The organism is Erythrobacter insulae (assembly GCF_007004095.1).
GTDB classification, from domain to species: Bacteria; Pseudomonadota; Alphaproteobacteria; order Sphingomonadales; family Sphingomonadaceae; genus Erythrobacter; species Erythrobacter insulae.
The window spans coordinates 510,762-560,000 of the sequence record NZ_VHJK01000001.1 but is presented as its reverse complement, the minus strand read 5'-3'; the positions used below and the strand labels follow the sequence as shown (position 1 = coordinate 560,000).

At 57.1% G+C, this 49,239-nt stretch carries 44 protein-coding genes, 1 tRNA gene and 2 rRNA genes (1 of these 47 cut by a window edge); 26 read left to right on the top strand and 21 right to left on the bottom strand.

All coding sequences use genetic code 11. The annotated features are described in order from the left end of the window. The first annotated feature begins 251 nt into the window (after nt 1–251). The 3 genes from FGU71_RS02720 (at nt 252) to FGU71_RS02710 (ending at nt 3,478) form a co-directional block, all read left to right on the top strand. Nucleotides 252–3,043, top strand: a 23S ribosomal RNA gene (locus tag FGU71_RS02720). A gap of 139 nt (nt 3,044–3,182) precedes the next feature. Continuing rightward, a 5S ribosomal RNA gene (gene rrf / locus FGU71_RS02715) occupies nt 3,183–3,297 on the top strand. Between the two features lie 104 nt (nt 3,298–3,401). Beyond that, nucleotides 3,402–3,478, top strand: a tRNA-Met gene (locus FGU71_RS02710). Nucleotides 3,479–4,091: 613 nt separating this feature from the next. On the opposite strand, the gene FGU71_RS02705 is transcribed toward FGU71_RS02710, so the two are convergent. From FGU71_RS02705 to FGU71_RS02695, 3 genes are all read right to left on the bottom strand, one after another. After that, nucleotides 4,092–4,433, bottom strand: coding sequence for an ArsR/SmtB family transcription factor (locus tag FGU71_RS02705; RefSeq protein ID WP_142787144.1), 342 nt, complete (start codon nt 4,431–4,433; stop codon nt 4,092–4,094). Beyond that, nucleotides 4,430–5,095 carry a peroxiredoxin gene (locus tag FGU71_RS02700; protein ID WP_142787143.1) on the bottom strand — a complete coding sequence of 222 codons (666 nt, stop codon included), beginning with the start codon at nt 5,093–5,095 and terminating at the stop codon, nt 4,430–4,432. The genes FGU71_RS02705 and FGU71_RS02700 overlap by 4 nt, the downstream gene beginning before the upstream one ends. A 259-nt stretch (nt 5,096–5,354) precedes the next feature. Then, nucleotides 5,355–6,155: a DUF2189 domain-containing protein gene (locus FGU71_RS02695; protein ID WP_234035608.1), complete on the bottom strand. Its 801-nt coding sequence runs from the start codon at nt 6,153–6,155 to the stop codon at nt 5,355–5,357. Between the two features lie 250 nt (nt 6,156–6,405). On the opposite strand from FGU71_RS02695, the gene FGU71_RS02690 reads away from it, so the two are divergent. From FGU71_RS02690 to ccoS, 9 genes are all read left to right on the top strand, one after another. Further along, a complete protein-coding gene (locus FGU71_RS02690) occupies nt 6,406–7,122 on the top strand; it encodes a Crp/Fnr family transcriptional regulator (protein ID WP_142787142.1) in 717 nt (238 codons plus the stop codon). A gap of 95 nt (nt 7,123–7,217) precedes the next feature. Continuing rightward, nucleotides 7,218–8,885, top strand: a complete 1,668-nt coding sequence (ccoN, locus tag FGU71_RS02685) for a cytochrome-c oxidase, cbb3-type subunit I (protein ID WP_142787141.1) — start codon at nt 7,218–7,220, stop codon at nt 8,883–8,885. An 11-nt stretch (nt 8,886–8,896) separates the two neighbouring features. After that, nucleotides 8,897–9,676 carry a cytochrome-c oxidase, cbb3-type subunit II gene (gene ccoO / locus FGU71_RS02680; RefSeq protein ID WP_142787140.1) on the top strand — a complete coding sequence of 260 codons (780 nt, stop codon included), beginning with the start codon at nt 8,897–8,899 and terminating at the stop codon, nt 9,674–9,676. Then, a complete protein-coding gene (locus tag FGU71_RS02675) occupies nt 9,673–9,834 on the top strand; it encodes a cbb3-type cytochrome oxidase subunit 3 (protein ID WP_142787139.1) in 162 nt (53 codons plus the stop codon). The genes ccoO and FGU71_RS02675 overlap by 4 nt, the downstream gene beginning before the upstream one ends. Then, nucleotides 9,827–10,810 carry a cytochrome-c oxidase, cbb3-type subunit III gene (gene ccoP, locus FGU71_RS02670; protein ID WP_142787138.1) on the top strand — a complete coding sequence of 328 codons (984 nt, stop codon included), beginning with the start codon at nt 9,827–9,829 and terminating at the stop codon, nt 10,808–10,810. Before FGU71_RS02675 ends, ccoP begins: the two co-directional genes overlap by 8 nt. Further along, nucleotides 10,797–12,347, top strand: coding sequence for a cytochrome c oxidase accessory protein CcoG (gene ccoG / locus FGU71_RS02665; protein ID WP_142787137.1), 1,551 nt, complete (start codon nt 10,797–10,799; stop codon nt 12,345–12,347). The genes ccoP and ccoG overlap by 14 nt, the downstream gene beginning before the upstream one ends. Continuing rightward, nucleotides 12,347–12,808 carry a FixH family protein gene (locus tag FGU71_RS02660; RefSeq protein WP_142787136.1) on the top strand — a complete coding sequence of 154 codons (462 nt, stop codon included), beginning with the start codon at nt 12,347–12,349 and terminating at the stop codon, nt 12,806–12,808. The genes ccoG and FGU71_RS02660 overlap by 1 nt, the downstream gene beginning before the upstream one ends. An 8-nt stretch (nt 12,809–12,816) precedes the next feature. Beyond that, on the top strand, nt 12,817–14,931 hold the full coding sequence (locus FGU71_RS02655; RefSeq protein WP_185960295.1) for a heavy metal translocating P-type ATPase: 2,115 nt from the start codon (nt 12,817–12,819) through the stop codon (nt 14,929–14,931). Next, entirely contained in the window at nt 14,928–15,143 is a 216-nt protein-coding gene (ccoS, locus tag FGU71_RS02650; RefSeq protein ID WP_142787134.1) for a cbb3-type cytochrome oxidase assembly protein CcoS, read from the top strand. The genes FGU71_RS02655 and ccoS overlap by 4 nt, the downstream gene beginning before the upstream one ends. A gap of 43 nt (nt 15,144–15,186) precedes the next feature. Here ccoS and FGU71_RS02645 read toward each other — a convergent pair whose 3' ends face one another. The 9 genes from FGU71_RS02645 to FGU71_RS02605 all read right to left on the bottom strand — a co-directional run bounded on the left by FGU71_RS02645 (nt 15,187) and on the right by FGU71_RS02605 (nt 27,163). Further along, entirely contained in the window at nt 15,187–17,046 is a 1,860-nt protein-coding gene (locus tag FGU71_RS02645; protein WP_142787133.1) for a methyl-accepting chemotaxis protein, read from the bottom strand. Nucleotides 17,047–17,151: 105 nt separating this feature from the next. Next, nucleotides 17,152–18,594 carry a methyl-accepting chemotaxis protein gene (locus FGU71_RS02640; RefSeq protein WP_234035607.1) on the bottom strand — a complete coding sequence of 481 codons (1,443 nt, stop codon included), beginning with the start codon at nt 18,592–18,594 and terminating at the stop codon, nt 17,152–17,154. Nucleotides 18,595–18,614: 20 nt separating this feature from the next. Further along, a complete protein-coding gene (locus FGU71_RS02635) occupies nt 18,615–20,126 on the bottom strand; it encodes a putative bifunctional diguanylate cyclase/phosphodiesterase (protein ID WP_234035606.1) in 1,512 nt (503 codons plus the stop codon). Nucleotides 20,127–20,378: 252 nt separating this feature from the next. After that, nucleotides 20,379–21,242 (bottom strand): CheR family methyltransferase, encoded by an 864-nt coding sequence (locus FGU71_RS02630; protein WP_142787132.1) that lies wholly within the window; start codon nt 21,240–21,242, stop codon nt 20,379–20,381. Nucleotides 21,243–21,260: 18 nt separating this feature from the next. Continuing rightward, nucleotides 21,261–22,298, bottom strand: a complete 1,038-nt coding sequence (gene cheB / locus FGU71_RS02625) for a chemotaxis-specific protein-glutamate methyltransferase CheB (RefSeq protein ID WP_185960180.1) — start codon at nt 22,296–22,298, stop codon at nt 21,261–21,263. Between the two features lie 101 nt (nt 22,299–22,399). Further along, nucleotides 22,400–22,765, bottom strand: a complete 366-nt coding sequence (locus FGU71_RS02620) for a response regulator (RefSeq protein WP_142787131.1) — start codon at nt 22,763–22,765, stop codon at nt 22,400–22,402. A gap of 55 nt (nt 22,766–22,820) precedes the next feature. Next, nucleotides 22,821–23,273 carry a chemotaxis protein CheW gene (locus FGU71_RS02615; protein WP_142787130.1) on the bottom strand — a complete coding sequence of 151 codons (453 nt, stop codon included), beginning with the start codon at nt 23,271–23,273 and terminating at the stop codon, nt 22,821–22,823. Beyond that, nucleotides 23,273–25,720 (bottom strand): chemotaxis protein CheA, encoded by a 2,448-nt coding sequence (locus tag FGU71_RS02610; protein ID WP_142787129.1) that lies wholly within the window; start codon nt 25,718–25,720, stop codon nt 23,273–23,275. Before FGU71_RS02610 ends, FGU71_RS02615 begins: the two co-directional genes overlap by 1 nt. 75 nt (nt 25,721–25,795) lie before the next feature. Then, nucleotides 25,796–27,163 (bottom strand): MATE family efflux transporter, encoded by a 1,368-nt coding sequence (locus tag FGU71_RS02605; protein ID WP_142787128.1) that lies wholly within the window; start codon nt 27,161–27,163, stop codon nt 25,796–25,798. Nucleotides 27,164–27,322: 159 nt separating this feature from the next. Between FGU71_RS02605 and FGU71_RS02600 the strand changes: the two genes are divergently transcribed. Both FGU71_RS02600 and FGU71_RS02595 read left to right on the top strand, forming a co-directional pair. Then, the gene (locus tag FGU71_RS02600) at nt 27,323–28,087 is read left to right on the top strand and encodes a class II aldolase/adducin family protein (protein ID WP_142787127.1); all 765 of its coding nucleotides are present in this window, start codon (nt 27,323–27,325) and stop codon (nt 28,085–28,087) included. A gap of 228 nt (nt 28,088–28,315) precedes the next feature. Then, nucleotides 28,316–28,879: a (2Fe-2S)-binding protein gene (locus tag FGU71_RS02595; protein WP_142787126.1), complete on the top strand. Its 564-nt coding sequence runs from the start codon at nt 28,316–28,318 to the stop codon at nt 28,877–28,879. Here FGU71_RS02595 and FGU71_RS02590 read toward each other — a convergent pair. Then, a complete protein-coding gene (locus FGU71_RS02590; protein WP_199799157.1) occupies nt 28,876–31,035 on the bottom strand; it encodes a TonB-dependent receptor in 2,160 nt (719 codons plus the stop codon). The two genes, FGU71_RS02595 and FGU71_RS02590, sit on opposite strands and share 4 nt — an antisense overlap. Before the next feature lie 142 nt (nt 31,036–31,177). Between FGU71_RS02590 and FGU71_RS02585 the strand changes: the two genes are divergently transcribed. After that, on the top strand, nt 31,178–31,522 hold the full coding sequence (locus FGU71_RS02585; RefSeq protein WP_142787125.1) for an arsenate reductase family protein: 345 nt from the start codon (nt 31,178–31,180) through the stop codon (nt 31,520–31,522). On the opposite strand, the gene FGU71_RS02580 is transcribed toward FGU71_RS02585, so the two are convergent. After that, the gene (locus tag FGU71_RS02580; protein ID WP_142787124.1) at nt 31,519–32,862 is read right to left on the bottom strand and encodes an MFS transporter; all 1,344 of its coding nucleotides are present in this window, start codon (nt 32,860–32,862) and stop codon (nt 31,519–31,521) included. The two genes, FGU71_RS02585 and FGU71_RS02580, sit on opposite strands and share 4 nt — an antisense overlap. 220 nt (nt 32,863–33,082) lie before the next feature. Here FGU71_RS02580 and FGU71_RS02575 point away from each other — a divergent pair, with 220 nt between their 5' ends. Further along, nucleotides 33,083–33,610, top strand: coding sequence for a class I SAM-dependent methyltransferase (locus FGU71_RS02575; RefSeq protein WP_325053154.1), 528 nt, complete (start codon nt 33,083–33,085; stop codon nt 33,608–33,610). 3 nt (nt 33,611–33,613) lie between these two features. Here FGU71_RS02575 and FGU71_RS02570 read toward each other — a convergent pair whose 3' ends face one another. Then, complete coding sequence (locus tag FGU71_RS02570; protein WP_142787122.1) at nt 33,614–34,444, bottom strand: glycerophosphoryl diester phosphodiesterase membrane domain-containing protein; 831 nt, start codon at nt 34,442–34,444, stop codon at nt 33,614–33,616. 66 nt (nt 34,445–34,510) lie between these two features. On the opposite strand from FGU71_RS02570, the gene lipB reads away from it, so the two are divergent. Together lipB and FGU71_RS02560 are read left to right on the top strand one after the other, a co-directional pair. Next, nucleotides 34,511–35,203, top strand: a complete 693-nt coding sequence (gene lipB / locus FGU71_RS02565) for a lipoyl(octanoyl) transferase LipB (protein WP_142787121.1) — start codon at nt 34,511–34,513, stop codon at nt 35,201–35,203. Next, entirely contained in the window at nt 35,200–35,544 is a 345-nt protein-coding gene (locus FGU71_RS02560; protein WP_142787120.1) for a hypothetical protein, read from the top strand. The genes lipB and FGU71_RS02560 overlap by 4 nt, the downstream gene beginning before the upstream one ends. Here FGU71_RS02560 and FGU71_RS02555 read toward each other — a convergent pair whose 3' ends face one another. Then, nucleotides 35,545–36,660: an alkene reductase gene (locus tag FGU71_RS02555; RefSeq protein WP_142787119.1), complete on the bottom strand. Its 1,116-nt coding sequence runs from the start codon at nt 36,658–36,660 to the stop codon at nt 35,545–35,547. A 68-nt stretch (nt 36,661–36,728) separates the two neighbouring features. On the opposite strand from FGU71_RS02555, the gene FGU71_RS02550 reads away from it, so the two are divergent. Beyond that, the gene (locus FGU71_RS02550) at nt 36,729–37,652 is read left to right on the top strand and encodes a DMT family transporter (RefSeq protein WP_142787118.1); all 924 of its coding nucleotides are present in this window, start codon (nt 36,729–36,731) and stop codon (nt 37,650–37,652) included. On the opposite strand, the gene FGU71_RS02545 is transcribed toward FGU71_RS02550, so the two are convergent. Both FGU71_RS02545 and nadA read right to left on the bottom strand, forming a co-directional pair. Further along, nucleotides 37,649–37,939: a hypothetical protein gene (locus tag FGU71_RS02545; RefSeq protein WP_142787117.1), complete on the bottom strand. Its 291-nt coding sequence runs from the start codon at nt 37,937–37,939 to the stop codon at nt 37,649–37,651. The genes FGU71_RS02550 and FGU71_RS02545 overlap by 4 nt on opposite strands. 4 nt (nt 37,940–37,943) lie before the next feature. Next, a complete protein-coding gene (gene nadA / locus FGU71_RS02540; protein WP_142787116.1) occupies nt 37,944–38,945 on the bottom strand; it encodes a quinolinate synthase NadA in 1,002 nt (333 codons plus the stop codon). A gap of 97 nt (nt 38,946–39,042) precedes the next feature. Here nadA and FGU71_RS02535 point away from each other — a divergent pair, with 97 nt between their 5' ends. Both FGU71_RS02535 and FGU71_RS02530 read left to right on the top strand, forming a co-directional pair. Next, a complete protein-coding gene (locus FGU71_RS02535; RefSeq protein ID WP_142787115.1) occupies nt 39,043–40,656 on the top strand; it encodes a class I adenylate-forming enzyme family protein in 1,614 nt (537 codons plus the stop codon). A gap of 53 nt (nt 40,657–40,709) precedes the next feature. Next, nucleotides 40,710–41,153: a DUF1499 domain-containing protein gene (locus FGU71_RS02530; RefSeq protein WP_142787114.1), complete on the top strand. Its 444-nt coding sequence runs from the start codon at nt 40,710–40,712 to the stop codon at nt 41,151–41,153. Here the strand turns inward: FGU71_RS02530 and FGU71_RS02525 are convergent. Then, the gene (locus FGU71_RS02525; RefSeq protein WP_142787113.1) at nt 41,143–42,024 is read right to left on the bottom strand and encodes an MBL fold metallo-hydrolase; all 882 of its coding nucleotides are present in this window, start codon (nt 42,022–42,024) and stop codon (nt 41,143–41,145) included. The genes FGU71_RS02530 and FGU71_RS02525 overlap by 11 nt on opposite strands. 104 nt (nt 42,025–42,128) lie before the next feature. Between FGU71_RS02525 and glpK the strand changes: the two genes are divergently transcribed. Further along, a complete protein-coding gene (gene glpK / locus FGU71_RS02520) occupies nt 42,129–43,598 on the top strand; it encodes a glycerol kinase GlpK (protein ID WP_142787112.1) in 1,470 nt (489 codons plus the stop codon). Nucleotides 43,599–43,611: 13 nt separating this feature from the next. Here glpK and FGU71_RS02515 read toward each other — a convergent pair whose 3' ends face one another. After that, nucleotides 43,612–44,115, bottom strand: a complete 504-nt coding sequence (locus FGU71_RS02515) for a DUF1465 family protein (protein ID WP_142787111.1) — start codon at nt 44,113–44,115, stop codon at nt 43,612–43,614. A gap of 161 nt (nt 44,116–44,276) precedes the next feature. Next, complete coding sequence (locus tag FGU71_RS02510; RefSeq protein WP_142787110.1) at nt 44,277–44,474, bottom strand: YdcH family protein; 198 nt, start codon at nt 44,472–44,474, stop codon at nt 44,277–44,279. 212 nt (nt 44,475–44,686) lie between these two features. Here FGU71_RS02510 and FGU71_RS02505 point away from each other — a divergent pair, with 212 nt between their 5' ends. The 4 genes from FGU71_RS02505 to FGU71_RS02490 all read left to right on the top strand — a co-directional run. Then, nucleotides 44,687–44,842, top strand: a complete 156-nt coding sequence (locus FGU71_RS02505; protein WP_142787109.1) for a YdcH family protein — start codon at nt 44,687–44,689, stop codon at nt 44,840–44,842. 202 nt (nt 44,843–45,044) lie between these two features. Beyond that, complete coding sequence (gene ptsP / locus FGU71_RS02500; RefSeq protein WP_142787108.1) at nt 45,045–47,315, top strand: phosphoenolpyruvate--protein phosphotransferase; 2,271 nt, start codon at nt 45,045–45,047, stop codon at nt 47,313–47,315. Nucleotides 47,316–47,444: 129 nt separating this feature from the next. Continuing rightward, nucleotides 47,445–48,296 (top strand): helix-turn-helix domain-containing protein, encoded by an 852-nt coding sequence (locus tag FGU71_RS02495; RefSeq protein WP_142787107.1) that lies wholly within the window; start codon nt 47,445–47,447, stop codon nt 48,294–48,296. Nucleotides 48,297–48,470: 174 nt separating this feature from the next. Then, on the top strand, nt 48,471–49,239 hold the 5' portion of the coding sequence (locus tag FGU71_RS02490) for a tetratricopeptide repeat protein (protein ID WP_142787106.1). Its footprint extends 197 nt past the window's final position; 769 of the gene's 966 nt are visible here — the first part of the coding sequence; the start codon lies at nt 48,471–48,473; the stop codon falls past the right edge of the window.

Below are 49,239 nucleotides of genomic sequence, written 5' to 3'. Positions count from 1 at the left end.
GATCTCGCCCGAGTTTACTTGGGCCGAGTAGGCGACATTGGTCGCCGAACGTTTGACATTGTGAATGGGTTTTTAAATCGATGCCGTGGCGGTATCGTCGCAGGGTTCTGACCTTTTAGGTTAGAGATCCGTACGCGACTGATATCACTACAAAATCAATCAAATAAATTATCTAGCTGAGATAATTTCTCCTCATCATCGTTAAGACGCGCAGGACTTTATGCAGACCTGTCGTTGATGGTGTGGATTCTCAAGCGTGAGGTAAGAGCATTTGGTGGATGCCTTGGCATGTACAGGCGAAGAAGGACGTGGCACGCTGCGATAAGCGTCGGGGAGATGTGAGCAATCTTTGATCCGGCGATTTCCGAATGGGGAAACCCACCTTCACCATTTCTTTCATAACCCGTTCGCGGGTTCTGAGAGAGGTGGATAAGGTATCACCTTAGTGAATATATAGCTTTGGTGAAGCAAACCCGGGGAACTGAAACATCTCAGTACCTGGAGGAAAAGACATCAACCGAGATTCCGTTAGTAGTGGCGAGCGAACGCGGACCAGGCCAGTGCCTTTTCATAAATTAGCAAAACTCTCTGGAAAGTGAGACCATAGTGGGTGATAGTCCCGTATGCGAAAGTGATTGAAAAGGACTTGAGTAGGGCGGAACACGTGAAATTCTGTCTGAACATGGGGGGACCACCCTCCAAGCCTAAATACTCGTACATGACCGATAGCGAACACAGTACCGTGAGGGAAAGGTGAAAAGCACCCCGATTAGGGGAGTGAAACAGTACCTGAAACCGGATGCTTACAAGCAGTTGGAGCCCCATAGGGGGTGACAGCGTACCTCTTGCATAATGGGTCAGTGACTTAATCTAGCATGCAAGCTTAAGCCGTTAGGTGTAGGCGAAGCGAAAGCGAGTCTGAATAGGGCGACTGAGTATGTTGGATTAGACCCGAACCCCGGCGATCTAGGCATGAGCAGGTTGAAGGTGCGGTAACACGCACTGGAGGACCGAACCGTTGCATGTTGAAAAATGCTCGGATGACTTGTGTTTAGGGGTGAAAGGCCAATCAAGCCGGGAAATAGCTGGTTCTCCGCGAAATCTATTGAGGTAGAGCGTCAGATGTATGCCGATGGGGGTAGAGCACTGGATGGGCTAGGGCTGCGCGAGCGGTACCAAACCTAACCAAACTCCGAATACCATCGAGTCTTGTCTGGCAGACAGACGGCGGGTGCTAAGGTCCGTCGTCAAAAGGGAAACAGCCCTAACCTACAGCTAAGGTCCCCAAGTCATATCTAAGTGGGAAAGCATGTGGGAATCCCAAAACAACCAGGAGGTTGGCTTAGAAGCAGCCATCCTTTAAAGAAAGCGTAACAGCTCACTGGTCTAAATAAGGGTTCCTGCGGCGAAGATGTAACGGGGCTAAAGATATGCACCGAAGCTTAGGGTTCATAGTTTACTATGAGCGGTAGCGGAGCGTTCCGTAAGTGGTTGAAGCCGAAGGGTAACCGACGGTGGACATATCGGAAGTGCGAATGCTGACATGAGTAGCGATAAAGAGGGTGAGATGCCCTCTCGCCGAAAGACCAAGGGTTCCTGCTCAACGCTAATCGGAGCAGGGTAAGCCGGCCCCTAAGACGAGCCCGAAGGGGGTAGTCGATGGGAACCACGTTAATATTCGTGGGCCTGAAGATGTGTGACGGATGATGGAAGTAGTGTGTCCTTATTGGATTGGGCATGCTGCCAAGTTGTTCCTGGAAATAGCCTCTTCATATAGACCGTACCCGAAACCGACACAGGTGGTCAGGTAGAGTATACCAAGGCGCTTGAGAGAAGTATCCTGAAGGAACTCGGCAAATTGCCTCCGTACCTTCGGAAGAAGGAGGCCCTCTCACTGGGCAACCAGTGTGGAGGGGGCACAGGCCAGGGGGTAGCGACTGTTTATCAAAAACACAGGACTCTGCTAAGTCGGCTTCAAGACGACGTATAGGGTCTGACGCCTGCCCGGTGCTTGAAGGTTAAGAGGAGGAGTGCAAGCTCCGAATTGAAGCCCAAGTAAACGGCGGCCGTAACTATAACGGTCCTAAGGTAGCGAAATTCCTTGTCGGGTAAGTTCCGACCTGCACGAATGGCGTAACGACTTCCCCACTGTCTCCAGGATATGCTCAGCGAAATTGAATTCTCCGTGAAGATGCGGAGTACCCGCGGTTAGACGGAAAGACCCCGTGCACCTTTACTGCAGCTTTAGAGTGGCATTAGGAAAGAACTGTGTAGAATAGGTGGGAGGCTTTGAAACTTGGGCGCCAGTCCGAGTGGAGCCAACCTGTGAAATACCACCCTGTTGTTTTCTGATGTCTAACCTAGGTCCGTTATCCGGACCAGGGACCCTCTATGGCGGGTAGTTTGACTGGGGCGGTCGCCTCCTAAAGAGTAACGGAGGCGCGCGATGGTAGGCTCAGGCCGGTTGGAAACCGGCTGCGAGAGTGCAATGGCATAAGCCTGCCTGACTGCGAGACTGACGAGTCGAGCAGAGACGAAAGTCGGTCATAGTGATCCGGTGGTCCCTCGTGGAAGGGCCATCGCTCAACGGATAAAAGGTACGCCGGGGATAACAGGCTGATGATTCCCAAGAGCTCATATCGACGGAATCGTTTGGCACCTCGATGTCGGCTCATCACATCCTGGGGCTGGAGCAGGTCCCAAGGGTTTGGCTGTTCGCCAATTAAAGTGGTACGTGAGCTGGGTTCAGAACGTCGCGAGACAGTTTGGTCCCTATCTGCCGTGGGCGTCGATACTTGAAAGGAGTTGCCCCTAGTACGAGAGGACCGGGGTGAACATACCTCTGGTGTACCAGTCATGCCGCCAGGCGTGCCGCTGGGTAGCTATGTATGGACGGGATAACCGCTGAAAGCATCTAAGCGGGAAGCCTCCCTTGAGATTAGGTATCTTCGAACCGTCATAGACCATGACGTTGATAGGCTGGGTGTGGAAGCGCAGTAATGTGTGTAGCTAACCAGTCCTAATAGTTCATATCGCGCTTGAGAGTTCGCACTGTCAACGACAGGCCTGAATTGGTCTCTCGTTGGAGAAGTTCTCCAGCTAGATAACGCCCTTTGTAACACTTGCATTCACATGTTGAATGCACATCGATTTAAAACCCGCATTTCCGACAAGCTTCATTGCTTGGTGGCTATAGCGTTTGTGACCCACCCGATCCCATCTCGAACTCGGCCGTGAAACCAAACTGCGCCGATGGTACTATGTCTTAAGGCATGGAAGAGTAGGTCGTCGCCAGGCATTGTAGCTTGTTGGAAGCGCGGGAAATAACCCATTCATAAGTCAAAGGGCTGGCCTTCTAGGTTAGCCCTTTTGGCGTCTCTAGCGAAGACGCATAACGGTGCCGCGGGATGGAGCAGTCCGGTAGCTCGTCAGGCTCATAACCTGAAGGTCGTTGGTTCAAATCCAACTCCCGCAACCACCGTCCCTCGGATTTTATGCATAAATCAGCCTCACTTTAACCAGTGGGGCTTTTTTTGTGTCTGCTTCAATCATTTTGGGTCTATGGGCTTGCATCGATCCCGGATTTCACTCCGGCTGATCCAACCCTTGTCTGCAATTTCATTCGAACCTTGATGCCAACCAGCGCGTCTGCCCGGCGGAGCATTAGTTGTAGCAGACAATCGCTGTGATTCAGGGGGCTAGGATGCACGCGTGCTCGCGTATCCCTGATAATCGAACTGAGCGCGACGTTAGCGTTATCAAAAATTGTCTGATGATCGCTGGCGTCAGCTAATCAGAGACTCGATATTTGGTGTGAAGACTATGTGAAGTGCCAAAGCGCGCCGAGCCGCCACCATATTTATGGCAATCTCAGCCGGCCACTGGCCTATCTCCGGCCAACTGGATATTTTGTGCCAGCGGTATGGGCGGGTCGTAAACCTAAGCCGCTGCATTGCGCGGGCAAAGAGCGAAGGGCAGGGGCAAAGGACGAGCCGGATTGGGATTTTGGGTTAGGGATCACTGCGCGGATTCGACCATCTTGACCCTCAAGTGATCCGATAAACTTGGCGCTTATGGCAGCAGAACATCCATCACGAAAGGCGCGCAAAATTTGCTGCACCCGGAGAGGGACGTTTTGCATAGCCGGTTGACGCTTTGTCTTGATCGACAAGCACTTGAATCGCGTCACCTATTTCAGTGAGGCGATCAGAGGATAGCTTGTAATAAACCAGCTTTGCATCTTTCCGCGTTTCTACCAGACCCGCTTTGCGAAGCACGCCGAGCTGCTGGGACAAAGCAGGTTGGCCAATCGCTGCAACGTCATCGATCTCGCCCACATTCAGTTCAGAACCGCGAAGGGCGCGCAGGATGCGAAAGCGCAAAGGGTGAGCGATCGCCTTTAACTCTTCGACAAGGCGTTCATCCGCTGTCATTTCTGGCTCCCATCTTTGTGGCGGAGAAACCACGCCGTCGCACTTTTGGCGCCATACACCTCGTCGAGATCCTGCGTTGGAGCTGCCAATAAATCGTCGCCCGAATTCCAGTTTGCCGGTGCCAGCCCACCAGACGCATCGATTGCCTGCAAGGCCTCAAGCGTGCGGAGCATTTCAGGCGTGGAACGCCCGACACTCGCTGGATAGCAAGTCATCGCGCGGATCACTCCCTCGGGATCGATAAAGTAGGTCGAGCGCACGGCAGAACTGTCATTGTCACCCGGTGCAACCATCCCAAATGCACGGCCAATGACCAATGTCGGATCTTCAACGATTGGGAAACGGACTTCTACATCGAACCGGTCGCGGATCATCCGTAACCAGGCAAAATGCGCAAACAGGCTGTCGACCGAAAGCGCCATGAGCGCACAGTCGAGTTTCTTGAAATCCTTTGCACGTTTGGCGAGTTCGATGAATTCTGTCGTGCATACCGGAGTGAAATCAGCAGGGTGGGAAAACAGGATCAACCATCGGCCACGATAGGCGGAAAGTTTGACTGGACCGATTGTGCTCCGCGCCTCGAAATCTGGCGCCGTATCCCCAATACGCAAACCCGCAGACACTGACTCTGTGGGCTGAACTGGTTTAGTGAGTGCGTTCATATTCCAATGACATAGCACTCGATCTAATCGATGCAATACACATACACATTTTATGTAAGCATCGGACGTAAGCAAAGGATTGAGCTTCGCGGCTGTCAAAAGAGGACAGCAGGCTCTGATCCGGTTTGCCTTCAGAACGTTACTTCTAATAATTTGAAAGTATGGCGGCTAATCGAGGCGCGGGTTCTGCCACGTCCGAGACCCACAATCATCCCTTTACCGTAATGCTCGCGGTCAGAGGATGTGCTGCACAGCTTTTTCAACCACCGACTGTTATCGCTCTCCGGTATAAATGCCAGGTCGCATGGCCCAGAACCGGCAAAGCGATAAGCAATCCTGCAAAAACGGTGGCGATGGCTACAAACAGAGCGAACGCAATGATTGCTGCCCAGATGAACATCACGAACAGGTTTGTACGGACCACTCGGATACTGGCGAGGATTGCGGTGATAAGATCGACATTGCGATCAACCAGCATGGGTAGGCTAACGACAGTCATAGCATAAAACGCGAGCGCCATTGCGCCGCCGAATACACTGCCGACCGCCAGCATAGCGATGCCGCTGGATGTAAACAGGAAGGCGAGCGATTCCGAGCCTGCACCCGCATTGCTCAGGAAAATCGCAGATATCGCGTGGGCAACGATGACCCAGAACCCGAATGCGACGAAGATAATGACCCCCATAGCCAAGATTTGTTCGTCACCGCGCCCTTTCACGGCACCCAAGACATTACGCCAGCCTATCGGTGACCGCTCCTCTCTACGCCGGCTTACCTCGTACAGTCCGACCGCAGTGAACGGCGCCAGGATGGGAAAACCTGCCGCTGCGGGGATCAGCAGCGAAAATTCGCCATACGTCAAAATGACGTAGGACAGGACAATTCCGGAAACGGCGAAAACACCGCCGAAAAACAAACCGTAGACGGGCTCCGCGATAAAATCGCGCCATCCCAGCCGCAGCGCGGCGCGCAGATCGTTTAGCGAAAGATCCTGCGCCACCACAATCGGAGCCGAAGCAGGAGCGGGGTGAGCGGGGCGAGGAGTTTTGACAGTGCTCATTCGGCGGATACTCCTTTTTCAAACGTCCAAGCCTGCGACAGATACGGTGAGCTGTAGCCGGTAGGCGGTGCCAGCGACGGCGACCCTCGCGCCAAGATTGCGGCTCGGACGCGCCGGGCAGGATCGTGGCCGTGTCAGGATCATCTTTTGGCAAAACAAAGCGAGCGCAACATTGATGAAGATCAAACCCTGCGCAAATTGATCGGGATCAAAGACGCTCGCGCAGTTCGGGTGCATCTGGCATATAATTATGGCCAGCCACGCACATACATCTGAAGCATCATGCATTGAGTCTTTCCGCGCGTCGGTCGCTCCTGCACTTGGCGATCGAACGGTTGCTGATCAACTCTGTTCGATCGGTGAGTATTTTGCGCTGTCCCCGGATGAACAGTTTCCCGCGAGTATAGATAAAGACCATCTGGTGTACCTCGCCAGCGGAGCAGCAAAACTGGTGTCGCTGGAGCATCCGCCGCTGGACGCGCAGACACGCGGACACATACTCGGTTTTCATTTCGCGGACGACATCGTTTCCATTTTGCGAAAACCGGGCGGCGGTTCCAGCCTTACGGCGCTGACCCATATCGAACTGGTGGCTTTTTCGGCTGAAGAGTTTCTCGATATCGCTCAAGCCGATCCGGCGCTGCTGCGTTCGGTGCTGATCAAATCATTGGATTCGTTGCAGCGAACGCGCACCCGAATGATTCGTATCGGCCATCAAACCGCGCGCCAGCGGATCGCCGGATTTCTGGTTAATATGGCGGAGCGGATTTGCGGCTGCATGTCGGGACCGTGCGAGATAGCGCTGCCGATGGGACGAAGCGATATCGGCGACAGCCTTGGCCTCACGATCGAGACGGTCAGCCGGCAATTCACCGAGCTGCGCAAAAGCGGCCTGATCAGCACACCCGGTCGGGGGATTGTCGGACTATCGGACATCGATGCTCTGAAATGTGAAGCGGGCCTGTAAAGAAAAACTGCCCAATTCGCAGAAATTGATCTTGATCAATTACCCGACTTTCACACCCGGTTAGTCGGATGGTGGACGAAAAGGGATATTCTATCATGGAAGCAGTAGTTGGAAGAGCGGGGCTGTGGGCGCTGGTCCTGCTCTTGGCCATTGGCGCGATGGCGGGTGCACAGGATGCAGGCTTTGCGGTGCACATGGCGATCGTTGCTGCTGCGGCCCTGATCCTGATCATGGTTACGCTCGGGACGTATAATCCGGTGGCCAAGGCGCAAAGTATTTTCAAAATGCCGCCCGGGCCAGATATGTATGATGATGACGTGATCCGCTGGGGCGTGATTGCGACCATGTTCTGGGGGCTGGCCGGATTGCTTGCAGGTGTTTTTATCGCCGCGCAGCTGGCCTACCCGCAGCTGAATTTTGAACCCTATCTCAATTACGGGCGGGTCCGTCCGCTGCATACCTCTGCGGTGATTTTTGCATTTGGCGGCAACGCTCTTCTCGCGACGAGTTTTTACGTTGTTCAACGGACCTGCCGCACGACGCTCGCATTCCCGACAATGGCGCGGTTCGTGTTCTGGGGCTATCAATTGTTCATCGTGCTGGCTGCAACTGGCTATCTGCTCGGTGTTACCCAGTCTAAAGAATATGCCGAGCCTGAATGGTATGTTGATCTGTGGCTGACCATCGTCTGGCTGGCTTACCTTGCGGTGTTCGTCGGCACGATCCTGCGCCGCAAGGAGCCGCATATCTATGTGGCCAACTGGTTTTATCTGGCGTTCATTGTCACTGTGGCGATGCTGCATGTGGTGAACAATCTGGCAATGCCTGTCAGCGTGCTGGGATCGCGCAGCTATAGCGCGTTTGCAGGCGTGCAGGACGCGCTGACCCAGTGGTGGTACGGGCACAACGCTGTCGGCTTCTTTCTGACCGCTGGTTTCCTTGCGATGATGTATTACTTCGTCCCGAAACAGGCGAACCGTCCGGTCTATTCATATCGCCTCTCGATCATTCACTTCTGGTCGCTGATTTTCCTGTATATCTGGGCCGGTCCGCACCACCTGCATTATACCGCGCTGCCCGATTGGGCTCAGACGCTTGGCATGGTGTTTTCGATCATGCTTTGGATGCCGAGCTGGGGCGGGATGATTAACGGTCTGATGACGCTGAACGGCGCATGGGACAAAGTCCGCACCGATCCGATCATCCGGATGATGGTCATGGCGCTCGCATTTTACGGCATGAGCACGTTCGAAGGGCCGATGCTTTCGATCAAGGCGGTGAACAGCCTTTCGCACTACACCGACTGGACCATCGGCCATGTTCATTCCGGCGCTCTTGGCTGGAACGGCCTGATCACTTTTGCGTGTGTCTATTTCCTGGTGCCGCGCCTTTGGAAGCGCGAGCGGATGTATTCGCTGCGGATGATAAATTGGCACTTCTGGCTCGCGACGCTCGGCATCGTTTTCTACGCGGCCAGCATGTGGGTTGCCGGAATTACCCAAGGCCTGATGTGGCGCGAATACGGGTCCGACGGGTTTTTGGTGAACAGCTTTATCGACACGGTCGAAGCGTTGCACCCGATGTACCTGATGCGTGCCTTTGGCGGTCTGCTGTACCTCTCCGGGGCGCTGGTGATGACCTACAACATCTGGATGACGCTGGCCGGGCACCTGCGCAGCGAAGCACCGATGGGGGACACTTCGTATGATGAAGCCGCCGATCGGCCCGTTGCGCAGCATCCTCAACCAGAACCCGCAGAATAGGAGCCAGATTGATGAGCAAGACCTCACCCGACAGCTCACCGCCAAAAGGCGTCTTTGAAGGCCATAAGAAGGTTGAGAGAAACGTCACCCTGCTGGCGGCCGCCACATTTGTCGCCGTTGCAATCGGCGGCATTGTCGAAATCGCACCTCTGTTCTGGATCGATAACACGATTGAGAAAGTGGAAGGCATGCGTCCCTACACCCCGCTCGAACAGGCCGGGCGCGACATCTATATCCGTGAAGGGTGCTATACCTGCCACAGCCAGATGATCCGTCCGTTCCGCGATGAGGTTGAGCGTTACGGCCATTATTCGCTGGCGGCAGAAAGCATGTATGATCACCCGTTCCAGTGGGGATCAAAGCGGACCGGACCTGATCTTGCCAGGGTTGGTGGGCGGTACTCGGATGACTGGCATGTGCAGCACCTGAAAGATCCGCGCAGCGTGGTGCCGCAAAGCATTATGCCGTCCTATCGCTTTCTGGCGGAAACCAAGCTGGAGATCGCCGATATCTCCGCCAATCTCGTCGCTTTGCGGCGGGTGGGTGTACCCTACACCGATCTCGATATCGAGCAGGCAGGTAATGACCTGATGGCGCAGGCTGATCCCGATCTTGACGAAGGCGATCTCGAAGAACGCTATCCGAAAACACAGGTGCGCGATTTCGATGGTGACCCATCCCGCGTGACAGAGATGGATGCCCTGATCGCCTATCTCCAGATGCTTGGTACGTTGATTGATGTCGAAAGCGCTGCGGCACAAGCGGAGCTGGCCGAGGAGACCGGGCGATGAGTTTCTATGAGATCTTCCGCCATTTTGCCGACAGTTACGGTCTGCTGATCATCTTCGGGCTCTATCTCCTGCTGTGCGGGTGGCATTTTCTGCCGCGCTCCCGCGAAGGCGTGGAAGAGGCCAAACACTCGATTTTCAAGGAAGACGATCATGCCTGAGAAAACCCGCATTGATGAGCCGACCGGCACCGAATTTGTCGGGCATGAATGGGACGGCATTCAGGAATTGAATACGCCATTGCCGCGCTGGTGGCTGTGGACTTTCTATGCCACGATCGCTTGGGCGGCGGTTTATGTGGTGCTTTATCCGGCATGGCCGATGGTCGAGCGCGCCACTGATGGCGTGCTGGGGTGGTCGAGCCGCGGCGATTTGGCAGAAGAATTGTCTGCAGCGGACATGGCGCGGCGCGGCACGTTCGAAAAAATTGCCGCTACCGACATCACAAAACTGCCCGCTGATCCCGAATTGATGGGTCAGGCGATATCGGGCGGTGCGGCTGCATTCAAACAGCATTGCGTGCAATGCCACGGCGCAGGTGCAGCCGGATACGAGCAGTATGGCTATCCCAACCTCAATGATGATGACTGGATTTGGGGCGGTGAACTGGCCGAAATCGAATACACGCTGATCCACGGCATCCGGTGGGATGGTTCCCGGCAGACGCGGCTTGCCTATATGCCTGCCTTTGACGGGATTTTTGAAAAAGCGCAGATCGACGGACTGATCAGCCACGTCCTGTCGTTTACCGGCAAGGCCCAAGGCAGTGCAGTGGGCGCGCAATTGTATTCTCAAAACTGCGCGGCATGTCACCAGCCAGCGGGTCAAGGCGATCCGCAGCAAGGCGCGCCTGCTCTTAACGATGCGATCTGGCTCTATGGCGGGGAAGCCGCTGATATTCGCAAGCAAATCCTCTATCCGCGTCATGGAGTGATGCCGGGCTGGAGCGATAAACTCGATCCGGTGACTATCAAAATGCTAGCCGCTTATGTCCATTCACGCGGTGGCGGCGAAACCGCGACTGAACGGGCTGGAGCGGGTGAGGAGGCCAGAGAAGTCGCCCCGGCCAAAAAAGAGGGCGCGATCGAGGAAGAAGTCGCAGCTGGTCCCGAGGGCGGACGCGATGAGCGTCTCTGACCCTGCCAGTCCAGAAAAGGCAGCGGGTGCGCCCCGCGATTGGGGCGGTGCGCTATCACCGGTGCAGGCGGACCCGATTGCGGCGACCCATCGTCACACCCCAAGCCAGCCGCCGCCCAAACTCTACGAAAAACGTAAAGCGGTTCATAACAAGCGGATCGATGGGCCTTTCCGGCGCTTCAAATGGCTGGTGATGGTGATCACGCTGGGGATTTATTACATAACCCCTTGGATACGGTGGGATCGCGGCGAATATGCGCCGGATCAGGCGGTTCTGGTCGATCTGGCCAATCGCCGTTTTTACATGTTCGATATAGAGATCTGGCCGCACGAATTTTACTTTGTTGCGGGCCTGCTGATCATGGCGGGGATCGGGCTGTTTCTGGTGACCAGCGCGGTCGGACGCGCATGGTGCGGTTATTCCTGCCCGCAAACAGTCTGGACGGACCTGTTCCAGCACGTCGATCGCTTTATCGACGGTGACCGCAATGCGCGGCTTCGCCTTGATAAAGCGCCTTGGGGTCCATCAAAGATCGCCCGGCGCGCGGCAAAGTGGTCGATCTACCTCGTCATCAGCCTGCTGACCGGCGGCGCGTGGATCCTGTATTTTGCCGATGCGCCGACCCTGTTTGCGGATTTCTTCACGCTTCAAGCTGCGCCTGTGGCGTATGCTACCGTCGGGATTTTGACCTTCACGACATTTTGGCTCGGCGGTTTCATGCGCGAGCAAGTGTGCATTTACATGTGCCCATGGCCCCGCATTCAGGCCGCGATGCTCGATGAAAAATCACTTATCGTCACGTATAAAGACTGGCGCGGTGAACCGCGCGGCAGCGTGAAGAAAGCGGCAAAGCACCCCGATCAATTCGGCGATTGCGTCGATTGCCTCCAATGTGTTGCGGTGTGTCCAACCGGGATCGACATCCGCGAAGGGCAGCAGATCGGCTGTATCACCTGCGCGCTGTGTATCGATGCCTGCGACAAGGTGATGAAAGATATCGGACGCCCGCGCGGGTTGATCGATTACGCCACGTTGGAGCAGTGCGAGGCCGAAGCCGCAGGAGCGCCCGCGACACCTGCATGGAAGGCGCTGATCAGACCGCGAACCTTTATCTATTTCGGCATTTGGGGCGCTATCGGCGCGGCATTGCTGTTTGCTCTTGGCACTCGCACTCGCATCGATCTGACCGTTTCGCCGGATCGCAATCCGCCGTTTATGTTGATGAAGGACGGCGCGGTGCGCAATGCCTACACACTGCGGCTGCGCAATATGGAAGGGCGCCCGCGCGACATGGAGCTCGCTCTGATCGGACTTCCCAAAGGGTCCCTTATGTGGACCGACAGAATCCGCCGCGAAGACGCCGCCGAGACCCAGTTGCTTTCTGTTCCGGCTGACGAAACCCGGATTGTGCGCGCCTATGTCGTCGTGCCCGAAGGCGCAGCCGCCGATGATTTCGCGTTCCGGCTGACGTCGATCGATAAGACGCAAGAGCAGGATATCTCCCCCACCACTTTCGCCAGCCCCGGAGCCCAGTAATGAGCGGTACACGCAAGAAATTCGAATTCACCGGGCGACACATGGCGGGCGTACTTGTCGGCGGGTTCGGCATCGTCGTCGCGGTTAACTTCTACATGGCAAGTCTTGCCACCGGCGGCTTTCACGGTGTGGTGGTCGAAAACTCCTATGTCGCGAGCCAGGAGTTCAATGATTGGCTGGACGAGGCCGAGGCTTCGCGGGCTCTGGGATGGGAGGCGGATGCTGCGCGCGATGGGACGGGACACGTCATAGTCGAAACAGACGCCATTCCCGCAGGCGCCACCATGACCGCCGAACTGCGCCGACCTATCGGTCTGAAAGAATTTGCCGCGCTTGAATTTGTGCGGGATGCGGGCGGAACGTACCGTTCTACTCGGCCGGTGAAGCCTGGACGCTGGACGATCCGGCTCTCAATTGCATCCGGTGATCTGAAATGGGCCGGGGAGAGCGAGTTGCCGTGAACGCACGCATGATCCCCGTCTCTGCTCCGGCCGAAAGCGCCAAAACGGACACGCGCTTTACTGTGCCGGGGATGCGCTGCGCCGGTTGCATCGCCAAAATTGAGCGTGAACTGCCTAAGATCGACGGGATAATTTCGGCCCGAGTGAATTTTTCGGCCAAGCGCGTGGCGATCAAGCACGACGCGGCTCTTGCTCAAGAGGCGCTGAGCGAGGCGCTGCTCAAGCTGGGTTTCGAATCCCAGCCAATCGAAGACAATCCGCTCGGGATCGAAGATGACGAGCGCAAGCAATTGATGCGGGCGCTTGGTGTGGCGGGGTTCGGCATGATGAACATCATGCTGCTGTCCGTCAGCGTGTGGTCCGGCGCGGGCGGCGCGACGAAGGATCTGTTCCACTGGCTCTCGGCGCTGATCGCGATGCCGGTGATTGCGTATTCGGGAAAGCCGTTCTTTGCCTCAGCATGGATGGCTCTCAAATATCGCCGCACCAATATGGATGTGCCGATTTCTATCGGTGTTCTGCTAGCGACTGGGCTCAGCCTGTTTGAGACGGTAACGGGAGGAGAGAACGCCTATTTTGAAAGCGCGGTGATGCTATTGTTTTTCCTGCTTTCGGGCCGCGCGCTTGATGCGGTGATGCGCGGCCGCACCCGCGCAGGTATCGGCGCATTGCTGGGCAGGATGGGCAAAAGCGCGAGCGTTCTCGCCCCTGACGGTTCGGCCACGCGGGTCAAAGCTGCCGACCTTGAGCCTGGAATGCTGGTGCTGGTCGCGGCGGGGGAGGCGTTTGCTGCAGATGGCGAGATTGAACACGGTTGCGGCGCGATCGACAATGCGCTGCTGACGGGGGAAAGCGCACCGGAAAGCGTCGGCATCGGCAGCCCGGTCCATGCAGGTGCGATCAACCTGACAGCGCCATTGCGCGTTCGCCTGACGCATACGGCGGATGACACCGTCATTGCCGATATTGCACGTTTGATGGACGAGGCCGGGCAATCGCGCAGCGCCTATGTCCGCATCGCAGACCGTGCCAGCCGCGCCTATGCGCCCGCTGTCCACACGCTTTCTGCGCTGGCTTTTGCGGGATGGATGATCGCAGGTGCAGGTTGGCATCAATCGCTGGTAATCGCCATTGCGGTGCTCATCATCACTTGCCCCTGCGCGATGGGACTGGCCGTGCCGACGGCTCAGGTCGTTGCGTCTGGCGCGCTCCTTAGGCGGGGGTTGCTGATAAAAGACGGCAGCGCGCTGGAGCGGTTGGCGGAGATTGATGTGGCGGTGTTCGACAAGACCGGCACACTCACTCTTGGTGAAGCGCGCCCTGACATTGCCGGGCTTGACGAACAGGCGCGCTCTGTCGCTTTGGGACTGGCGCAAAACAGCCGCCATCCGCTCAGTCTGGGCCTTGCCAAAGCGTTGCGGGAAGCAGGTGTCCAACCGGCTGGCGTAGAACAGGTATCCGAAACAGGCGGTGAGGGTTTGACCGGGCTTTGGAACGGTATCGAAGTCGCATTGGAGAAAGCATCTTCGACCTCCAGCGAGCTCGCCTCTCGGCTGCGGATCGGCAGCGCGGTGCAGACGTTGCATTTCCGCGATCCCATGCGGATAGACTGCAAGGAAGCCCTTGCAGCATTGTCTAATCAAGGTGTGGAGGCCAGCATCCTGTCGGGCGATCGCGAAGCCGCCGTCCGCGCCGCAGCGGCGCAATTTGGCATCGAAGGCCGCGCCGCAGCAAGCCCCAAGGAAAAGCTCGCCGCACTCGAAGCGCTCAAGCGTGAAGGAAAGCACCCGCTTATGATCGGCGACGGGCTGAATGATGGTCCGGCTCTGGCCGCCGCGCATGCCTCGATCGCGCCGGGAACCGCTAGCGATGCGAGTCAGCAGGCCGCCGATGCGGTGTTCATCGGTGAAAAACTGATGCCGGTCGCACTTGCTGTGCGCGTTGCCCGCTCGACCATGCGGATCGTGCGGCAGAACTTCGCATTTGCGATTGGATACAATGTGCTCGCCGTTCCGCTTGCGCTGTTCGGATATGTCACCCCGCTGATCGCGGCGATTGCGATGTCGATCAGCTCGCTGGTTGTCGTGGCCAATTCACTGCGGCTTTCAAGGAGCGCGAGGTGACAGGTTTGGTTTATCTGATCCCGATTGCGCTGTTGATGGGGGCCGCCGGTCTCGCCGCATTTTTTTGGGCGATGCGCAGTGGCCAGTATGAGGATATGGAGGGCGCCGCGACCCGCATCCTGATCGATGACGAGACCGGATCCGGGGCCGGATTCGGGGCCGGATTCGGGGATAGTGAAGGGTTGGACTCGCAGGATATTGATCCGGTCTAAGCCTTAGGCGGTCCAGATTTCCGGGTTGTCAATCCTCACAATATCAGCGTGTCCGCACTTGCTCGACGAAGGCAGCGATCTGGTTATTCAAAGCGTTTGCCTGATGATCGAGATCTTCTGCGCTGGCGAGGACCTGTGTCGCGGCTGCCCCGGTGGAAAGGGATAGCGTGCGCACGTCTTCAACGTGATCTGCAACTTTCTCTGTCCCGCGAGAGGCCAAATCAATGCTGCGCGCCAATTCCTGTCCAGCAACCGATTGTTCATCGACAGAGCTTGCGATGGCTGCTGCGGCAGATTCCAGCTCCCTTACCTGGCTTGCGATTGATCGCAGCGCGGCGACGCTTGCACCGGTGGTGTTTTGCATTGAGCTGATTTGATCAGATATCTGCTGTGTTGCGCTGCTGGTCTGCATGGCGAGCTCTTTCACTTCGCTCGCGACAACGGCAAACCCGCGCCCGGCTTCTCCGCCTCTGGCGGCTTCGATTGACGCGTTAAGAGCGAGCAAATTCGTGCGCTGTGCAATCGTATGGATCAATTCAACAATCTGCCCGACTTGCTCTGCGGATGCCGAAAGTTCGACGATTGTGGTGTCGGCTTCCTGCGTGGCATCAGTAGCCAGTCTGGCCAGTTGGCTGGACGATTCTGCTTGGCGGCTGATCTCATTGATCGAGCTTGCAAATTCATCGCTGGCTGCCGCAGCCGAGGCTGCACCGGTGCGGGCTTCCGCCATATACTGCGACAATTCGATCGTACGTTCGCTGGTATTTTCGGCCGTATTCTTCATCTGCGCCGCAGTGGTGTTCAGCTCGGTCGAGGCAGCGGTCACTCGCTCAACGATTTCGCCGACCGATTGTTCAAGCTGACGGGCGATATCGGCCATCATATTGGCTTTTCTCTCGCCTTCCTGTTCCTGATCGCGCGCGCGGTCCTGTTGAATGCGGATCTCTGCGTCTGCTCTCTCGGCGCGTTCTTTCGCCCAGATTTCCATCTGCCGATGCGACCGTTTGAACGATGCGAGAGACCGCAGCATTTCCCCCATTTCATCCTTACGATCGTGGCCGGCAATCGCGAAATCACGATCGCCTTTGGCCAGGCGCGACATGCCGTCACTGATCTCTACAAGCTTCCGAGAAAAATCACTCGACAGATATTTAAGGCCGCCAAGCAGAACCAGAAACGCGATGACGCCTAGCACGATGATGATCCGGGACATCAAGGTCAGATATTCTGCCCCGTTACGCTCGATCTCGTCGCTATATGCGGACAGCTCCATCGCAATTTTATCCGCCTGATCGAACAGGGCATCGCCTTGCTCGGACAGCTGATAGGCCAGCGCGGCAGACGCCGGACTCTGGCCCTGTGAAGCCAATTTTGCGAGAAGTTCTTCAAATGTATCATCATAGGCGGCCAGATCGCTTTTCGCGCCGTTCAGCCGATTGGAAAGAGCAGGAACCTGTTCTTCGACGATGATACTCAGGTCATTGAGCTGTGCTTCAGTCGTTTTGAAACTCGCGCGCTGGCGAATCAGGCCTTCCTCTTCTTTCCCGAATATATAGCGGACAGAATCGTATCTGAGTTCACCGGCGGCGCCGCGGAAATTGATTGCCGAGACAACTCCGTCCCGCACTTCTGAGGATGTGAGATAGCGGAAATAAAGCTCCGTCAAACCGATCGACAGGATCAGGGTGACGGCGAAGCACACACCAAAAAACGTGCCGAAGATCGCATGGATTTTGCCCTTGATCCTTAGATCGCCAAACCATTTGAAACGGTCAAAGCCGCTTTGGGGGGAGGGTTCGCCCTGACCGAATTCGTTGTCGGCATCAGGGCTATTGACGGCCTGATTGCCTTGCAAAGAGGCTGCGTGATCGCCGCGCAGCACCTGTTGGCTCATCATGTTCATTTCAGCCGATCCTGATTTAAAAACCTATCGGCATGTCTGAATGAAAATGGTTTCCAAAACCTTTCCAGCAGGCGAGTAAAAGCGCCTGAACGGATTGTATTCAGCTTAACCGGCGCGAACCTTGGCGAGGAACGCGTTGACCTGACCGCTTAGGGTCGTTGCCTGCTTTTCCAGCTCTGTTGCGCTCGAAAGGACCTGACTGGCAGCGGCGCCCGTCGAGGTCGAAAGCTCATGCACTTCCTCGATGTGGGACGAAACCTGATCTGTACCTCTTGCAGCCAGATCGATACTTCTGGCCAGATCTTGTCCGGCAACAGATTGTTGATCGACCGCGCTTGCGATGGAAACCGCAGTTGTTTCAAGTTCTTGAACCTGATCCGATATGGAGCGCAAAGCCGCAACGCTGGCAACTGTTGTTGATTGCATCGCCCGAATTTGCTCGCCGACTTGTTCTGTGGCGCGGCTCGTCTGCATCGCGAGTTCTTTCACTTCGCTGGCAACCACGGCAAAACCGCGGCCTGCTTCGCCGCCCCGAGCCGCTTCGATCGAAGCGTTGAGCGCGAGGAGATTGGTGCGCTGCGCAATGGTTTGGATCAATTCGACAATCTGGCCAACTTGATCAGCAGAGGCTGACAATTCAGAAATTGTCTGATCGGCTTCATTGGCCGAATTTGTCGCTTTGCGTGCAAGCTCCGCCGATGATGCGGCCTGGCGGCTAATTTCTCCGATCGACATCGCGAATTCATCGCTGGCCGCCGCGGCGGCCGTTGCGCCTGTATTGGCTTCACGCATCGCGGCCGAGACTTCGACCGTGCGCTGGGTCGCTTGTTCTGCTGTGCTGGCCATCATTGTAGAGGTGGTCTGCAGTTGGGTGGAGGCCGATGCGACCCCGCTGACAACATCGCCCACCGTCCGTTCAAACTGGTCGGCCAGATTGCGGATCATGGCGTCTCGTTCGGTCCGGGCGTGATCGCGCTCTACCTGCAAACGTGTCTGCTCTTCCAATTCGGATGCGACGCTGTCTGCGCGTTCCGAACTCAATCTTGCCATTTCAATACCGGCGAGACGAATGCCCTCGATCTCTTCTCCAAGGTCACCGAATTCATCCACGCGGGTGCGGTGCGGTACAACAATATCGTGTTCGCCGTTCGCTATTCGGCGCATGCAATCAATCAGTTGAATTGATGTCCCGACGATGTCTTTGCGAATTATGATCATCAGAGACACGGTCATGGCGATGCCGATCGCAACTGATGCAATGAGGGCGAAACGCAGTTTGCCCGCATCCGCCGCCGCCGCGGCGATCGCTTCGGGAGTGCCAACTGCCAACTGCGCGGAGATATCACCCAGGATAATGAACGAAAAAACAGCGGTCAAAATGACCAGGGCTGTGGGCGCGCCAACGGTCAGCACGACTTTGTTCATCGTGCCGAGTTTCCTGAACACGTTGGTCACAAAACCGACATTTTCGTCATAAAGAAACGCAGCCGGGCTCGGTTCGGTAGAGATCGTCTGCGCCGGTGAACCTTTTGAGGTTTCGGCGTTCATTGTTAGATCCTGAAGTGCGCTCACGCTGCCTGTCCTTTATGGGAGGTTACTGCTGCAGCATCTGAATCTGCTGTCTGTTTCTTTAGCAATATGTCGATTTCTTCAGCGGGCATTGCTTTGTAATAAAGCCAGCCCTGAATTTGGTCTGCGCCTGCAAGTCGGACCATGTCTGCCTGCTCGTTCGTCTCGACACCTTCGGCGGTGACATCCATGTTGAGCGCGCGCGCAACGGCTATGCTGGAAAGCATCATCGCGCGGCTGCCATCATCTTCACCCGCCTGAACCACGAGAGTGCGATCAAGCTTGAGTTTTTCAAAACGGAACTGCCGCAAAAATCCGATTGAAGCATATCCTGTCCCAAAATCATCGAGCGATATGCGCACACCAAAACCGCGGATGACATCGAGAGTACGCTCGGCCACAACCGGGTCGAGCACGAGGCAGGTCTCGGTCACTTCAAGTTCGAGTTGATGGGGCGGAAAACCGGTTTCTTCGAGGATTTCTCCGAGTTTGATCGGAAATTCCGGGTTGCGCAGCTGGGCCGCTGAAATGTTTACAGACAGCGTGATACCGCCCCAGCGCAAAGCATCGCAAACAGCCTTTCGCAAAACCCACACGCCGATTGGATTGATAACGCCGCTTTCTTCAGCGACCGGAATAAAGACATTCGGGCCGATTTTATGGCCATCGCTGCGATTCCAGCGCAGCAGGGCTTCAACCGCGACGATGCTGCCATTTGCAGCGTGGACGAGCGGTTGATATGCGATTTCGAATTCATCTTTGGCGAGCCCGGCCCGAAGATCATCTTCGAGTTCCCGAACCGCTTCGCGGCGTTGGTCAAACGTCTCATTAAACCACGTGCAACGCATCTTGCCGCCGCGCTTGGACATATACATTGCGACATCGCTGCGGCGGAGCATTTCCGAAGATCCAAGCCGGTGGCGAGCGGTGCTGCGGGCAAGACCGATACTGGCGCCGACGGTGATCTGGCGCGTTCCGATATCAATCGGGGATGCGAGCTTTTCCAGCAGGGACCGGCACATGCCCTCAAGGATTGTTCCGGCTGTCTGGCCGCCCATTACAGCCGCGAATTCATCGCCGCCAAGCCGGTAGCAACGGGCCTCTTCGCCGCAAGTTTCAAGCAGCAGATCAGCGCATTTCTTTATCAGCTGATCGCCCACAGCGTGTCCGTAATGGTCGTTGACCTGCTTGAACGCATCAAGATCGATCAAGGCCATCGCGACTTCTTCATCGCCTTCGGAAAGTTGTTCGATATCGGCGTGCAAAGCTCTGCGATTGGGCAAATTGCTTAACCGATCGCGCCTCGCGACGTGTTCAAACTCGTCAATATTGGCAAAGCCTTTAAGCCCCAGCAAAACCAGCGTGGCGGCGTAAATCAGGGCGGCTGCGATGAACAGGGCACCGGTAGAAACAAATGCAATCCGGTCGCTGGCAATCACAACGAGCATGATGAGAGCAGAGACGATCGTCAAAACGGCCAGCGGCATGACCACCAGACCCGTCTTGGTCAATCGTATTGGCTTTCGTGCTGCCCGCACAACATTTCCCCGTTTAGCATGAGCTTGCGTACCGCCTGTCGGTGTCGACGATGGCACAGTTCCTAGCCTGACTTTCTAAACAGCAATGGATAACGGAAGGTAAACGCGGGCCAATCTGAGCGGCGCGGAAAGCCCATTTAAGAGGCTTTGGAGGGGATCTATCGTTCACTTTAAGTGATGCCGCCCGATGGGGGCGCAGCACCAGTCTGATCGGCGCTGTGTCTTTTATCCGATTGCCATTGCCGGACGTCTGATCGCTCTATGGCTGTTTTCATAGATGCTGGCCCGGCGCGCCACAGGGGTGAACGCATCGGTTTGTCCAACCACAGTTTCCCCCGCGCCGAGCATCAGGAAGCCATCAGGCATGAGCGCGCTGGAAAGCCGCGAGAAAGCGCGCGCGCGCGTCGGTTGATCGAAATATAGCAAGACGTTGCGGCATAGTATCAGGTCGAAACGATGCCGCGCTGGCGGCTCCAGCAAAATGCTGTGCTGTTGAAAGCGAGAAATTGACCGGGTGTTTTCGCTAACCTGCCAACCTTGGCTGGTTTCTTCGAAATGTCGCAGCATTTGGGCAACGCCAAGCCCGCGCTGGACCTCAAACTGGCTGTAAACGCCATTGCGCGCTGCGTTGATTGCGCGGTGCGACACGTCTGTTCCCAGAATGTCGATCGTCCAGCCATCCCAGCGTTCGGGCGAATCCAGTATCTGCATGGCAATCGAATAGACTTCTTGCCCCGTTGAACAGCCCGCGCACCAGATCGAAATGCGTCTTGTGTCTTCCCGCCTGCTCGCCAGATCAGGCAGGATGTTTTCAGGCAGCTGGTCAAAGGTAGGCTTGTCGCGAAAAAAATATGTTTCGTTGTTAAGCAGCGCCTCGACAACCTGCTGTGACAGGTCCGGTTTTCCGGGCGAGCGCATGGGCAAATCCAGCAAGCAGACCAATTGATCGACATTGGATATTCCGTGTTCGCGGAACACGCCGGACAATGCAGTCGCGACGCGCCAACGGCGGCTTTCGGTTAAATGCTGGCCGGTGCGCGCTTCCAAAAGGTCGGCGATGATCTGGTAAGATGCTTGGCTTACTTCCATGAAGTTATCTCACCTGCCCTATTTCGCTGCTGCAATGGGCAAGGGCACGGCAACTGCCCTGCCAAGATCTTCTGGCGAACCGATCAGACTGGTGAGGCCGGCTTTCGTCACGGCACCTGGCATCCCCCAGACCGCACTTGTTTCGGCGTTCTGCGCATAGATGGTACCGCCATTGTCAACGAGTTCCTGTGCGCCTTTCAGGCCGTCCCGGCCCATTCCCGAAAGAATTACGGCAAGCACGCGGCCCTCGCAAGCGGCGGAAAGGCTGGAAAGCATGGGGTCGACCGAAGGTAAACAGCCGCTGGGGACGGGCTCAACGGAAGTCTTGGTGATTAAGCGTTCACCCGACCGGCGCACGATCAAGTGGCCAAGGCCGGACGCGATTGTCACCTCGCCTTTGCGGATCTCGCGGCCGTCTTCGGCGATGACAGTCTTGCGCGCCGAGGCGACTTCGATCTGGCGCGCAAAAACAGGGACAAACGAGGCAGGCAGATGCTGCGTGATCAGGATCGGCAGATCAAAGTCTGGTCTGATCTGCCGCAACATCAAATTGAGCGCGTGGATGCCTCCTGTGGATGCGCCAATTGCAAGCACTTCGGGTCGCTTGCCGCGCCTTGGTGCAGATCCAATTCGTGCCTTGTTTGAAGCGTTCGCATCCGGCTGGGCTGCTTCGGCTGCGCTGCCTCCAAGCGCGTAGATCTTGTCGAGCAGTTGGGTGCGATATGTTTCGTTAAATCCGCCGGGCCGCGGTTTTAACATCGTCTCTGCTGCGCCCATCGACAGCGCAGCGACCGTAGCCTCAGCGCCGTCTTCCGTCAGAGAAGATACGACAAGGACTTGCGCGTTGCCGGCTGTATCAAGAATTGCGGGCAGGGCTTCGAGCCCGCCCATTCCGGGCATTTCGAGATCGAGCAAAATAACATCTGCAGGCGTCTTGGCGAGCTGTGCGATGGCGCGTTCTGCGCTGCTCGCGGTGCCAGCAATCGTCATGCGTTGATCGCTTTCGACCATGCGTTTGAATATTGTCCGCACAGTGAGCGAATCATCTACGATCATCACGCGGATGCCTGCGTCCGATTGTACCGCAGCCTTTGAAGCAGGCTCGGGCTCGGCGCTGGGCCTCCTCAGCAATCGGCTGGGAAGAGGCTCTTTTTCAGTCAAGCGAAGCCGACCAACTGCAGTTTGATCTGGAGTGTTTCATGATCGAAAGGCTTCATCACGTATTCGTCAGCGCCTGCCTGGATTGCCTCGCGGATATGGGCAACATCATTTTCTGTGGTGCAGAAAACCACTTTGGGAGTGTCTCCGCCGGGCCGTTTGCGAAGCTGGGTGATGAATTCGATGCCGGTCATGACCGGCATATTCCAGTCGAGCAAGACGACATCGGGCATGGCGCTTTCACAAGCATCCAGCCCAATCTGGCCATTTTCAGCCTCGCTGACCTCAAAGCCGAGCGTCTCTAGAATGTGTCGCGACACTTTCCGGATAACCCGCGAATCATCGACAATCAGGCACGTTTTCATGGAGACCCCTATTTATTATAAGCCTGAGGCGTAAGGCAGACGGGTAACTATTGAATTAAGCTGCGCTTGAGAGTTCACCGAAACTGTCGTCCGGTCCCGCGATGAGCGCGGCAAGATTAATAAGCAGGGCGGGCCCACTGGCTGTTTCGATCATACCGGTGGCCACTCGCGACCACTCTTTGCCGAAACCGCCTGTTATTTGCTGGATTTCGCCCAGACTTGTGGTGATGTCTTCGATCGCGTCGATCACAAGCGCATAGGAATATCCGTCCACGGAGACGACCGCAGCGCGGGAATCGGTGTTCCAGTCATTTGCTGGAAAGCCGAGTGCCCGGCGGCAATCAATTACGGTTAGAGCTTGGCTGCGAAGCGCCGTGATCCCGGTGATGAAATCGGGTGTTCTCGGGACAGGGGTGATTGCGCCCAATTCGATAACCGATTGCACATCGGATGCGTGCAAGGCGCACCGGCGTCCGGCGATCTGGGCCATGACCATAAGATCAGTCATTAGCGTTTCCCCCCTTGGATGCGGGCTGTTTGCAATGCGTTGACAAGAGCATCGCGATCATAGCGATAAATTGTCTCTGTGCCCGGCGTAGCCTGAGGCAGATTGCGCAACCGGATGACAGGGCCGGCCAGCGGCATTTCCAACGCCTCGGCGGCTTCGTATTCTTCTTCAAGCATGATGCAGACTTCGCTGCCATCGTCTCGCGGAACGGAGGCATTATCTGCGATTTCGTATCCGGCAGATGTTACGAGCGGACCCAGTATCGTGCGCGCCCATTCGCTGCCGGGCAGGCGGCAAAGCGGCTTGGCAGTCACTTCGGGCGGCTCGCCAAACCGGCTGAAAAGCTCGTGTCCATCAATGAGGGAAACGGTCTTTTCATCCACCAGTGTGATGGCTTCAATGAGCGGGTCATCCTGTGCGGGTCTGAGCGCTGCTGTCAGCTCGACCGCGTCATCGATTTCCCGAACGGCATACAGCAATTCACAATCGCCATCGCTCAATCGCAGCAGCCGGATCTTTTCGAGAGGAATCTGGCCGTTAGGCAATCCGATAACCGGCAAAATCATGTGGTCGATGACCGCTCTCGGTTTTGCACCGCTTAGGTCAATCGCAGAGGCAGGCGCGGTCTCGATCCGCTTGACCAGTTCAAGCCGGACTGCGCAGCGGCGATTGTCGAAATCTGTGAACAGCATGGCCCGCTGGATGTCTTTATCTGCCTCGGCCGCTGCATTTTCCGGGGTCTGAAGCACGCGCGTACGGGCGTCAGAGACCAGTCCGTATTCGCTCGCGATATTCGTCACATCAAGCAGCAGGATCGGTTGCCCGTCATCGAGCAAGGTTGAGCCGGCGTAATAGCCGCTGCGCATCACTGCGGGAGCGAGTGGTTTCACCACGAGATCGCCGTGTGTGTGAATATTATCGACAGCGATCGCGAACAGATCGCCTGATGCAAGCCGCAAGAGAACCATCGTATGCTCACCTTCGGCGATGTCATCGGTATCAAGGCCCAGAACCTCGGACAGCATCAAGCAGGCAACGCGTTGGCCTCGAAAGGTTACCAGTGCGGTTTCGCCGACACGGTTGAAATCGAGCGCCTTGGCCGAGGAATGAATGATCTCTTCGATATAGCTTTGGGGGATGGCGAACCGTTGATCTTTCACTTCAACAGTCAGCCCGGCGATAATGCTGAGTGTGAGAGGTATCTGCAGGGTAAACAGCGTGCCGACGTCCGGCTGGCTTGATACTTTTATGCTGCCGCCAACTTTTTGAAGATTGTCGCGCACGACATCAAGGCCAACGCCGCGGCCGGATACATTGCTGACTTCATCAGCGGTTGAAAAGCCGGGTTCGAAGATCAGCTGGAGAATGCTTTCGCGGCTCATATTGGCCAGCTGAGCCGATGTGACGAGCTTTGTGCTGACCGCCTTTGCCGCGATTTTTTCTTCATCAAGGCCGCGCCCGTCATCATTTACGACAATCGAGATCGTGTTGCCGGATTGGCGGGCGGCGATGGATAACAAACCGATTTCGCGTTTGCCTTTGCGCAGCCGGTCTGATGGCGTCTCCATCCCGTGATCAATGGCGTTGCGGATGATATGCGTAAGCGGATCGCGCACCATTTCGACCATTTCCCGGTCGAGTTCGACATCACCGCCTTCAAGATCGATCATAACCTGTTTGCCAAGCTCGGCAGACAAATCCCGCACCAGCCGAGGCAAAGCGGCAAATACGGTTTCGATCCGTTGCATGCGCATCCGGGTGATCGCGTCGCGCACGTCGGAAAGGATTGTGGTCAAACGCTCGAATGGCCCGTTGATCGTCGGCTGGGTGCCAGCCTGACGCAAACGATGGCCCAAATCGTTGCGGGCCAGAACCATGTCGGAAACGCCGCTCATCACCCGGTCCAGCAAATCCACTGGCAAACGGATGCTGCGTTGAACAGGCAAAGCGGCATCGGGTTTCAAGGCTTGCTCTGCTTCGTCGGAATTATCGTAGCTGCCCAATATGGAATTCGCCGGAGCGTGTGCCGGAGGCTGCGCGGCTGTGGGGGCGGCATCCACAGTGTCCATGCCGGTTTGTGTGTCGTTTCCAAGCGCCGCGATCAGGGCTTCGTCGCCTTCTTCGGCGAATGGCTGGCCGGTTTCGATAGCGTCCACCATCAAAGATATGCGATCAATGATCGCCAGTACGGCGCTGACAAGAGAGGCATCGGGATCGCGCCGCCCGGCACGGCAATCGGCCAAAGCGTCTTCGGCAGCGTGGCTCAAACCGGCAAGGCGAGGAAAATCGAAAAAGCCGCAATTGCCCTTCACCGTGTGAACAAAGCGAAAGATTGTATCGACGCGCGAGGTGTCCGTCGGATCAGCCTCCCAGGCGATTATCTCACCTTCGCTGGCTTCTAACATTTCGCGTGTTTCCGCGACGAAATCCGCCAGCAGGTCATCCATGACGCCAGTGTCCCCAAAATTGCAATTCGAGGTATCTCTATGTCGTATGATGGTTAACGAAGGGTAACGTGACGCCTAGTTGGGGGCTCGACGGTGCAGAATGTAATAGATCAGCGCGATCCCGGTCACTGCGCCGACCAGATTTGCCGCGAGCTCCGCAGTATAAATCGCCTCGCTTCCCCAACTCGGCTGCAACAGCACAGCGATTGGCAACATGATCAAAAATACGCGGAGTGCAGATTGCCCCAACGCGTATCTGGCGCGGCCGACAGCGTTCAGAATTCCATTCGCGACGATCAGCAAACCAAAGCCCGCATATCCCCACGCAGCGATTTTCAGATACAAAGCGAACTCGCTTATGACTGCGGGATCCTCCGTGAAGAAATCGGCGAACCATTCGCCAGCGGCGACCATTGCGATTGCTATGGACAGGCCCCAGGCGATGCAGAACAGACCGGCGTAAAGCGCGGCCTCTCGCGCCCGCCCATATTCTTTCGCACCCCAGTTTTGACCAACAATCGCGCCGATTGATCCCGATAGGGCGAGAAGCGGCACGGTCGCAAAGCTTTGCAATCTCCCAGCAGCGCCAAAACCCGCGACCGCAGCTTCCCCTTCGAGCGCGATCAGTGAGGTCAGGATCGACAGGCCAATCGGATTGATAGCGTTGGAGAATGCCGCCGGCAGGCCCACGCTTACAATCGCTTTGGCCGGGTCCAGCAGATTGCAGTTTCGCAGTTGTGACAGGTCCAGTGGGATCTCGCTGGAGCGGACCAGAAGCAACGCGACCGACACGCCGACCATCCAGCCGATGATCGTTGCATAGGCTGCCCCTGCAATTCCGAAACCTTCAAACCCGAACGCGCCGGTGATCAAAATCGGATCAAGCACCCAGTTGGCCACCGCATAGCTGATCGATACCGTGCTGGTTTTCCGCGCTTCGCCCTGTCCGCGCAGCACTCCGTTCAGACCCATAATCGCGAGTATAAGCGGAAAGCCGATTGCGTAGGGCTCCATATAAAGCCGGATCAGAGGCAGGAGATTTTCCGGCGCATTCATGAGCGCAAATAACGGATCAAGCAGCGCGTAAAGCGATAGGCCCATGACAATCCCGCTGCCCACCGCGAACACGATGCCGAAATTTGCTCTGCGCGCTGCTTTGGCGTCATCGCCTTCGCCCAGCGCGCGGGCGATGACCGAATTGATCCCCACCATTACGCCGACACCAAGGCTGGAAAGAGCGACCGAGATCGGGAAGATAAAGGAGATTGCCGCCAGCTGCGAGCTGCCCAGCTGGCCGATGAAATAGGCATCCACCAGCCCAATTGACATAATCGCCGCCACGCCAATGATCGCTGGCAACGTTTGGCTGATCAAATGCTTGGCGATGCTGCCCCGGACGAGCTTGGCCGATGAATTCTCGGAGGCGGTGTCATCATCGCTCATTACATCACATCGCCTAGCGACAGCCCGATATGATAGCAAAGCGAAAAGCACTGCCGCCTTTGCCATGCGAAAACCGGGGCTTTTGCGAAAGTCTTGTGCAGCGGCCCTTGGCCGTGCGATATAATGGGCAAAGACGAACTGAGAGAAGGATCTTTGACCATGGCAACGCAGCTGAAACCATCAATCGAATGCACCAAAGAAGAATGGCAGGCGCGGCTGGATCTGGCGGCGTGTTATCGTATTTTTGATCACCTTGGCTGGTCAGAATCGATTTACAATCACATTTCTTTGAAAGTGCCGGGCGAAGAGGACACGTTCCTGATCAACCCCTTCGGGCTGTTGTATGACGAGGTAACCGCATCGAATCTGGTCAAAATTGATGTCGAAGGCAACAATGTTGGGCCATCGCAATATATGGTCAATAAAGCGGGCTTCACCCAGCACGCCTATTTCCACAAACATCTGGGCGAGCGCGCGCAAGCGATTTGCCATGTCCACACCACTGCGACGATGGCCGTGTGCAGTCATGAAGACGGCCTGATGCCGACCAACTTTTATGCCTGCAACTTTCAAGACCAGATCGGATATCACGATTTCGAAGGCGTCACTGTTCGCGAAGAGGAAGGCGAACGTCTGGTCGAAAATCTCGGCAAGAATTCGATTCTGATGCTGCGCAATCATGGGCCTGTTGTGATGGACAAGACGATTCAGGGCATGTTTTTGAAAATGTGGGCGCTGCAACGGGCTTGTGAAATTCAGGTCGCAACCATTGGCATGGGTAAACCTCAACTTGTTCCGCAAGACGTCGTCGATGTTCACCAGCGCGACCTGTCTGTCATGCAGTCTCAAGGAGGCGCAGGCATGTTCGATTTCGAAGCGTGGAAGCGCCGCGTCGATAAAATCGACAATAGCTGGCGCAAGTAATGGCTACCCTGTTCGCATGCTGCATCGGATGCGAAAGCAAGATTTGCGGCGGCCATGTCATCAACGAAAGTTATGGCCCGGCGCATCAGATCATTTGGTAACCCGGCGCAGCGGAACGCCGATGGTTCGGCATCATACGCACGCGCTGCAAGTCGCAGATTGCTGCGCCGACCTATCGCAGTGCACGCTCGGGGGTATCTTGAAAATTACGCGAAATAGGGGCGAACCGTGCCGCGCATGACAGTTAATGATCGGCCGATCGAGTTCGATCTCGATCCGGATATGCCGCTGCTTTATGCGCTGCGCGAGGCCTCCAACCTGACCGGCACGAAAAGCTGCGGCGGGGGGGATTGCGTCGGGGCGTGTATGGTGCTGGTCGATGGCACGGCGCTGCGATCCTGCCGGATCACTTTGGCAGAGGCAGAGGGCCGCTTTATTACAACGATCGAAGGGCTAAGCCGCGACCGGTCCCATCCGGTACAGCAAGCGATGGTGGCGGAACAGGCAATCCAGTGCGGGTATTGCACTCCGGGCATTGTCATCGCCGCTGCCGGTTTGCTTCAGCGGAATCCTGCACCCGGAAAAGAAGAGATCGAAGCGGCAATCACCAATCTTTGCCGATGCGGCGTCTATCCCCGCTTGGTACGCGCGATCCAGCGGGCTGGTCGAGTGATGCAGCGCGGCGAAAATATCAGCGCGGCGCCCGCACCGGGGATCAGCGCAGAAGACGCGGCCGCCATTGTTCCGGCTCTGCGTCCGGTTCCCATCGAGGGTGACGAAGACGGGTCTTAAAACCGTCCTGTCAGCGCAAACCGGGCATTAAGCGGCGCCCCTACACTTGCCTGATGCGCGGCGTGCGAGTTGGGGAAATACAGCGTGTCGGTCACGTTCTCGATGTTTACCTGCACCCGAAAACGATCTGATATGTCGTAATAGGCCGCCGCGTCGATCCGCGTGTAGGCAGGCAGGACGGCAGTGTTCGAGTTATCGATGAAGCTTTCGTCCTGATGCGTCAGGCCAAAACCTACGCCAAGCCTGTCGGTCACCTCGATATTATTCCAGATCGAGAACATATTTTCCGGCAGCTCACGCGGGCGCAGTCCGGTGGGGCCGGTGCGGTTCACCTGCTCACCATCAAGAAAACTGTACCCGGCCGAGATTGACCATCCGTTGGTGATTTCGCCCTGCAATTGCAGTTCAAAGCCCTGTACGCGGGAATCGATCACGTCGAGCGTTTCCGGGTCATTATCACTGGGCTGGGGAGAGCTTTGCTCGATTTCGAAGATGGCCGTGGTCAGGGACAGCCCCTGCGCAAAATCCCATTTCAAACCCGCTTCGAGATTGGTGAACGTATCCGGTTCAAGCGCATCGTTATCACCGTTGATATTGTCAAATTGCTCGCCTGAGCGGGGCAGGAAACTTTGCGAATAACTGGCGTAGATCGATACGTTTTCTGCCGGTTTTAAAATCAGCCCGCCGCGCGGAGAAAATTCTTCGTCCCTGCGCGTCCTGAGCTCTCCTGCGGGGACATTGAGCACTTCGATATCGAAGCTGTCAAAACGGCCGCCGACGACAAGGTTCAACCAGTCGGTGAGCTTGATTTCATCCTGAATATAGATCGACAGCACATCAATTTCGACTTGCGTGAAATCATTGAGATCAGCGGTGAAATCATTGGTGGTCGTCTGACCGAGAGCGTTGATGCCTACGCCTCGGGCAAGGTTGAGCGGCCGCGTGATAGCGAAGACTTCATTATCGTCTTGCGTGGTGCTCCAGAACGAATTGAAGCGATCCTGATCGGACGAAGTGCTGATATACTCCGCGCCGAACAACAAAGTATGCTCTACCGCTCCGGTTGCAAATTCGCCCACCAGATTGGCAGACAGGAGAAGGTTCTGCCGCTGCGTGTTATCGATATACCCGTCCAGCGTAACAACGTCTGGAGTGTTCGCCTGATCGTAATCCGATGCGTATTGATTGGCGTAGACTTTGTCGTAATCGCCATAAAATGCGCTGAAGACGCCTTTTACTTCGCTAGAGAATTCGTGCTGGAGATTCGCGCGGAATAGGTGGGCTTCAAGCGTCGCAAAGTTCTGATCTGGATCGCCGAAGACAATGTTTTCAAATGCTTCGACAGGGCGCCCGTCGGTTCCGGTCGGAACGCCGCGATCAATAAAGCGATCATGATTGGCATATTCGTATGACAGGTCGAGCACGGTGCCTTGATCGAGCTCGATCCGGGCCGTCGGGTTGAACCCGATACGCTCTCCATCATAGAAATCACGGTGATTGTTGAGGCTTTCGTAAGACGCGTTGACGCGCAGCGCCACGGCTTCGCTGGCGGCAAGGTTTAAATCCCCCTGAACGCTGAATTCGCCAAATGTATCGATGGCAATCTGGCCATTGCCGAATGTCTCCCCGAGAACGCCTTTCTTGGTTACGCGGTTTACAATGCCGCCAGTGCCGCCGCGCCCGAATAGCAACGCATTGGGGCCGCGCAGGATTTCAACCTGTTCCAGATTATAGAGCCCGCGATAATATTGAACATCGTCGCGGATGCCATCGATGAAGAAATCAGCAGTCGAGCGAACGCCGCGAAAAACGATAGCGTCGCGGTGCCCTTCGCCTTGGGAATTGCTGACGCCGGGTGTGTAATCGACGATCTGGCCGATGCTCGTGAACCCGCGTTGCAGGATGTCTTCTTGGGTGGTGATGGTAACCGATTGGGGGACATCAATGATAGGGGTGGGCGTCTTCACCGAGTTCAGCTGGTCGCTGTACAGAACGTCGCCGCGGACCGTGATTTCGCGGTCGCCGTAATCTACCACTTCAGACCCGGCCTCTGCCGCGCCTGATCCAGTGTTTTCAGGCGTGCTTTCGGCCAGTGCAGGAAATGCGAAAATCGCACCGCCAAGCATTAACGCCGTCCGCGAAATTTTGTGAATCATTAAGAGCCCTTTCGTCTACTACGACGGCAGCTATTGCAACTAACTCGCAACTGCAAGCGCGAATTTGAGAATTATTCGCAATTTGTGTTGCGTGTGGTGAAAGCGCCAAAGCTGCGGCCAGAAATACAACGGAGAATCGACCATGAAAGCGACCATTTGGCACAATCCCAAATGCGGCACTTCGCGAAAAACGCTCGCCATTCTGGAAGAAACGCCGGGCGTTGAGCTTGATGTGGTGCAGTATCTTAAAGACCCGCCGTCGCGCGAAAAGCTGGCGCAGTTGTTTAAAGATGCGGGCATGACCCCGGCAGAGGGTTTGCGCCTTCGCGGAACCGATGCCGAAGAGCGCGGATTGCCTGATGCTGATGCTAACAGTGTTCTTGATGCGATGGTCGCGGACCCGATCCTGATCAATCGGCCATTCGTCGAAACCGAAAAAGGCGTGGCTCTCTGCCGACCTCAGGATACAGTTTTTAAGCTGCTCTAGGACCGTTCACCGGTAAGGTCGCCATCGGGTTGAAGTGTTCTCCAGCTGACCAGCGCAACTGCGAGGCACAGCGCGATGATAAGCCCAAAACCGAGCCAGTCGTTGATATTGTAAAGCCACACGCCAAGGGCGGGCGCATAGATGAAGCTTGCTCCGGCAACGCTGGCCACGACGCCTGATGCCTGCCCTTGTTCCGCGCGCGATACCGCAAGCGAGGTTCCAGCAGTTGTGCCCGGCCTGAAGAGGCCAAAACCGAGCGACGCGATCGAATAGCCAAGGGCAATTTGATGCAGTTCCTGCGCGCCGCCCAAGATAGCGGCTCCTACCGCTGCGACCAATATGCCGGATAAAGTGGCGCTGCGCGGACCCAAATTAAAGCGCGGGATCAGACCCCATTGGGCAAGCAAGGTCGCCAGCGCGCCAAACATCAAAACCAGCCCGACCGGTCCGGCGCCTTCTGCCGGGGAGTCCCGCAGGCCCAACCGGTCAAGGACAAGAAAGCCCGAAATGCCCAAAATCATGGCCTGAGCGTGCCCGCCAACCAGCCCTGCGATCACCCATGGCCGTAGGCGCGGCTCAAACCATCTGAGATTGCGGGTGGGAAGCGAAGCCTCTTCGAAATCATCATCATCATTGCTATCGGACGGCGCACCGGAACCGCTGGCATAAGGTGTAGTCTGACCGCGCGCGGCAAATTGCGGTTCGTCATTGGGCAGCCGGAATCGCAAAATAATGAGCGCAGCGAGGCCGAGCAGCGCAAAGCAAATGAACGGACCGGTCAGGCCAAAGCCGAGGAACGGCAAAACCATAAGCGGCGCAAGCGCCGGACCGATCACCGTGCCCAATCCGAAACTCGATGCGATCAGAGACAGCGCCTGTGTGCGTTCGGCGCGCGGCGTGCGGGATGCGACATAGGCCTGAACCGCAGGCGGGGCCGCGCTTCCGAAACCGCCGTAAAGGCTTCGCGCGGCGGCAAAAGCGATCAGCGCCCAGAATGCGGTAATCCAGCCGGAAAGTCCGGCCCAAAGCACCGCGCCGCACAGCGCCATCGAGACTATGAAGCCGACCAGTCCGAGCGCCATCATCGCCTTGCGACCGCGCCGGTCCGAACGGCGCGCCCAGATCGGAGCGCAAACGACCCACAAAAGCGCAGACCAGCTGTATGCCAGGCTGATCCAGACATCGCTGACTTCCAATGCGGTACCGATAGACGGCATCACCGATTGCATCGCTGTATTCCCGGCGGCGGTCACCAGCATCACGGTAAAAAGCAGCGCCATCCGCCCACGCGAAATCGCGTTGGGTAAAGGTGCAGTCAGTTCGGGATCGGCGCTGTTCATCGCACAATCCGCTAAGCCAGCGGCAAGAGACTTGCAAACGGATATGCTCTCTGTAAGTGAGCCTTACGTTACGTAAACTATAGCCGTTTGGATCGCGGCAGAGGATGGAATGACAGGAAATATATCTGCGATAAGCAAGCGGCTTGATATACGCTCACGCTGGCGCCGATATGCGGATCAATGGTCTGTATTCTTTCGCGGTTTTTTGGAGCACCCCCGCATGGTGGGCTCGATTATCCCATCCTCCCGCTTCACCATTCGCAAAATGCTCGAGCCTGTGGATTGGGGGACTTGCGAAGTCTTTGTTGAATACGGTCCGGGGGCGGGCACATTCTGCCACCCGGTACTTGAGAAATTGCGCGGCGATGCGGCCTTGATCGTGATCGACACCAATCCGCTCTACATCGAATATCTGACCCGAACGATCCGTGACAAACGCTTTCACGCTGTTTTGGGATCGGCCGAAAATGTCATACAAATTCTGTCTGACCTTGGCTTTGACCAAGCCGACTATGTGCTTTCCGGCCTGCCGTTTTCGACCCTGCCGAAAGGCGTTGCGCCCGCTATCGTCAAGGCAACGCATACTGTTCTGAAGCCGGGCGGCGGGTTTTTGGCGTATCAGTTCACTTCGGCTGTGCGCGACGAATCCAAGCCCTATTTCGAACGGATCGACGAAGGCTTTGAATGGCTCAACATCCTGCCCTGCAAACTGTATTGGTCGTGGAAGGGTAGATCGCCAAAAGTCTGAACTTTATTCGAAAGTCGATGTGACATCGGCCTCGCTTGGGCCGGCAAGCTGTCCGTGGATTGCAACAGCAAGCGCGCAAAGCATGATGCCAACAACCATAGCCATCAAGCCATTCACCGAACCAAGGATCAATTTGGAAGCGGTGCCATCGCCAGCGAATGACGCGATCAATCCGAACACCGAAACGAGCAGCAAAGAGATCACGATATACGCGACGCCCAAGATCGCCCAGAACACCAAAATGCGCCATTGGTGTACCCGTGTCATATCCCAGGATCGCTTTACAGCACGAAACGGGTTGAGCACTTTCTCGATAAGCACGACCGGCATCGTCATGGAAAAACGCGTCATCAGGAACAACGCCACGGCGATAATCAGGAGCGGCGCAATCGCCGCCAATCCCGGCACGCCAATCACCCCGGCCAGCATCGCAAATGGCGTTACGATCACAATTGCCGCGACCATGTAGAGAACGGCAAAAATCAAAAATGCCGCAATGATGGTCGCGACCGATTTTGCGCCCGTGCCGAGCGCCTCGGCCACGGTGGGCCGGCCATCCCCCATCAAGGCAACCATCGCGCCATAACCGGTGTATTGAATGATCGAGCCCAGCAAACCCCAGGTGATCAGCGGTCCTGCGGCCTCAAGCATTTTTTCTTGAAGAATCTCCGGATCGGCAGATGGGGAAAGCAGCGCCTCCATGCCCGGCACCATCAGGTAAATGACAAGCGTCGGAAGTAGAATGAACAGGCCCGCGATAACCGCCAGCAAGGAAAAGTTCTCACGCGCCAGCACATTGGCCCGTGACCAGGCCTGATTCATGTCGAATGTCATGCGGAACCCCTTCGTGTATTCGTCTTACCACTTGATATAGGCCTGCAATGCCCCCACCAACACGCTATGGCAAGCACCGCAGATCACTCTTTAACCGAGCGCCCGATTGAATGGCGTCGCGAAGCTGCGCAGGTCCCGTATCGTGCGGCGTTATCAGAGATGGAAGCGCGCAATGCGGCGGTTGCGGCAGGTCAGGCAGATGAGCTTGTATGGCTGTTGGAGCACCCGCCGGTATACACGGCTGGCACCAGCGCAGATAAAAGCGAACTCGTCGATCCGCGTTTCGAAGTGATCGAAGCAGGGCGCGGCGGGCGATACACCTATCATGGACCGGGCCAGCGCGTCGGGTATCTGGTGCTGGACCTCAACAAACGCGGCAAGGACGTGCGATGCTTTGTCCATTCGATTGAAGGGTGGGTGATCGATACGCTTGCCGATTTCGGGGTTAAGGCCTGGCGGGCCGAGGGCAGAGTGGGCATCTGGACGCAGGATATTGACGGGCGAGAGGCAAAGATCGGAGCGATCGGCGTGCGCGTCCGGCGGTGGGTCACAATGCACGGGTTTTCGGTCAATCTGGATCCGGACCTTTCGCATTTTGGCGGGATCGTACCTTGCGGCATTGACGAGTTTGGCGTGACCAGTCTTTCGCGGCTGGGCCTTGATGTGACACAGGCGCGGTGGGACGAAGCCTTGATTGCACATTCGCAGGATTTTCTTGACGCGCTCGATAAATCCGGGCGAGGAGCCTGCGCAACATGACCCGCATTTATCTCGCCATTCTTGTGCCCGCCTTTTTGCTCGCTGCCTGCGGCGATAGCGATCCCGCTGCCGATCCGGCCGGGGATCAAACCGGCAAAGCGGGCGGAGAGATTTTGGGCGGTTCAATCAGCGATGATATGATCGCGCTCGATCAACTGACATCGCAATCGCCTCCTGCGGCTCCATTACCCGGAGACGGTGAGGGAGACGGTGAGGGCGCCGATGATGGCAGCACCGCATCCGCATCTTCGTCTGCGTCCGAACCAGATTCGCAAAGCCAAGAGGCCGAGCCAGCTTCCGCTGACCCGGCCCCTGCTGCCGCGCCTCCGCTGGACGAATAATCAGGCAGCGTTTGCTGCGGCCTGCTCTTCTTCCATCGTCGGATAATCGATGTAGCCTTCTGGAATCGGGAAATACCAACTCTTCGGCACATTCGTGTTCGGGTTGAAATCTGCGCCTGCCGCAATCCGTTTTTCCAGATCGGGGTTGGAGATGTATGGCCGGCCAAAGCTGACCGCTTCGCAGCGACCGCTCGACACGTCATCATCGGCTTCCTGCGCGGTGTAATCCGAATTCAGGATCAGCGGGCCGGTGTAATTCGCCCGGATTACATCGTCCTGTTTGGGCACTTCGGTGTTGCCAAATGTGCCGTTCGGACCCGGCTGGCGCAGCTCGACGAATGCCAAACCCAATTCTTCGCATACCCGTGCCGCCGCGCCGAAAGTTTCGCCCGGCGTGCTGTCATCGGCCCCTTGGGAATCGCCGTTGGGTGACAGGCGAATTCCGACACGGTCCGCGCCCCAGACATCGATGATCGCTTCCAGTACTTCGCGCATGAAACGCGTGCGTTTCTCAGGTGTGCCGCCATATTCATCGGTGCGGTGATTGGTGCTGTCACGCAGGAACTGGTCCACCAGATAGCCATTGGCGCCGTGCAGCTGAACGCCATCGAACCCGGCCTTTTTGGCGTTTTCGGCAGCGCGGCGATAATCCCCGATTGTGCGCTGAATATCTTCATGCGTCATGGCGCGGGCTTCGACATAGGGTTGTTTGCCGGTCGGCGTGTGCGCTTCGCCCGGTGCTGTGGTGGCGCTGGCGGAGAATGGCGGCTTCCCGTCCAGAAAAACCGGATGAACGATCCGGCCCATATGCCAAAGCTGCATTACGATCAGGCCGCCTTCGTCATGCACGGCTTTGGTGATCGGTTTCCACGCTTCGGTCTGTTCATCGCTCCAGATACCCGGAGCCGACGGCCAGCCAAGGCCCTCGACACTGATGCCGGTCGCCTCGGTCAGGATCATGCCTGCACCGGCGCGCTGGCGGTAATATGTCGTCATCATATCATTAGGCGTGAACATCGGATCGGCGGCGCGTCCGCGGGTAAGCGGGGCCATAAAGATGCGGTTCTTCGCCTCTAGCGCGCCCATTTTGAGCGGTTGGAACAGAACGTCATGCATGTGCGGATTTCCTCTAGATCAGTTTCAATTGGCTATTCACTTGGCGATGATCGCGTTACTGCGCAAGCATGGAAAAAGACGGCGCGGGCCAAGAAAAGCTGTTTGACTGGAAGCCGCTGCTGCTGCTGGCGGCGTTATTGGGCGGCAATATTGCGCTGGCATTGGGGCCGTGGCTGGTCCGCTTGACCGATACAGGTCCGGTGAGCGCCGCGTTCTGGCGGCTATTTCTGGCGCTGCCGTTCCTTGCGCTGTTTGCGCGGTTCGCCGGGCAGCAGATCGGAGGGATGCCGAAAAAGACGCTGGTGCTGGTCGCGATTGGAGCCACGGCTTTCGCGCTGGATCTGGCCAGCTGGCATATCGGGATCGGCATGACGCGGCTGGGCAATGCGACGCTGTTTGGCAATGCGGGATCGATCATCCTGCTGTTCTGGGGCTTTATCATCGCGCGAATGCTGCCGCGCGGACTGGAGTGGCTCGCGATTGTCTGCGCGCTGGCGGGCGCGGGAATTTTGCTGGGCCGTAGCCTTGAGATTTCGCCTGAGACATTCGCTGGCGACCTGTTCTGCATCACCGCAGGGCTGCTTTACGCGGTCTATCTGCTCACCTTGCAGGGCGCGCGGGGGCAGTTTGGATCATGGAGTTTGCTGGTCTGGGTCAGCATTTTTGCGTGCCCGGTATTGCTGGCCTTGGCGCTGGCTTTGGGAGAGTCCGTCTGGCCTACCAATTGGACGCCGGTGATTGTGCTGTTCATCACCAGCCAGCTGATCGGGCAGGGCCTGCTGGTCTATTCGCTGGGCCATTTCCCGCCGCTGATCATCGGCCTCGCGCTGCTAACGCAGCCCGCGATTGCTGCGGTGATCGGGTACAGCGTTTTTGGCGAAGTGCTTACTCCGCTGGATATTGGCGGGATGGTGCTGCTTGGGAGTGCGCTGGTGGTGGCGCGGGCGACGACGAGGAAGGCGGGGCCGGGGATGGTGCAAAGGCGGGATTAGGAATCCATTTCAAACCACGTAGCTCCGCTGCCCGGTGCATCATCAGGCAGTTCCTTAATCTCGACTACCTTATGGACAAACATCAACGGATTGGTCCCGCCGTTTCGCCGCTCGCGAAAAAACGGGCGAAGCTCCTTTTTGATCGAGTCGAGAGCGGCAAATTCTGCAGCTTGCTCATCGGTCGCTTCCACAAAGCGCGTGGCGTAAAACCCGAGCGGTCCATCTGCGTCTTCCAAAAGACGCGCCGGGAAGTCGACGCCTTCGATCATGACCGAATATTTGTGCACCGCCTCACTCCGCCTTAAACGGCACCTTGCCCAAATCGCCCAATCCAACCGTTCCGCCGGCCATGCCGAGCATCCGGTCGAGGCTTTCTTTCGCTTTTAAACGAATGTCTTCCTCGATCACGATCTGTGGTTCCAGATCGCGCAGGGCGGTGTACATTTTCTCCATCGTGTTGAGCGCCATGTAGGGGCAGATATTGCAGTTGCAGTTTCCGTCTGCGCCCGGTGCGCCGATGAAGGTTTTCTCGGGCAGCGCTTTTTCCATCTGGTGCATGATGTGCGGCTCGGTCGCGACGATCAAAGTGTCGCCTTCAAAGTTTTTCGCAAAGCTCAGGATCGAGCTGGTCGAACCAACGTGATCGGCGTGATCGATGATCGCAGGCGGGCATTCCGGGTGCGCGGCTACCGGCGCATCGGGGTGCTGTTCTTTAAGTTTCAGCAGCTCGGTCTCGCTGAATGCCTCGTGCACGATGCACACGCCCGGCCACAGCAGCATTTCTCGGTCAAATTTGCGCGAAAGCCAGCCGCCAAGGTGGCGGTCTGGGCCGAAAATGATCTTTTGATCGGCTGGGATCTGCTCAAGGATCGTCTCCGCGCTGGAGGACGTCACGATGATGTCGGACAGCGCTTTCACCTCGGTCGAACAATTAATGTAAGTCAGCGCGATGTGATCAGGGTGCGCCTCGCGGAAAGCCTTGAACTTTTCCGGCGGGCAGGAATCTTCCAGTGAACACCCCGCGTCCATATCGGGCAGGATCACGGTTTTTTCCGGCGAGAGGATTTTGGCGGTGTCCGCCATGAATTTCACGCCGCAAAACAGGATGACATCGGCATCGGTTTCCGCCGCTTTTCGCGAAAGCTCCAGACTGTCGCCGACAAAGTCCGCAATATCCTGAATATCGGGCGTCTGGTAATAATGCGCGAGGATCACCGCATTGCGTTCTTTACGCAGGCGGTGGATCTCGGCGAGCAGGTCGTCGCCCGATGGGATTTTTGTCTCGATACTCATGGGCTTGGTTCCGCTGTTAAGTGTGCGCGTTAAATAGGTCTTTTTCGCAGATTTGCGAGCCTCGCTGTGCTAGACGACGTCAGGGGAGAGACACAAGATGTATCAGCTTAATCTGACCGAAGCGTATTGCCCGGCCCAGGCGGACACCGAATATCGCGAGCGCACGATCGCAGAAATGCTGCGCGAACAAGCCGCCATCCGAGGCGAAGAGACGGCTTTGCGCGAGCTGCTGGCGGATGGGAGCATCGGGCGCGAATGGACGTTTGCCGGATTGCTGGCCGATGCCGAGAAATGCGGACGGGCGCTGGCAGCGCGGCACCAGCCGGGGACGCGGATTGCCATTATGGGCGGCAATTGTCCCGAATGGGTGCTGGTGCAGTTGGGATCGGCGTTTGCCGGGCTAACGATTGTGACGGTCAATCCCGCCTTTACCCCCCGCGAAGTGCGCTATGTGCTCGAACAATCGCGTGCAGGCGCGGTGTATTATCAACCCAATGTGCGCGGTACGGCGCTGCGGCCTGTGGTGGATGAGGCGGCAGCTGGCCTGAATGCCGCCGACTACATGATCGATATCGAAGATCACGCCGAACTTTTTTCGGGCGCAGGCGACGGCGAATTGCGCGCCACAAAGCCGCGCGACATTGTGATGATTCAATACACATCGGGCACAACCGGCTTTCCCAAAGGTGTGCTGCTGCATCAGCATGGACTGTTGCAGAGCAATTACGATGTGTTTGCGCGGTGGAACCTTGCCCCGGGTAAAACGGTGATGTGTCCGTTCCCGCTGTTTCATACCGCCGGCAGCGCGGTGTGTGTGCTGGGCGTGCTGGCGCACGGTGCGACGCTGATGCTGGTTTCGGTGTTTGATCCGGTGGCGGTGGCGAAAGCGATCGAGCGCGAAAAGCCCGAAGTCGTTGGCGGCGTCTCGACGATGATCTACGCCATTATCGAAGCCGCGAAAGCGACCGGAACCGATATTTCCGGCGTTGAAGCCGTGATCAGCGGCGGCGCGATGGTGCAGCCGGAATTGAACCGCGCCGCGCAGCAAACCTTCGGAGTTCCGATCCTGATCGTGTATGGCCAGACCGAAACCTCGCCAGCGATTACGGCGGCGTGGCCCACCGATACCGGATCGGATCTGACAGATACGATCGGTCAGCCGTGCTCGCACATGGAAGTGTCCATCCGATCGCCAAACGACAACACAGTTTGCGCGCCCGATGAGCAAGGCGAAATATGCATGCGCGGGTTCAATATGATGGCCGGGTACAATGACAATCCGCAAGCGACTGCAGAGACGATTGATGCCGATGGCTGGCTGCATACCGGCGATCTGGGCACGATGGATGCGCGCGGCTATGTCAAGATTACCGGCCGCGTGAAAGAGATGATCATTCGCGGCGGTGAGAACCTGTTCCCCGCAGAGATCGAAGCTGCGCTGCTCGAACATCCCGCCATTGCAGAGGTCGCTGTGGCCGGTGTGCCTGATGAAAAGTGGGGTGAGATTGTCGCTGCCTTTATGCGTTTGTCCGAAGGGGTTGAGAAACCCGATGAGGACGCGCTCAAAAACTTCATGCGCAAGCGCCTTTCCCCGCAAAAGACACCGGCGCATTGGGTCTGGGTCGAGGAATTTCCGCTCACCGGATCAGGCAAGATCCAGAAATTCGCGATGGCAGAGGCTTTTGCCAAGGGGCAGCAAGCGTCTGCTTGAAAAAGCGTTCAGCAAAAGTCTGGTGCGTTGCGCCAAATGAAGGGATATCTTCGATGTCAGTGCTAAAATTTGCAATTTCCGCTCTCGTCATTCTCGGGGTGATTGGCGTGATCGGTTTCTTTATTCTCGGTATCTCTTCACAAAATGGATCTGCACCGGGCCTTAGCGATGGCCGCCTTGCTGCGTGTCCGAACTCTCCCAACTGCGTGAGCAGTGAAGACGGGGTGTCAGCGGATAAGGCCGCCGCGCCGTTCCCCCTTGAAAGCTGGAACCGGTTGCCAGCCGCGATTGTGTCCATCGGCGGGACTGTCACGATCACTCAAGACGATTATCTTGCTGCCGAATTCAAATCGGCGACTTTCGGATTTGTCGATGATCTTGAACTTCGCAAAGCAGACGATGCTGTTCATGTGCGCTCGGCCTCACGCGTGGGCTATTCCGATGCCGGAGCAAATGCAGCGCGCGTGGCGAACCTGCGTAAGGCGCTCAGCGATTAGGGCCCGCGTGCCAAACGCCGCCATCCAGCGCCGCCAGCCCGCGTTTCTCCAGATCGATCAAATGCGCGGTTACGCTCATTTCCGCCGCGCCGATCAGGCGCTCGTCCAGGCCTTTATACATCGCCGGGATAAAGGCCGATGCTGGCCGCGCTTCTTCGCCCAGTAGCCGCAAAATCTGGTTTTCGCGCTGGCGGCGGTGGCCGATCATGCCGCGCACCAATTGTTTTGGCTTGGTGATCGCTGCGCCGTGGGCCGCGTGGTAGACAGTGTCCTCGCGCGCCTGCAATTTCTCCAGACTGGCCATGTAATCGCCCATATCGCCATCCGGCGGGATGACGACGCTGGTGGACCAGCCCATCACGTGATCACCGGTGAACAGCGCGCCACTTTCCTCCAGAGCAAAGCAGAGATGGTTCGATGTGTGCCCCGGTGTCGACACTGCGGTCAGCGTCCATCCGGTGCCGCGCATCTGCTCGCCATCTTCCAGCACACGGTCGGGCGCGTATGTCGTATCGAACGCTTCGTCAGCGCGCGGCAAATCGGTTTTCAACACCAGCGGCGCGCAGCCGACTACGGGTGCTCCAGTCCTGGCGGCCAAAGGCGCAGCGGCTGGCGAATGATCGCGGTGCGTATGTGTGCACATGATCGCAGTAATTTTGGCATCGCCCACAGCGGCTATAATCGCATCGATATGCGCCGGATCATTCGGGCCGGGATCGATCACGGCGACATCAACCTCTGATCCGACCACATATGTCTGTGTGCCAGTGAAAGTGTAGGGCGAGGGATTGGGTGCCAGCACGCGTTTAACCAACGTCTCGAGCTGTTCGGCCTCACCAGTGGGCCAAGGTTTGGGTGGGATACCTGCCATGGATATCTGTATGGAGCGGTAAGTCTGGCCTGTCGAGAGCTGCCATGGAGCGGCTTGCGATGATAGCTCAAGCAGTTAGGAATGCGCCAAACGAGAGAGGGTTTATGGCCGATTACATTCTGGTGCTTGATGAAGGCACAACTTCGACCCGTGCGATGCTGTTCGCGCGCGATGGCGTTCTTGCTGCCTCTGCGCAGAAAGACCTGACCCAGCATTATCCGAAAGGCGGCTGGGTTGAACATGATGCGGCAGAGATTTGGGAGAAAACCCTGGCATGTGCCAACGAGGTGATCCCGAAGGTCGGCGGCGCCGCCATGATCGCGGCGATCGGTATCACCAACCAGCGCGAAACGGTGATCGCATGGGATAAAGAAACGGGCGAGCCGCTCAGCCGGGCTATTGTATGGCAGGACCGGCGCACCGAACCGCTTTGCATTGAATTGCGCCAGGCAGGCCATGAAGCCGACGTGCAAAAGCGCACCGGGCTTTTGCTCGATCCGTATTTCTCCGGCACCAAAATGCGCTGGATGATGGATAATGTGCCCGAAGTTCGCGCAGCTGCGCAACAAGGCACTTTGGCGTTTGGCACCGTAGAAAGCTGGCTGGTTTTCAACCTGACCGGCGGCGAGCATATCACCGATGCCAGCAATGCCAGCCGGACTTTATTGATGGATCTGTCCGGGGCGCAGTTTGACGAAGGGTTATGCGACCTTATCGGGGTGCCGCACGCGGCTCTTGCAAAAGTGGTCGATATGTCCGGCGCTTTGGCACACACGCAGCCTGCTCTGTTTGGCCGCGCCATTCCGATCACCGGACTTGTCGGCGATCAACAGGCCGCAACCGTCGGTCAGGCTTGCCTGTCACCCGGACAAACCAAAGCGACATATGGAACCGGCGCGTTCGTGCTGACCAATCAGGGGGACACGATCCCGCGCTCTGCCAATCGGTTGCTGGGCACCGTGCTAACCCAGATCAACGGGGAGCGCACCTATGCGATTGAAGGCTCTGTGTTCGTGGCAGGAAGTCTGGTCAAATGGCTGCGCGATTCTTTAGGGATCGTGGAAAGTGCGAGCCAGACAGAAGAACTAGCGCGATCGGTCACGGATACGGGCGGGGTCACAATTGTCCCTGCGCTTGCCGGACTTGGCGCACCGCATTGGCGGGCGGAAGCGCGCGGTCTGATCAGCGGGCTTAGTTTTGCCACTGGCAAGGCCGAGCTTGCGCGTGCTGCGCTGGAGGCGATGGCGCATCAGACGCACGATCTTGCGCAAGCCTTTGCCGCTGATGGCACGTCGTGGGAAACGCTGCGCATTGATGGCGGCATGGCGGCAAATTCATGGATGTCGCAAGATCTCGCGGACATGTTGGACGTGCCGGTTGAACGGCCCGACTTTGTCGAAACCACCGCTCTTGGTGCAGCCATGCTCGCCGCGTCTGGGGCAGGGTTGTACCCTGATCTTAAAACCGCGGCGGAGGCCATGCGCGGCCAGCTGACGCGGTTTGATCCTCATCTGGATGACAGCGCGCGTTCGGCACGGTTGGAACGCTGGGCAAAGGCGCTTGCAGCGGCCTAGCCGGTTTACAGGATTAGCGTTGCCGTGGGCCGGATTGGCGTAATTCGATCCGGACGTCCTGCGGTTGACCAAATTCGCGATCAATCCGGTCCTGGAATGCGCGAACGGGCGAACCCATCGCGAATTGTTGCCGCCACGACTGGTCGAGCCTTGCGATCCGGCTGTGCATGGCTTCTGTCTCGGCGATCAGAGCGCGTGTTTCTGGCTCAAGCAAAAGCAATTGTGCGATATCGGATCTGCGATCAGGCGGAAGTGCGCCATGGTTGCGCACCTGATTTTCACTCATCTCACCGGAAAAATACGCCCGCTGATTAAGCAGCCAGGCGAGCAGATGCATCATCCGCGTCGTGGTTTTCAAACCTTCGGTCGACAGCGCCAGCCTGACCATCGCATTCTCACCGGTTGCCGGCTCCCGTGTGCCGAGTGCGAACACGGAGCGCACATCATCGGCCAGCACAAGTGCTTCGCTGTATAGCGCCTCGATGATCGGGCGTGAAAGATTGGTGGCTGGAACCATGAGTTCCTCGTCGCTACGCCGACTTCGGGGTCGCCGCCATGGCGGTAAGGTTATTATCCAGACAGGATTTTACATTGTCTCTGTCCGGGACAGAATCGCCTGTCTGTTAATGAGATAGACTGCTCTGAACTGGCGGCAAAGCTGCTCGGGAATGGAGCAATCTAGGCAATAATATCGGGCAGCAACATGTCTTCGATGATCGCAATCTGGTCTTTCAGATGCAGCTTTCGCTTCTTAAGCCGGGCGATCTGCAACTGATCGGTCGATCCCGCTTCGGTCAAGGCGGCAATTGCGGCATCCAGATCGCGGTGCTCTGTCCGCATCAATTCCAGGTTTTTGGTCAGCTCTTGCTCGTTCATCTGGCTTTGCTTCCCGTTTCAGGTCGTTGCGGATGCATGTGAAAAACCCGTAGGCGATTCACCGTGCATTTGAGAGAGTTTATCGTTTCACTCTAATCGAAGGGGTTTGCAAGTTAACCTGTCTGTGGTTTTATTCACAACAGCGGCCCGGCCGTTCAATGCCGAGTCGTTCCCACCGGGGGCAAACCCCCGTATATAGGAGAACATTGTCTATGGCATCGTCCCACGTAAACGCGCTCCAATCCAAACATGCAGGCCTTGAAGCTAAGCTCCGTCAGGAACTGGCCCGTCCCGCGCCCGATACTTCGACGATCCAAGCTCTTAAAAAACAAAAACTTCGATTGAAGGAAGAAATCGCCACCGCCTGATTGCTTCATCGATCAGGCGCCTAGCGCGAATTCATCGGCAAGGGGGCTTGACCGTCGATCGCGGCGGTCAAGCCACGCGAGCTATTCTGTACCGGCGCTGCATTGGACTTTGCAGCCCTGCAGTTTGTCTAAGCCCGCCGCTCATATTTCGATGCGCTGGTTGCTTGCGAGTTTGCGCGCCGCGCTCTAAGCCAGAGCCGCAATGACAGCCGCAGCATCCGCCCGTCAGATCCTTACCCGCCTTCACGAAGTGATGGCATCGCGGATGTATGCTCAGGGCAAACTTGATCGCGTTGTTGGAATTGTTGGCGAAAGCCTGACGAGCGAAGTGTGCTCGATCTATCTGCTGCGCGAAGGCATGCTTGAACTGTTCGCGACCAAGGGGCTGAACCAAAGCGCGGTCCACGTTACGCGAATGGCGATTGGCGAAGGTCTGACCGGCGTGATCGCCGACAATGTCGAAACGCTCAATCTGGCCGAGGCAAAAGCCCATCCCGATTTCCAATACCGACCGGAAACAGGAGAGGAAAAGTTCCACTCTTTTGCCGGTGTGCCGATTGTCTACCGCGAGCGGGCGGTGGGTGTTTTGTGTGTGCAGCATGTCGAGCCGCGCCGCTATGAAGAAGTCGAGATCGAAGCGCTCCAGACCACGGCGATGGTGCTGTCCGAACTGATCGCCAATGCCGAACTGATCGATGAAGAAGAGGCGCTGGGCCTTTCTGCCAAACAATCGGGGCCGCAAACCCTGAGCGGGCTGACGCTGGTAAAGGGGCTTGCGGTCGGGCGGGCTGTGTATCACCAGCCCCGCGTTCAGATAACACAGGTTGTCGCAGACGATATCGAGGCCGAGCGCCAGCGGGTTTACCGCGCGTTCGACAAAATGCGGGAACAGATCGATACGCTGACCGGTCAGGCCGATTTCGGCGTGGGCGGAGAGCAGGAAGAGGTCCTCAAGACCTACAAGATGTTCGCCTATGACGAAGGCTGGTCGCGGCGCATCAACGAAGCAATCGATAGCGGTCTGACCGCAGAGGCCGCAATCGAGCGCGTGCAGCAGCACACGCGGATGCGGATGCGGGAAATTGACGATCCTTTGCTGGCTGACCGGATGCATGATCTGGAGGATCTCGCCAACCGCTTGCTCAGGATTGTTTCGGGCCAATTGGGGACCGCCGCATCGCAAGGCTTGCGAAAGGATACGATCCTGATCGCGCGCAATCTGGGCCCGGCCGAATTGCTCGAATATGATCGCAGGCGGCTAAAAGGGGTCATCCTTGAAGAAGGCTCGCTTACGGCGCACGTTGTGATCGTGGCGCGTTCCATGGGAATACCCGTTTTGGGGCGGGCGGGCGGCGTTCGCGGAATTATTCGGGACGGCGATGAAGTGCTGCTTGATGCGACTGCTGCATCGGCGACGGTGCGGCCGACAACCTCCGTGGCAGACGCATTTGAAACGCGATTTGCCAAAACCCGGGAAAAGCAGGCTGCCTATGCCGAACTGCGGGATGTCGAACCGTTCACCCGCTGCGGCACGCGAATTCAGGTGATGATCAATGCGGGACTGCGCGACGATATCAGCGCGCTTGCCATGACGGGCGCGGATGGCGTCGGTTTGTTCCGTACCGAGTTTCAGTTTCTGGTTTCGGCGACTTTGCCACAACGCGAACGGCAAACGCGGCTTTATCGCGATGTGCTCGATGCGGCGGGTAACAAGCCTGTGATTTTCCGCACGGTCGATATTGGCGGCGATAAATCGGTTCCTTACCTCGCCTCTGACATTGCCGATAATGATGAAAATCCGGCGATGGGCTGGCGCGCTTTGCGTCTTGCACTGGCGCGGGAAGGGTTGATGAAAGCTCAGGCGCGTGCCCTGCTTGAAGCGGGCGCAGGGCGTTCGCTTCATGTCATGTTCCCGATGGTTTCAGAACCGTGGGAATTCGATGCGGCAAAAACCGTGTTTGACGAGCAACTCGCCTTTTTGCGGTCAAAGAAAAAGCTGCTGCCCGAATCCATAAAATTCGGCGCGATGTTAGAGGTGCCCGCACTGGCGGAGGTTCTGGATCTGCTGCTGCCAAAGCTTAGCTTTCTGTCGGTTGGTACCAATGATCTCACGCAGTTCCTGTTTGCGGCTGACCGTGGCAATCCCATCCTTGCGCAGCGTTATGACTGGTTGAGCCCGTCGATCCTGCGGTTTTTGCGCCGGGTTATACAGAATTCCGTGGGTAGCGGCGTTGATGTTGCCGTCTGCGGTGAAATGGGCGGTCGGCGGCTTGAAGCTCTCGCGCTGCTGGGCATCGGGTTTCGGCGTTTGTCGATTACGCCAGCGGCGGTTGGACCGATCAAAGAGCTGGTACGAAAAGTCGATCTGGCAGAAATCTCTGCGGCAATGACCACATGGCTGATGGACCCGTCGATTGATATCCGGCGCGAATTGACGCTTTGGGCTGAAGAGCGCGGGATTGAAGTCGACTGACCGGCCAGTGGCCCGCGTGTGTGCCGATTTTACGTTGGGCTGAAAAGTGAATCCTTGACTCGGCCTGCCGCAAAGGTTCTCTGTAGCGCAATACAAATTTCTAAAAACCACGCTAAAGTGGATTGGGTCATGAGCAGCGAACAAGAAAGTAGCAGCGAAGAGCTGGGGCAAGAGACTGTGGCTGAAACGCAGTCCGTCGGCGAGCGCTTGCGCGCTGCACGCGAGGAAAAGGGGCTCGACCTACCGCACATTGCCGCCGAAACGCGCATCCCCGAACGCCATCTCGAAACAATTGAACGCGGCGCATTCAATGATCTTCCATCGCGGACATATGCGATAGGTTTTGCCCGTTCCTATGCCCGGATCGTCGGCCTGAATGAAGCGGAAATCGCTGCCGCCGTTCGCCAAGAGCTTTCTGAAGGTGTGAGTAGAAAATCGGCTTTGGCAGGCGGGATGGAGCCAGGCGATCCTGCCAAGCTGCCGTCTGCCGGACTGGCATGGTTTGGCGCCTTCGCTGCCCTTATTCTGGCGATTGGCATCTATGCTTTTTACAGCACCTATTTCGGCGCTGGAGACGGGCTGGATTCGTTGGTCGCGCAGGCTGACGAAGAAACGGCGCAAGTGGCCGAAAATGGCGCAAGCGAGGCAGACGGTGCGCCCTCCGAAGTTCCCGTTGATGCGGCCAGTGAAGTTGTCTTTACCGCTCTTGAAGACGGAATTTGGGTCCGCTTTTACGAAGAAGACGGTGAGCGCCTGTTCGAAAAGCAGATGGAGAACGGCGAGCAATTCGTTTTGCCTGCGACCGCAGTTGAGCCTCGGATCAACACTGGCCGGCCCGATGCTTTGGCGATCACAATCGGCGGGCAACCAGTGGCGAAACTTGCCGAAGAACCGATTACGCTCGGTGATACAGCGATATCGGCTGCCGCCCTCTTGGCGCGGGCGGATATACCCGATCCTGCCGCATCAGCCGCAAACTAGCCTCTTTCCCACCGATTTAGTGATAGTCTTGCTCGACTTGCAGCCCATCTGGCGGCACTAATTCCGGTGTCATTCATGCACCGGTTGCCACCATGCAGCCTATCAAACATGATGCGGATGCGCGCGGCCGAGACCCTCGATCGCCGGTTTGCAGAAAAAGGGAACACAGAACCCATGAAATTCGCTCTCAAAAAGCCATTTTCACTTTCTAGTTTAAGAATCGCTGGCGCACTCGCGGTGGCGGCAACGGCCGTGACATCGCCTGTTCCGTCATTCGCTCAGGAGGAGTCCTCCGAAGCGCGTCTGCGCAAAATGGAAGCAGAGATCCGCGCGCTTCAACGTAATGTATTTCCCGGCGGCGATGGCCGTTTCTTTGAGCCTCAAATTTCCGGCGATGGCACCGCGGCAGCATCCCCTTCGCGGACCACAACGCCATCGACCACAGCGGTTACCGATATACTGGCCCGCCTTGATGCGATGGAGCAGCAATTGCAGCGCCTCACGGCTCTGACCGAAGAAAATTCGAACGCGCTTTCGCTGATGGAAGGGCGCGTTTCCGCGCTGGAGGTGGGCGTGAAGATCACATCGCCCGCGTCGCAGAGAACCGGCAGCGGCGAGAATAACGCCAATCTGGTCGCAATTTTGGATGATGATGGAGCCGGTCTGGTTCAAACCGCACCAGCTGCCACGGGACCAAGTGCGGAGCGTTTGGCCGCGGTACAGGAAATCACCAAGCCGCAAACTGACGATGCGGCAGATGATGAATATTCCTATGGTTTCCGTCTCTGGAATGCTGGTTTCTATCCAGAGGCGCGTCAGCAATTGTCCAGTTTTGTCGAAACCTATCCCTCGCACTGGCGGTTAACTTGGGGCCGCAATCTGCTGGGCCGCGCATTCCTGGATGACGGTATGCCAGAAGAAGCAGCGCGCTGGTTCCTGCGTA

Excerpts from the sequence above, each read along its gene's own strand:
- lipB (WP_142787121.1), top strand. The coding sequence starts at position 34,511 with ATGGCAAGCACCGCAGATCACTCTTTAACCGAGCGCCCGATTGAATGG.
- FGU71_RS02495 (WP_142787107.1), top strand. The coding sequence starts at position 47,445 with ATGAGCAGCGAACAAGAAAGTAGCAGCGAAGAGCTGGGGCAAGAGACT.
- FGU71_RS02585 (WP_142787125.1), top strand. The coding sequence starts at position 31,178 with ATGAAAGCGACCATTTGGCACAATCCCAAATGCGGCACTTCGCGAAAA.
- FGU71_RS02620 (WP_142787131.1), bottom strand. The coding sequence starts at position 22,765 with ATGAAAACGTGCCTGATTGTCGATGATTCGCGGGTTATCCGGAAAGTG.
- nadA (WP_142787116.1), bottom strand. The coding sequence starts at position 38,945 with ATGAGTATCGAGACAAAAATCCCATCGGGCGACGACCTGCTCGCCGAG.
- FGU71_RS02560 (WP_142787120.1), top strand. The coding sequence starts at position 35,200 with ATGACCCGCATTTATCTCGCCATTCTTGTGCCCGCCTTTTTGCTCGCT.
- FGU71_RS02690 (WP_142787142.1), top strand. The coding sequence starts at position 6,406 with ATGGCCAGCCACGCACATACATCTGAAGCATCATGCATTGAGTCTTTC.
- ccoN (WP_142787141.1), top strand. The coding sequence starts at position 7,218 with ATGGAAGCAGTAGTTGGAAGAGCGGGGCTGTGGGCGCTGGTCCTGCTC.
- FGU71_RS02645 (WP_142787133.1), bottom strand. The coding sequence starts at position 17,046 with ATGAACATGATGAGCCAACAGGTGCTGCGCGGCGATCACGCAGCCTCT.
- ptsP (WP_142787108.1), top strand. The coding sequence starts at position 45,045 with ATGACAGCCGCAGCATCCGCCCGTCAGATCCTTACCCGCCTTCACGAA.
- ccoO (WP_142787140.1), top strand. The coding sequence starts at position 8,897 with ATGAGCAAGACCTCACCCGACAGCTCACCGCCAAAAGGCGTCTTTGAA.
- FGU71_RS02630 (WP_142787132.1), bottom strand. The coding sequence starts at position 21,242 with ATGGAAGTAAGCCAAGCATCTTACCAGATCATCGCCGACCTTTTGGAA.
- FGU71_RS02530 (WP_142787114.1), top strand. The coding sequence starts at position 40,710 with ATGTCAGTGCTAAAATTTGCAATTTCCGCTCTCGTCATTCTCGGGGTG.
- FGU71_RS02655 (WP_185960295.1), top strand. The coding sequence starts at position 12,817 with ATGATCCCCGTCTCTGCTCCGGCCGAAAGCGCCAAAACGGACACGCGC.
- FGU71_RS02510 (WP_142787110.1), bottom strand. The coding sequence starts at position 44,474 with ATGAACGAGCAAGAGCTGACCAAAAACCTGGAATTGATGCGGACAGAG.
- FGU71_RS02615 (WP_142787130.1), bottom strand. The coding sequence starts at position 23,273 with ATGACTGATCTTATGGTCATGGCCCAGATCGCCGGACGCCGGTGCGCC.
- FGU71_RS02515 (WP_142787111.1), bottom strand. The coding sequence starts at position 44,115 with ATGGTTCCAGCCACCAATCTTTCACGCCCGATCATCGAGGCGCTATAC.
- FGU71_RS02570 (WP_142787122.1), bottom strand. The coding sequence starts at position 34,444 with ATGACATTCGACATGAATCAGGCCTGGTCACGGGCCAATGTGCTGGCG.
- FGU71_RS02660 (WP_142787136.1), top strand. The coding sequence starts at position 12,347 with ATGAGCGGTACACGCAAGAAATTCGAATTCACCGGGCGACACATGGCG.
- FGU71_RS02605 (WP_142787128.1), bottom strand. The coding sequence starts at position 27,163 with ATGAGCGATGATGACACCGCCTCCGAGAATTCATCGGCCAAGCTCGTC.
- FGU71_RS02675 (WP_142787139.1), top strand. The coding sequence starts at position 9,673 with ATGAGTTTCTATGAGATCTTCCGCCATTTTGCCGACAGTTACGGTCTG.
- FGU71_RS02610 (WP_142787129.1), bottom strand. The coding sequence starts at position 25,720 with ATGGATGACCTGCTGGCGGATTTCGTCGCGGAAACACGCGAAATGTTA.
- FGU71_RS02700 (WP_142787143.1), bottom strand. The coding sequence starts at position 5,095 with ATGAACGCACTCACTAAACCAGTTCAGCCCACAGAGTCAGTGTCTGCG.
- ccoP (WP_142787138.1), top strand. The coding sequence starts at position 9,827 with ATGCCTGAGAAAACCCGCATTGATGAGCCGACCGGCACCGAATTTGTC.
- FGU71_RS02555 (WP_142787119.1), bottom strand. The coding sequence starts at position 36,660 with ATGCATGACGTTCTGTTCCAACCGCTCAAAATGGGCGCGCTAGAGGCG.
- FGU71_RS02550 (WP_142787118.1), top strand. The coding sequence starts at position 36,729 with ATGGAAAAAGACGGCGCGGGCCAAGAAAAGCTGTTTGACTGGAAGCCG.
- FGU71_RS02525 (WP_142787113.1), bottom strand. The coding sequence starts at position 42,024 with ATGGCAGGTATCCCACCCAAACCTTGGCCCACTGGTGAGGCCGAACAG.
- FGU71_RS02640 (WP_234035607.1), bottom strand. The coding sequence starts at position 18,594 with ATGAACGCCGAAACCTCAAAAGGTTCACCGGCGCAGACGATCTCTACC.
- FGU71_RS02575 (WP_325053154.1), top strand. The coding sequence starts at position 33,083 with ATGGTGGGCTCGATTATCCCATCCTCCCGCTTCACCATTCGCAAAATG.
- FGU71_RS02600 (WP_142787127.1), top strand. The coding sequence starts at position 27,323 with ATGGCAACGCAGCTGAAACCATCAATCGAATGCACCAAAGAAGAATGG.
- FGU71_RS02580 (WP_142787124.1), bottom strand. The coding sequence starts at position 32,862 with ATGAACAGCGCCGATCCCGAACTGACTGCACCTTTACCCAACGCGATT.
- glpK (WP_142787112.1), top strand. The coding sequence starts at position 42,129 with ATGGCCGATTACATTCTGGTGCTTGATGAAGGCACAACTTCGACCCGT.
- ccoG (WP_142787137.1), top strand. The coding sequence starts at position 10,797 with ATGAGCGTCTCTGACCCTGCCAGTCCAGAAAAGGCAGCGGGTGCGCCC.
- FGU71_RS02505 (WP_142787109.1), top strand. The coding sequence starts at position 44,687 with ATGGCATCGTCCCACGTAAACGCGCTCCAATCCAAACATGCAGGCCTT.
- FGU71_RS02590 (WP_199799157.1), bottom strand. The coding sequence starts at position 31,035 with ATGATTCACAAAATTTCGCGGACGGCGTTAATGCTTGGCGGTGCGATT.
- FGU71_RS02535 (WP_142787115.1), top strand. The coding sequence starts at position 39,043 with ATGTATCAGCTTAATCTGACCGAAGCGTATTGCCCGGCCCAGGCGGAC.
- FGU71_RS02695 (WP_234035608.1), bottom strand. The coding sequence starts at position 6,155 with ATGAGCACTGTCAAAACTCCTCGCCCCGCTCACCCCGCTCCTGCTTCG.
- cheB (WP_185960180.1), bottom strand. The coding sequence starts at position 22,298 with ATGATCGTAGATGATTCGCTCACTGTGCGGACAATATTCAAACGCATG.
- FGU71_RS02705 (WP_142787144.1), bottom strand. The coding sequence starts at position 4,433 with ATGACAGCGGATGAACGCCTTGTCGAAGAGTTAAAGGCGATCGCTCAC.